At 71.5% G+C, this 55,315-nt stretch carries 58 protein-coding genes (2 of these 58 running past the window's edge); 25 read left to right on the forward strand and 33 right to left on the reverse strand.

The annotated features are described in order from the left end of the window. The 5 genes from MUY14_RS32515 to MUY14_RS32535 all read right to left on the reverse strand — a co-directional run. Window positions 1-267, reverse strand: the 5' portion of a protein-coding gene (locus tag MUY14_RS32515) for a cytidine deaminase (RefSeq protein WP_247014815.1). The gene continues 126 nt to the left of window position 1, outside the view; only the first 267 of its 393 coding nucleotides appear in the window; the start codon lies at window positions 265-267; its stop codon lies beyond the left edge, outside the window. Continuing rightward, window positions 267-1,544 carry an ABC transporter permease gene (locus MUY14_RS32520; protein ID WP_247014817.1) on the reverse strand — a complete coding sequence of 426 codons (1,278 nt, stop codon included), beginning with the start codon at window positions 1,542-1,544 and terminating at the stop codon, window positions 267-269. The genes MUY14_RS32515 and MUY14_RS32520 overlap by 1 nt, the downstream gene beginning before the upstream one ends. Next, complete coding sequence (locus MUY14_RS32525; RefSeq protein ID WP_247014819.1) at window positions 1,544-2,635, reverse strand: ABC transporter permease; 1,092 nt, start codon at window positions 2,633-2,635, stop codon at window positions 1,544-1,546. The genes MUY14_RS32520 and MUY14_RS32525 overlap by 1 nt, the downstream gene beginning before the upstream one ends. Next, entirely contained in the window at window positions 2,632-4,203 is a 1,572-nt protein-coding gene (locus MUY14_RS32530) for an ABC transporter ATP-binding protein (protein WP_247014821.1), read from the reverse strand. Before MUY14_RS32530 ends, MUY14_RS32525 begins: the two co-directional genes overlap by 4 nt. A gap of 80 nt (window positions 4,204-4,283) precedes the next feature. Beyond that, entirely contained in the window at window positions 4,284-5,426 is a 1,143-nt protein-coding gene (locus MUY14_RS32535) for a BMP family protein (RefSeq protein WP_247014823.1), read from the reverse strand. 669 nt (window positions 5,427-6,095) lie between these two features. Between MUY14_RS32535 and sdhC the strand changes: the two genes are divergently transcribed. The 5 genes from sdhC to MUY14_RS32560 all read left to right on the forward strand — a co-directional run bounded on the left by sdhC (window position 6,096) and on the right by MUY14_RS32560 (window position 10,633). Further along, a complete protein-coding gene (gene sdhC, locus MUY14_RS32540; protein ID WP_247014825.1) occupies window positions 6,096-6,539 on the forward strand; it encodes a succinate dehydrogenase, cytochrome b556 subunit in 444 nt (147 codons plus the stop codon). Between the two features lies 1 nt (window position 6,540). Beyond that, window positions 6,541-6,954: a succinate dehydrogenase hydrophobic membrane anchor subunit gene (locus tag MUY14_RS32545; protein WP_247014827.1), complete on the forward strand. Its 414-nt coding sequence runs from the start codon at window positions 6,541-6,543 to the stop codon at window positions 6,952-6,954. 19 nt (window positions 6,955-6,973) lie between these two features. Further along, on the forward strand, window positions 6,974-8,728 hold the full coding sequence (sdhA, locus tag MUY14_RS32550; RefSeq protein WP_247014829.1) for a succinate dehydrogenase flavoprotein subunit: 1,755 nt from the start codon (window positions 6,974-6,976) through the stop codon (window positions 8,726-8,728). Beyond that, window positions 8,728-9,498, forward strand: a complete 771-nt coding sequence (locus tag MUY14_RS32555; protein ID WP_247014831.1) for a succinate dehydrogenase iron-sulfur subunit — start codon at window positions 8,728-8,730, stop codon at window positions 9,496-9,498. The genes sdhA and MUY14_RS32555 overlap by 1 nt, the downstream gene beginning before the upstream one ends. A 166-nt stretch (window positions 9,499-9,664) precedes the next feature. Continuing rightward, window positions 9,665-10,633, forward strand: a complete 969-nt coding sequence (locus MUY14_RS32560) for a hypothetical protein (RefSeq protein ID WP_247014833.1) — start codon at window positions 9,665-9,667, stop codon at window positions 10,631-10,633. A 65-nt stretch (window positions 10,634-10,698) separates the two neighbouring features. On the opposite strand, the gene MUY14_RS32565 is transcribed toward MUY14_RS32560, so the two are convergent. Together MUY14_RS32565 and MUY14_RS32570 are read right to left on the reverse strand one after the other, a co-directional pair. Next, complete coding sequence (locus MUY14_RS32565) at window positions 10,699-12,099, reverse strand: S8 family serine peptidase (RefSeq protein ID WP_247014835.1); 1,401 nt, start codon at window positions 12,097-12,099, stop codon at window positions 10,699-10,701. Between the two features lie 63 nt (window positions 12,100-12,162). Next, window positions 12,163-12,396 (reverse strand): SCO4848 family membrane protein, encoded by a 234-nt coding sequence (locus tag MUY14_RS32570; RefSeq protein WP_247014837.1) that lies wholly within the window; start codon window positions 12,394-12,396, stop codon window positions 12,163-12,165. 43 nt (window positions 12,397-12,439) lie between these two features. Here MUY14_RS32570 and MUY14_RS32575 point away from each other — a divergent pair, with 43 nt between their 5' ends. Continuing rightward, window positions 12,440-13,687: a D-alanyl-D-alanine carboxypeptidase family protein gene (locus MUY14_RS32575; RefSeq protein ID WP_247014840.1), complete on the forward strand. Its 1,248-nt coding sequence runs from the start codon at window positions 12,440-12,442 to the stop codon at window positions 13,685-13,687. Here the strand turns inward: MUY14_RS32575 and MUY14_RS32580 are convergent. The 6 genes from MUY14_RS32580 to MUY14_RS32605 all read right to left on the reverse strand — a co-directional run bounded on the left by MUY14_RS32580 (window position 13,684) and on the right by MUY14_RS32605 (window position 18,532). Beyond that, window positions 13,684-14,121, reverse strand: coding sequence for a helix-turn-helix domain-containing protein (locus tag MUY14_RS32580; RefSeq protein ID WP_247014842.1), 438 nt, complete (start codon window positions 14,119-14,121; stop codon window positions 13,684-13,686). The genes MUY14_RS32575 and MUY14_RS32580 overlap by 4 nt on opposite strands. Further along, the gene (locus MUY14_RS32585) at window positions 14,118-15,224 is read right to left on the reverse strand and encodes an acyl-CoA dehydrogenase family protein (protein WP_247014844.1); all 1,107 of its coding nucleotides are present in this window, start codon (window positions 15,222-15,224) and stop codon (window positions 14,118-14,120) included. Before MUY14_RS32585 ends, MUY14_RS32580 begins: the two co-directional genes overlap by 4 nt. 56 nt (window positions 15,225-15,280) lie before the next feature. Further along, window positions 15,281-16,291 (reverse strand): inner membrane protein YhjD, encoded by a 1,011-nt coding sequence (yhjD, locus tag MUY14_RS32590; RefSeq protein ID WP_247014846.1) that lies wholly within the window; start codon window positions 16,289-16,291, stop codon window positions 15,281-15,283. 45 nt (window positions 16,292-16,336) lie between these two features. Beyond that, the gene (locus MUY14_RS47365) at window positions 16,337-16,588 is read right to left on the reverse strand and encodes an AAA family ATPase (protein ID WP_247014848.1); all 252 of its coding nucleotides are present in this window, start codon (window positions 16,586-16,588) and stop codon (window positions 16,337-16,339) included. Beyond that, complete coding sequence (gene trpS, locus MUY14_RS32600) at window positions 16,585-17,619, reverse strand: tryptophan--tRNA ligase (RefSeq protein ID WP_247014850.1); 1,035 nt, start codon at window positions 17,617-17,619, stop codon at window positions 16,585-16,587. Before trpS ends, MUY14_RS47365 begins: the two co-directional genes overlap by 4 nt. A gap of 559 nt (window positions 17,620-18,178) precedes the next feature. Beyond that, window positions 18,179-18,532: a hypothetical protein gene (locus MUY14_RS32605; protein ID WP_247014852.1), complete on the reverse strand. Its 354-nt coding sequence runs from the start codon at window positions 18,530-18,532 to the stop codon at window positions 18,179-18,181. Window positions 18,533-18,986: 454 nt separating this feature from the next. On the opposite strand from MUY14_RS32605, the gene MUY14_RS32610 reads away from it, so the two are divergent. Then, window positions 18,987-19,715, forward strand: coding sequence for a chitinase (locus MUY14_RS32610; RefSeq protein ID WP_247014854.1), 729 nt, complete (start codon window positions 18,987-18,989; stop codon window positions 19,713-19,715). A 60-nt stretch (window positions 19,716-19,775) separates the two neighbouring features. Here the strand turns inward: MUY14_RS32610 and MUY14_RS32615 are convergent, their stop codons facing one another. Further along, on the reverse strand, window positions 19,776-20,603 hold the full coding sequence (locus MUY14_RS32615; RefSeq protein ID WP_247014856.1) for an exodeoxyribonuclease III: 828 nt from the start codon (window positions 20,601-20,603) through the stop codon (window positions 19,776-19,778). A 91-nt stretch (window positions 20,604-20,694) separates the two neighbouring features. On the opposite strand from MUY14_RS32615, the gene MUY14_RS32620 reads away from it, so the two are divergent. From MUY14_RS32620 to MUY14_RS32630, 3 genes are all read left to right on the forward strand, one after another. Next, complete coding sequence (locus MUY14_RS32620) at window positions 20,695-21,432, forward strand: MBL fold metallo-hydrolase (protein WP_247014858.1); 738 nt, start codon at window positions 20,695-20,697, stop codon at window positions 21,430-21,432. Between the two features lie 749 nt (window positions 21,433-22,181). Next, complete coding sequence (locus tag MUY14_RS32625; RefSeq protein ID WP_247014860.1) at window positions 22,182-22,763, forward strand: TetR/AcrR family transcriptional regulator; 582 nt, start codon at window positions 22,182-22,184, stop codon at window positions 22,761-22,763. A gap of 79 nt (window positions 22,764-22,842) precedes the next feature. Next, entirely contained in the window at window positions 22,843-23,391 is a 549-nt protein-coding gene (locus tag MUY14_RS32630; protein ID WP_247014862.1) for a permease, read from the forward strand. 33 nt (window positions 23,392-23,424) lie between these two features. On the opposite strand, the gene MUY14_RS32635 is transcribed toward MUY14_RS32630, so the two are convergent. Both MUY14_RS32635 and MUY14_RS32640 read right to left on the reverse strand, forming a co-directional pair. Next, entirely contained in the window at window positions 23,425-23,721 is a 297-nt protein-coding gene (locus tag MUY14_RS32635; protein WP_086858088.1) for a hypothetical protein, read from the reverse strand. A 183-nt stretch (window positions 23,722-23,904) separates the two neighbouring features. Continuing rightward, the gene (locus MUY14_RS32640) at window positions 23,905-25,128 is read right to left on the reverse strand and encodes an NADP-dependent isocitrate dehydrogenase (RefSeq protein ID WP_247014864.1); all 1,224 of its coding nucleotides are present in this window, start codon (window positions 25,126-25,128) and stop codon (window positions 23,905-23,907) included. Window positions 25,129-25,385: 257 nt separating this feature from the next. On the opposite strand from MUY14_RS32640, the gene MUY14_RS32645 reads away from it, so the two are divergent. The 4 genes from MUY14_RS32645 to MUY14_RS32660 are packed head-to-tail and all read left to right on the forward strand — an operon-like array spanning window position 25,386 to window position 27,611. Then, window positions 25,386-25,895, forward strand: a complete 510-nt coding sequence (locus tag MUY14_RS32645; RefSeq protein WP_247014866.1) for a hypothetical protein — start codon at window positions 25,386-25,388, stop codon at window positions 25,893-25,895. A 25-nt stretch (window positions 25,896-25,920) separates the two neighbouring features. After that, window positions 25,921-26,301 (forward strand): DUF2203 domain-containing protein, encoded by a 381-nt coding sequence (locus tag MUY14_RS32650; RefSeq protein WP_247014867.1) that lies wholly within the window; start codon window positions 25,921-25,923, stop codon window positions 26,299-26,301. 9 nt (window positions 26,302-26,310) lie between these two features. Beyond that, window positions 26,311-26,928 carry a class I SAM-dependent methyltransferase gene (locus tag MUY14_RS32655; RefSeq protein ID WP_247014869.1) on the forward strand — a complete coding sequence of 206 codons (618 nt, stop codon included), beginning with the start codon at window positions 26,311-26,313 and terminating at the stop codon, window positions 26,926-26,928. Continuing rightward, the gene (locus MUY14_RS32660) at window positions 26,925-27,611 is read left to right on the forward strand and encodes a hypothetical protein (RefSeq protein WP_247014871.1); all 687 of its coding nucleotides are present in this window, start codon (window positions 26,925-26,927) and stop codon (window positions 27,609-27,611) included. The genes MUY14_RS32655 and MUY14_RS32660 overlap by 4 nt, the downstream gene beginning before the upstream one ends. Here MUY14_RS32660 and MUY14_RS32665 read toward each other — a convergent pair. Further along, entirely contained in the window at window positions 27,601-28,089 is a 489-nt protein-coding gene (locus MUY14_RS32665) for a hypothetical protein (protein WP_247014873.1), read from the reverse strand. The two genes, MUY14_RS32660 and MUY14_RS32665, sit on opposite strands and share 11 nt — an antisense overlap. An 84-nt stretch (window positions 28,090-28,173) precedes the next feature. Continuing rightward, a complete protein-coding gene (locus MUY14_RS32670) occupies window positions 28,174-28,587 on the reverse strand; it encodes a DUF2000 domain-containing protein (protein WP_247014875.1) in 414 nt (137 codons plus the stop codon). Between the two features lie 49 nt (window positions 28,588-28,636). On the opposite strand from MUY14_RS32670, the gene MUY14_RS32675 reads away from it, so the two are divergent. Both MUY14_RS32675 and MUY14_RS32680 read left to right on the forward strand, forming a co-directional pair. Next, window positions 28,637-29,413 carry an AraC family transcriptional regulator gene (locus tag MUY14_RS32675; RefSeq protein WP_247014877.1) on the forward strand — a complete coding sequence of 259 codons (777 nt, stop codon included), beginning with the start codon at window positions 28,637-28,639 and terminating at the stop codon, window positions 29,411-29,413. Window positions 29,414-29,444: 31 nt separating this feature from the next. Then, complete coding sequence (locus MUY14_RS32680; RefSeq protein WP_247025357.1) at window positions 29,445-30,026, forward strand: HhH-GPD-type base excision DNA repair protein; 582 nt, start codon at window positions 29,445-29,447, stop codon at window positions 30,024-30,026. On the opposite strand, the gene MUY14_RS32685 is transcribed toward MUY14_RS32680, so the two are convergent. Both MUY14_RS32685 and MUY14_RS32690 read right to left on the reverse strand, forming a co-directional pair. Next, on the reverse strand, window positions 30,023-30,580 hold the full coding sequence (locus MUY14_RS32685; RefSeq protein ID WP_247014879.1) for a hypothetical protein: 558 nt from the start codon (window positions 30,578-30,580) through the stop codon (window positions 30,023-30,025). The genes MUY14_RS32680 and MUY14_RS32685 overlap by 4 nt on opposite strands. 10 nt (window positions 30,581-30,590) lie before the next feature. Beyond that, on the reverse strand, window positions 30,591-31,025 hold the full coding sequence (locus MUY14_RS32690; protein ID WP_247014881.1) for a TrmH family RNA methyltransferase: 435 nt from the start codon (window positions 31,023-31,025) through the stop codon (window positions 30,591-30,593). Window positions 31,026-31,222: 197 nt separating this feature from the next. On the opposite strand from MUY14_RS32690, the gene MUY14_RS32695 reads away from it, so the two are divergent. Beyond that, the gene (locus MUY14_RS32695) at window positions 31,223-31,411 is read left to right on the forward strand and encodes a DUF1918 domain-containing protein (protein ID WP_247014883.1); all 189 of its coding nucleotides are present in this window, start codon (window positions 31,223-31,225) and stop codon (window positions 31,409-31,411) included. Here MUY14_RS32695 and MUY14_RS32700 read toward each other — a convergent pair. Beyond that, window positions 31,408-32,586 carry an MFS transporter gene (locus tag MUY14_RS32700; RefSeq protein WP_247014885.1) on the reverse strand — a complete coding sequence of 393 codons (1,179 nt, stop codon included), beginning with the start codon at window positions 32,584-32,586 and terminating at the stop codon, window positions 31,408-31,410. The two genes, MUY14_RS32695 and MUY14_RS32700, sit on opposite strands and share 4 nt — an antisense overlap. A 108-nt stretch (window positions 32,587-32,694) precedes the next feature. On the opposite strand from MUY14_RS32700, the gene MUY14_RS32705 reads away from it, so the two are divergent. Further along, window positions 32,695-33,018, forward strand: a complete 324-nt coding sequence (locus MUY14_RS32705; protein ID WP_247014887.1) for a helix-turn-helix transcriptional regulator — start codon at window positions 32,695-32,697, stop codon at window positions 33,016-33,018. A 182-nt stretch (window positions 33,019-33,200) separates the two neighbouring features. Continuing rightward, window positions 33,201-34,382: an MFS transporter gene (locus MUY14_RS32710; protein ID WP_247014889.1), complete on the forward strand. Its 1,182-nt coding sequence runs from the start codon at window positions 33,201-33,203 to the stop codon at window positions 34,380-34,382. Window positions 34,383-34,435: 53 nt separating this feature from the next. Here MUY14_RS32710 and MUY14_RS32715 read toward each other — a convergent pair whose 3' ends face one another. Then, window positions 34,436-34,759, reverse strand: a complete 324-nt coding sequence (locus MUY14_RS32715; protein WP_247014891.1) for a DUF3017 domain-containing protein — start codon at window positions 34,757-34,759, stop codon at window positions 34,436-34,438. Further along, window positions 34,756-35,613 (reverse strand): bifunctional methylenetetrahydrofolate dehydrogenase/methenyltetrahydrofolate cyclohydrolase, encoded by an 858-nt coding sequence (locus MUY14_RS32720; RefSeq protein WP_247014893.1) that lies wholly within the window; start codon window positions 35,611-35,613, stop codon window positions 34,756-34,758. Before MUY14_RS32720 ends, MUY14_RS32715 begins: the two co-directional genes overlap by 4 nt. 187 nt (window positions 35,614-35,800) lie before the next feature. Here MUY14_RS32720 and MUY14_RS47030 point away from each other — a divergent pair, with 187 nt between their 5' ends. Further along, complete coding sequence (locus tag MUY14_RS47030) at window positions 35,801-38,806, forward strand: glycohydrolase toxin TNT-related protein (RefSeq protein ID WP_281506200.1); 3,006 nt, start codon at window positions 35,801-35,803, stop codon at window positions 38,804-38,806. A 44-nt stretch (window positions 38,807-38,850) separates the two neighbouring features. Here MUY14_RS47030 and MUY14_RS32730 read toward each other — a convergent pair whose 3' ends face one another. Continuing rightward, window positions 38,851-39,438 (reverse strand): pentapeptide repeat-containing protein, encoded by a 588-nt coding sequence (locus MUY14_RS32730; protein WP_247014895.1) that lies wholly within the window; start codon window positions 39,436-39,438, stop codon window positions 38,851-38,853. A gap of 267 nt (window positions 39,439-39,705) precedes the next feature. On the opposite strand from MUY14_RS32730, the gene MUY14_RS32735 reads away from it, so the two are divergent. The 3 genes from MUY14_RS32735 (at window position 39,706) to MUY14_RS32745 (ending at window position 41,467) form a co-directional block, all read left to right on the forward strand. Further along, on the forward strand, window positions 39,706-40,536 hold the full coding sequence (locus tag MUY14_RS32735) for a helix-turn-helix domain-containing protein (protein WP_247014897.1): 831 nt from the start codon (window positions 39,706-39,708) through the stop codon (window positions 40,534-40,536). Then, window positions 40,505-40,921 (forward strand): thioesterase family protein, encoded by a 417-nt coding sequence (locus tag MUY14_RS32740; protein ID WP_247014899.1) that lies wholly within the window; start codon window positions 40,505-40,507, stop codon window positions 40,919-40,921. Before MUY14_RS32735 ends, MUY14_RS32740 begins: the two co-directional genes overlap by 32 nt. 198 nt (window positions 40,922-41,119) lie before the next feature. Continuing rightward, a complete protein-coding gene (locus MUY14_RS32745; protein WP_247014901.1) occupies window positions 41,120-41,467 on the forward strand; it encodes a hypothetical protein in 348 nt (115 codons plus the stop codon). Here the strand turns inward: MUY14_RS32745 and MUY14_RS32750 are convergent, their stop codons facing one another. The 4 genes from MUY14_RS32750 to MUY14_RS32765 all read right to left on the reverse strand — a co-directional run bounded on the left by MUY14_RS32750 (window position 41,468) and on the right by MUY14_RS32765 (window position 48,664). Next, window positions 41,468-44,779 (reverse strand): error-prone DNA polymerase, encoded by a 3,312-nt coding sequence (locus MUY14_RS32750; RefSeq protein WP_247014904.1) that lies wholly within the window; start codon window positions 44,777-44,779, stop codon window positions 41,468-41,470. Further along, entirely contained in the window at window positions 44,780-45,886 is a 1,107-nt protein-coding gene (locus tag MUY14_RS32755; protein WP_247014905.1) for a hypothetical protein, read from the reverse strand. It lies immediately after the preceding gene. A 2-nt stretch (window positions 45,887-45,888) separates the two neighbouring features. Then, entirely contained in the window at window positions 45,889-47,451 is a 1,563-nt protein-coding gene (locus MUY14_RS32760; protein WP_247025360.1) for a DNA polymerase Y family protein, read from the reverse strand. A gap of 523 nt (window positions 47,452-47,974) precedes the next feature. Beyond that, the gene (locus tag MUY14_RS32765; RefSeq protein WP_247014907.1) at window positions 47,975-48,664 is read right to left on the reverse strand and encodes a hypothetical protein; all 690 of its coding nucleotides are present in this window, start codon (window positions 48,662-48,664) and stop codon (window positions 47,975-47,977) included. Window positions 48,665-48,894: 230 nt separating this feature from the next. On the opposite strand from MUY14_RS32765, the gene MUY14_RS32770 reads away from it, so the two are divergent. Beyond that, window positions 48,895-49,356 carry a GNAT family N-acetyltransferase gene (locus MUY14_RS32770; protein ID WP_247014909.1) on the forward strand — a complete coding sequence of 154 codons (462 nt, stop codon included), beginning with the start codon at window positions 48,895-48,897 and terminating at the stop codon, window positions 49,354-49,356. Between the two features lie 62 nt (window positions 49,357-49,418). Next, a complete protein-coding gene (locus MUY14_RS32775; protein WP_247014910.1) occupies window positions 49,419-50,177 on the forward strand; it encodes a hypothetical protein in 759 nt (252 codons plus the stop codon). On the opposite strand, the gene MUY14_RS32780 is transcribed toward MUY14_RS32775, so the two are convergent. From MUY14_RS32780 to MUY14_RS32800, 5 genes are all read right to left on the reverse strand, one after another. After that, window positions 50,174-50,938 carry a hypothetical protein gene (locus MUY14_RS32780; protein ID WP_247014912.1) on the reverse strand — a complete coding sequence of 255 codons (765 nt, stop codon included), beginning with the start codon at window positions 50,936-50,938 and terminating at the stop codon, window positions 50,174-50,176. The two genes, MUY14_RS32775 and MUY14_RS32780, sit on opposite strands and share 4 nt — an antisense overlap. Before the next feature lie 67 nt (window positions 50,939-51,005). After that, window positions 51,006-52,574: a bifunctional phosphoribosylaminoimidazolecarboxamide formyltransferase/IMP cyclohydrolase gene (gene purH, locus MUY14_RS32785; protein ID WP_247014914.1), complete on the reverse strand. Its 1,569-nt coding sequence runs from the start codon at window positions 52,572-52,574 to the stop codon at window positions 51,006-51,008. Then, a complete protein-coding gene (gene purN, locus MUY14_RS32790; protein WP_247025362.1) occupies window positions 52,564-53,181 on the reverse strand; it encodes a phosphoribosylglycinamide formyltransferase in 618 nt (205 codons plus the stop codon). The genes purH and purN overlap by 11 nt, the downstream gene beginning before the upstream one ends. Window positions 53,182-53,259: 78 nt before the next feature. Beyond that, window positions 53,260-54,693 (reverse strand): DUF6350 family protein, encoded by a 1,434-nt coding sequence (locus tag MUY14_RS32795; RefSeq protein ID WP_247014916.1) that lies wholly within the window; start codon window positions 54,691-54,693, stop codon window positions 53,260-53,262. Between the two features lie 145 nt (window positions 54,694-54,838). After that, window positions 54,839-55,315 carry the 3' portion of a DUF5336 domain-containing protein gene (locus tag MUY14_RS32800; RefSeq protein ID WP_247014918.1) on the reverse strand. 312 nt of this gene lie beyond the right edge of the window, so the window shows 477 of its 789 coding nt (coding positions 313-789); its start codon lies beyond the right edge, outside the window; its stop codon occupies window positions 54,839-54,841.

Here is a 55,315-nt window from a genome sequence, read left to right on the forward strand (position 1 = left end):
CGGCATCAGCAGGTCACCGGCACCGCTGCGGCACGCGACCGCCACGAGCCGGCCGCCGCCGGAGAGCCGCAGCTGGCCGGCCATCGTGCACTCCGCGCAGAGCCCGAGCCCGTAGGACGCGTTCTCGACGTTGCACCCGGTGACCACGCGGCCGTCGTCGACGATCCCCGCGACCCCGACGTGCAGGCCCGAATAAGGCGCGTACGCATGGGAAGCCGCTTCGATCGCCTGAGAACGCAGCGCGTCCCAGTCCACAGTGGACGTCATCAGTCCTCACCCCGCCGGTACGGCTGGCCGTCGGCCTTCGGCGGCCGCAGCCGCTGCGAAGCCACCGCCAGCACGATCAGCGTCACGAAGTGCGCGGTGTACGGGATCAGGTCCGACGGCAGCGTGTCGTTGGCGTAGTAGATCGCGTACAGCACGCCCGCGCCGACGACGCCGAGCCCGGCCGCGATCCACTGCCGCCGGAACAGCTGCACGACGACGATCACGCCGACCAGGATGACCGCGCCGTACAGCAGCGCGAGCACCGCTTCGCCGCCGCCGGAGAGCTGCAGGCCGTCCGCGTAGCCGAACAGCGCCGCGCCGCCGAGCAGGCCGCCCGGGCGCCAGTTGCCGAAGATCATCGCCGCGAGGCCGATGTACCCGCGGCCGTTGGTCTGGTTTTCGAGGTAGTCCGCGCCACCGCGCAGCAGCACCAGCGACGCGCCGCCCATCCCGGCGAAGGCACCGGAGATCAGCATCGCGATGTACTTGTGCCGGTAGACGTTGACGCCGAGGGACTCCGCGGCCACCGGGTTCTCGCCGCACGAGCGCAGCCGCAGGCCGAACCGGGTCTTCCAGAGCACCCAGAAGCTGACCGGTACCAGGATGATCGCGATCATCGTCAGCGGCGCCACCTCGGTGACCAGGCCGCGCAGGATGCCGGCGACGTCGGAGATGCCGACGCGCTGCTCCTTCTCCAGGTCGCCGAGCCAGTCCGAGAGGCCGCTCGCCGAGTAGGTGTCGAACTTCGGCACCACCGGCGACTGCCGCGGGTTGCCCGACAGCGGCTCGAAGATCAGGTTCGCCAGGTACTTCGTGACGCCGAGGCCGAGCAGGTTGATCGCGACGCCGGAGACGATGTGGTTGACGTTGAACGTCACCGTCGCCACCGCGTGCAGCAGGCCGCCGAGCGCACCGAAGACGAGCGCGGCCAGCAGCCCGGCCCACACCCCGCCGTAGTACGCGCCCCAGGCCGCACCCCACGTGCCGAGGATCATCATGCCCTCGAGGCCGATGTTGACCACGCCCGCGCGCTCGGCCCAGAGGCCGCCCAGCGCGCAGAGCAGGATCGGCAGGGCCAGGCGCAACGCCGTCTGCGCCGTGTTGGACGACGTCAGCGCGGAAACGCCGGTGGAGTACGACGCCGTCGAGAGCACGGCGATGGCGATGACCGCCCAGATGACCCCGCGCAGCCAGCCCGGGATCCGGGACCGCTTGCGGTGCACCGGCATCGTGCCGGGGCTGCCCGCGTCGGGCCGGGAAATGTCGGTGACGGCCATCAGACCGCACCCCCTTCGGCGACCGTGGAACCCTTGCGGCCGGCGAGTGCCCGGCCGACCCGGCGTTGCTCGGCGGCCAGGTCGGCGCGCCGCACGATCTCGTACGCCACGACGACCGACAGCACGATGATGCCCTGCATGATCGTCGCGATCTCCTTGGACACGTTGATCTGCTCCAGCGACACCGCGGAGGTGTCGAGGAACGCCCACAGCAGCGCGCCGAGCGCGATGCCGCCGGGGTGGTTGCGGCCCAGCAGCGCGACCGCGATGCCGGTGAAGCCGTACATCTGGGTCGAGGTGATGCCGTAGCTGAAGTCGCGGCCGAGCAGTTCCGGCATCGCGACCAGGCCGGCGACGCCGCCGGAGAGCAGCATCGCGATCAGCGTCATCTTCTTGGCGTTGACGCCGCCCGCGGCGGCCGCGGTGGTGGATTCGCCGGACGCCTTGAGCTCGAAGCCGAACCGCGTGCGGTTGAGCATGAACCAGTAGGCGCCGCCGATCAGCGCGGCGATGAAGACGAACCCGAACAGCGTGCCCGAGCCGAGCGGGATGCCCGGGATCCGGCCGGACGGCTCGATCACGCGGGTGCCGATGTTGTTGCCGGTCTGCACGCCGAACTGGTCGGCGTTGATGAGGAAGGCGATGATCCCGCCGACGATCGCGTTGAGCATGATCGTCGCGATCACCTCGCTCACCCCGCGGGTGACCTTGAGGATCGCCGGGATCGCCGCGTACGCCGCACCGGCGACGACGGCCACGATCAGGATGACCAGCGTGTGGAGCACCGGCGGGAGCTTGAGGGCACCGCCGGCGATGGCCGCGACGACCGCGGCGAACCGGTACTGGCCCTCGACACCGATGTTGAAGAGGTTCATCTGGAAGCCGATGGCCACCGCGAGCCCGGACAGGTAGTAGACCGTCGCCAGGTTCACCGTGTCGACCGCGGTGGAGCCCTTGAACATCTGGCCGATCATCGTGCCGTACGCGTTGAGCGGGTCGGCCCCGGAGATGATCAGCGCGATCGCCGACAGCAGCACGGCGAAGACGATCGCCAGCAGCGGTGGCAGCAGTTTCGTGCGCCAGGACGTCATCCTTCGTCACCCTCCCCGGCGCCGGTCATCGCCGAGCCCAGTTCCTGCGGGGTCACGGTGGCGGGGTCGGCCTCGCTGACGAGGCGCCCGCGCAGCATGACCCGGATCGTGTCCGACAGGCCGATCAGCTCGTCGAGGTCGGCGGAGATCAGCAGCACCGCGAGCCCGGCGGCGCGGGCCAGGCGGATCTGCTCCCAGATCAGCGCCTGCGCGCCGACGTCGACACCGCGCGTCGGGTGCGAAGCCACCAGCAGCACCGGGTTGCCGGACAGCTCGCGCCCGACGATCAGCTTCTGCTGGTTGCCGCCGGAGAGCGCGGCGGCCGGGACGTCGATGCCCGGCGTGCGGACGTCGTAGTCGCGGACGATCCGCTCGGTGTCGGCGCGGGCGCCGGCGATGTCGAGCAACTGTCCTTTCGAGACCGGTTCGCGGGTCTGGTAACCCAGGATCCGGTTGACCCACAACGGTTGCTGGAGCAGCAGGCTGTGCCGCGTGCGGTCTTCGGCGATGTAGCCGATGCCGGCTTCGCGCCGCGCCAGCGTGCCCGCCTTCGTGAGGTCGCGCGCTTTGCCGTCGGCGTCGACCAGCTCGATCGTGCCGCCGGAGGGCTTGCGCATGCCCATGATGGTTTCGACGAGCTCGGTCTGCCCGTTGCCCTCGACGCCGGCGATGCCGAGCACCTCGCCCGCGTGCACGGTGAAGGTGACGTCGTCGAGCGCGTTGCGGTCGGAGCCCTCGGCACCGAGCGTCAGCCCGGTCAGCCGCAGCACGTCCCGGTCGGTGACCGTGGACTCGCGGGTCTCCGGGCTGGGCAGCTCGGACCCGACCATCATCTCCGCGAGCTCGCGGGAGGTGATGGTCTTCGGGTCGGCGGTGCCGACCGTGGTGCCGCGCCGGATCACCGTGACGGTGTCGGCGATCGCGCGCACCTCGTCGAGCTTGTGCGAGATGAAGAGGAACGTGTAGCCGTCGGCCTTCATCTCCCGGACGGTCGCGAACAGCGCGTCGACCTCCTGCGGCACCAGCACCGCGGTCGGCTCGTCCAGGATGATGATCTTCGCCCCGCGGTAGAGCACCTTGACGATCTCGACGCGCTGGCGGTCGGCGACGCCGAGCTCCTCCAGCAGCGTGTCCGGCTCGGCGTGCAGGCCGGTCCGCTCCGCGAGCTCGGCCAGCCGCGCGCGGGCGGCGCGGCCGATGCCGTGCAGGCCCTCGGCGCCGAGGAAGACGTTCTCGCCGACGGTGAGGTTGTCGGCGAGCATGAAGTGCTGGTGCACCATGCCGATGCCGGCCCGGATGGCGTCCTGCGGGTTGCGCAGCTTCACCTCGTCGCCGTTGATCGCGATGGTGCCCTCGTCCGGCGGCTGCATGCCGTAGAGGATCTTCATCAGGGTGGACTTGCCGGCGCCGTTCTCGCCACAGATGGCGTGCACCTCGCCGGCGGTGACGGTGAGGTTGACGTCGGAGTTGGCCACCACGCCGGGAAAGCGCTTGGTGATCCCGGTCAGCTGGACGGCGGGGGCGCCCCGGTCGGGGACGGCTTCGGCCGGGGCCTCGGCAGTGCTCATGGGCGGGAGAATTCCATATCTCGTCCAAACGCGTGAGGGGCCCGGAGGAAAAGTTCCTCCGAGCCCCGACGCGTTGTCAGTTACTTCTGCGGCTTGTCCGAGACGGTGATGGCACCCGAGATGATCTGGGCCTTGTAGCCGTCCAGAACGTCCTTGATGTCGTCGACCTTGCCACCGGAGGTGGCGTAGCCGACGCCATCGACCTTGAGGTCGAACCGCTTCGGCAGGGTCGTCAGGTCGCCCTTGGCGAGCGCCTGGACGTAGTCGAAGACGGCGACGTCGACGCGCTTGAGCATGGACGTGATGATGACGTCCTTGTCGGCGGCGACGGTCTTCTGGTTGTACTGGTCGGAGTCGACGCCGATGGCCAGCGCGTTGCCCGCCTTGGCGGCGTCGAACACGCCCTTCCCGGAGGCGCCGGCGGCATGGTAGATCACGTCCGCGCCCTTGGCGATCTCGGCCGCGGCCTTGACGTTGCCCTTCGCCGGGTCCTGGAACCCGGAGAAGTCACCGGCCGGGGTCAGGTAGTCGTCCTCGATCTTGATCTTGGACGAAACCGTCTTCGCGCCCTGCAGGAAGCCGGCCTCGAACTTCTGGATCAGCGGGGTGTTGACACCGCCGACGAAGCCGACGTGGCAGCTCTTGCTCTTGTACGCGGCGGCGACGCCGGCCAGGAACGAGCCCTGCTCCTCGGCGAAGACCAGCGGCGTCACGTTCGGGAGCGTGATCGAGTCGTCGTCGACGATCGCGAACTTGGTGTTCGGGTACTTGGCCGCGACGACCTTCACCGACGGCGCGTACGCGAAGCCGACCGCCACGATCGGGTTCATGCCCGAGGCGGCCATCTGGTCGAGGCGCTGCTGCTTGGCCGACTCGGCCTCGCTGGCGGACGCGGTGCTCTCGTTGACCGTGGTCACGCCGAGCTCGGCCTTCGCCTTGTCGGTGCCCGCGGCGGCGGCGTCGTTGAAGGACGCGTCACCCCGGCCGCCGACGTCGAAGGCCAGGCCGATCTTCAGCGCGCTGCCGTCGACCTTGCCGCCGGCCGCGGTCGAGCTGCTGGCGGCGGCGGGCGCCGCGGGCGGCTTCTGCGCGGTGACGCAGTCGGAACCGCCCGAAGAGGCCGCGGTGTTGTTCGAGCTGCTACCACCGCTGGAGTCCTTGGCGCACCCGGCCAGGGCGAGCACCCCGGCCATGGCCGCAGCGGCCAGCGCGGTTCCACGCATGCGACGCAACGTGTTTCTCCCTCCCCGCTGATCCAGCGGATGGTCAAGGGCACGACCCGGCCCTACTGCCGGGTCGACCGCCAGACCGTACCCGGCGGACAGGAAAGCGCCATAGGAAAGGCACGCTACGTAACACAAACGTTTACTCACGAGTCGCACGCGCGACCGGGCGAGCACCCACCGTGATCAAAAGGCTCACAGGGCGCTTCTTTCGGCCGAAACCCCGCACCGCGGGACGGCCGAATTGCCGTTTGCTGTCACCCAGTGTGCCAGGCCGACCGAGGAGTGGACCACCCCGATCACTCTGTGAGACGAACCCGGATCCACTGCTGGTCCGAATCGTTCCAGTGCCGGATCGGGCGGTCACCACTCGATCAGGTGTCAGCCGGACGGGCAAGCCGGGGCCGGACCGGCGCGGTGCGTCCACAGTGGACCACCCGCGCTGTGACGACGCCCACAACCGGTGTGCGCCCAGGTGTCTGGTCCATCACAGAGAGGAACCCGGAGGTGAGCCGTCCGTCCGGGTCGGGTCTAGCATCCTTTTCATCCACGCTCGATGACCCTTGATCTCGGCATTGCCGCCGTAGTCGTCCCAGGTGGACGACGACGATCAGTGCGGACCTCACCGGTCACCCGGGCACATAGTCAGACGTTGGAGGCCGTTCACCGATGTCCACCACGGCGAGCACTGCCACCTCGGCAGGGGCGAGCGATCGGGCGGGTGCCTCACGCCGGCAGGGAACCTTCTACCGGGGCGACCCCGGCATGTGGTCCTGGGTGCTGCACCGCATCACCGGCGTGCTCACATTCTTCTTCCTGTTCGTGCACGTGCTCGACACCGCGCTGGTGCGCGTGTCGCCGAACACCTACGACCAGGTCATCGAGACCTACAAGACCCCGATCGTCAACCTCCTCGAGGTCGGCCTGGTCGGCGCGGTCCTCTTCCACGCGCTGAACGGCATCCGCGTCATGCTGGTCGACTTCTGGTCGAAGGGCCCGAAGCTGCAGAAGGCGATGCTGTGGGTGATCGGCGTGGTCTGGGTCGTGGTGATGGTCCCCGGTGCCTTCTTCATGCTGAAGCGCACCGTCGAAACGCTCTTCGGGGGTAACTGACATGGCCGACCTCGCCCTCGCGAACCCCCGCGCGCCGAAGCGTCCCGCCGCCCGCCGGAGCAACTTCGAGCTCTACAGCTGGCTGTTCATGCGGATCTCCGGCCTCGCGCTGATCATCCTGGTGCTCGGCCACCTGCTGATCATGAACATCCTCGACGGCGGTGTGCACCGGATCAACTGGGGCTTCGTCGCCGGCCGCTGGGCTTCGCCGTTCTGGCAGTTCTGGGACCTGGCCATGCTCTGGCTCGCCGAGATCCACGGCGGCAACGGCCTGCGCACCATCATCGACGACTACGCGCGCAAGGACAGCACGCGGTTCTGGCTGAAGATCGTGCTGTACGTCTCGATGGTGCTGATCCTGGCCGTCGGCACGATGGTGATCTTCACCTTCGACCCGAACATGCCCGCGAACTGACACCCGGAGACCCCCCACCATGCAGTTCCACAAGTACGACGTGGTGATCGTCGGCGCCGGCGGCGCCGGGATGCGCGCGGCCATCGAGTCCGGCCAGCGCGCGCGCACCGCGGTCCTCACCAAGCTCTACCCGACCCGGTCCCACACCGGCGCGGCCCAGGGCGGCATGTGCGCCGCGCTGGCGAACGTCGAAGAGGACAACTGGGAGTGGCACACCTTCGACACGATCAAGGGCGGCGACTACCTGGTCGACCAGGACGCCGCCGAGATCATGGCGAAGGAGGCCATCGACGCGGTCCTCGACCTCGAGAAGATGGGCCTGCCCTTCAACCGCACGCCCGAGGGCAAGATCGACCAGCGCCGCTTCGGCGGGCACACGCGTGACCACGGCAAGGCCGCGGTCCGCCGCGCCTGCTACGCCGCCGACCGCACCGGTCACATGATCCTGCAGACGCTCTACCAGAACTGCGTCAAGTACGGCACCGAGTTCTTCAACGAGTTCTACGTGCTCGACCTCGTGACCAGCCCGGACGAAAACGGCAACCCGGTCGCCTCCGGCGTCGTCGCCTACGAGCTGGCCACCGGCGAGCTGCACGTCTTCCAGGCCAAGTCGATCGTGATGGCGACCGGTGGCGCGGGCAAGATCTTCAAGACGACGTCGAACGCGCACACCCTCACCGGTGACGGCCTCGGCATCATCTTCCGCAAGGGCCTGCCGCTGGAGGACATGGAGTTCTTCCAGTTCCACCCGACCGGCCTCGCGGGCCTGGGCATCCTGATTTCCGAAGCCGTCCGCGGCGAGGGCGGGATCCTGCGCAACGCGTCCGGCGAGCGGTTCATGGAGCGCTACGCCCCCACCATCAAGGACCTCGCGCCGCGCGACATCGTGGCCCGCTCGATGGTGCAGGAAGTGCTGCAGGGCCGGGGGTGCGGGCCGAACAAGGACTACGTCGTCCTGGACGTCACGCACATCCCCGAGGAGACGCTGAACGCGAAGCTCCCGGACATCATGGAGTTCTCCCGGACCTACCTGGGCGTCGACCCGGTGAAGGAGCCGGTGCCGGTGTTCCCGACGTGCCACTACGTCATGGGCGGCATCCCGACCAACATCCACGGCGAAGCGCTGCGGGACAACGAGAACGTCATCCCGGGTCTCTACGCCGCGGGCGAGGTCGCCTGCGTGTCCGTGCACGGCTCGAACCGCCTGGGCACGAACTCGCTGCTGGACATCAACGTGTTCGGCCGCCGCGCCGGCATCGCCGCCGCGGAGTACGCGCTGGCGCACGAGCACGTCGAGCTGCCCGCGGACCCGACGGCCCTGGTCGAGGAGCAGCTCGCGGGCCTGCTGTCGGAGCACGGCGACGAGCGCGTCGCCGACATCCGCAAGGAAATGCAGCAGACGATGGACTCGCACGCGTCGGTGTACCGGACCGAGGACACGCTGAAGCAGGCGCTGACCGACATCCAGGCGCTGAAGGCCCGCTACCAGCGGATCACCGTGTCGGACAAGGGCAAGCGCTACAACACCGACCTCCTCGAGGCCGTCGAGCTGGGCTTCCTGCTGGAGCTGGCCGAGGTCCTGGTCGTCGGCGCGATCGCGCGCAAGGAGTCCCGCGGCGGCCACGCCCGCGAGGACTACCCGACCCGCGACGACACGAACTTCATGCGCCACACGATGGCCTACAAGCAGGGCACCGGCCTGGCGTCCGACATCCGGCTCGACTACAAGCCGGTCACCTTCACCCGCTACGAGCCGATGGAGCGGAAGTACTGATGACTGCGGCAACCACTGAGGATGCTCCCGCTGCTTCGGACGAGCACACGCCGATCACCGTCACGCTGAAGATCCTGCGGTTCAACCCGGAGGTCGACACGGAGCCGCACTGGGAGTCCTACGACGTCCCGGCGCAGCGCACCGACCGCCTGCTGAACCTGCTGTTCTACGTCAAGGACTACATCGACGGCACGTTCTCGTTCCGCCGCTCGTGCGCCCACGGCGTGTGCGGCTCGGACGCGATGCAGATCAACGGCATCAACCGCCTGGCGTGCAAGGTCCTGATGAAGGACCTGCTGTCGGCGTCGGGCAAGCCGACCACGATCACGATCGCCCCGATCAAGGGCCTGACGACGTTGAAGGACCTGTACGTCGACATGGACCCGTTCTTCGAGGCGTACCGGGCGATCAAGCCGTACCTGATCACGTACGGCAACGAGCCGACGCGGGAGCGCATCCAGTCGCAGGCGGACCGGGACCGGTTCGACGACACGACCAAGTGCATCCTTTGCGCGTGCTGCACCTCGTCGTGCCCGGTGTACTGGAACGACGGGTCCTATTTCGGCCCGGCGGCGATCGTGAACGCCCACCGGTTCATCTTCGACTCCCGCGACGAGGGAGCCGAGGAGCGGCTGGACATCCTCAACGACGGCGAGGGCGTCTGGCGCTGCCGGACGACGTTCAACTGCACGGACGCCTGCCCCCGAGGGATCCAGGTGACGAAGGCGATCCAGGAAGTGAAGCGCGCACTGCTGTTCAAGCGCGTCTGACCTCCGCTCCGCCCAGTTCGTTTGTCATGAGGGGCACCCCCATGGTCTTTAAGGCCATGAGGGTGCCCCTCATGGCTTTTGCGGGCCTGTGGACAACGGTGAGAGTTGTCCACAGTTCGGTAGAACGACCTGGTGCCCGGGACTCGCAACCGATCACCATGAATCCATGCCCAGACGCGGGAAGTGGGAACAGCATCCCGAACTGCTGACGCACCGGAGCCGAGAAGGCGTGATCACGGCGCGCGACTTGCAATCGCTCGGCATGGACCCGCGGACGATCTACCGGAAGTGCCTGCCCGGAGGTCCCTGGCAACGGCTACTACCCGGGATCATCCTCCTGCACAACGGCGGCGTAACCCGCCGCCAGCGAGCCCTGGCAGCCCTCCTCTACGGCGGCCCCGGGGCTATGATCACCGGCGCAGACGCATGTCGCTGGTACGACCTTCGCGTACCGGACGAGTTTCCCGCTCAAGACATCCACCTTCTGATCCCGCACGAACGCAGGGTATTGAGCTCCGAATACGTTGTCGCCGAGCGCACCAGACGGCTTCCCGGCGCCTGGATCCGGCGCGGGCTCCCCCTTGCTCCTCTGGTGCGCGCGACGACCGACGCGGTCCGGCGGATCCGTGCCGAGGAACCGATCAGCCACCTGCTGGTGGAAGCCATCCAGCATGGCCGCTGTCTGCCTGCGGAGCTGACGAGCGAACTCGATGTGGGAACAAAACGCGGCACCGCGATCCCGCGCCGGTTGCTGAAGGAGTGGACGGACCTCCGCTCGGTGGCCGAGATCCACGCCAAGAAGCTGTCAGCCCGGCTTACGACCGAGCCAACCCATTGGAACACAGGCGTGCGGACGGCCAGTGGTTTCGTCGGGCGCCCGGACGCGTGGTGGGACGAAGTCGCGCTCGCTTGGGAAATCGATTCGTTCGAATTCCACTACACGCGCCATGACTACGCCCGGACCCTCCGCCGGAACAACCGCTACGCAGCCGCTGGGATCAAGGTCGTCCAGACGCTCCCCACTCAGATCAGAGACGCCCCCGAAGAGGTGTTGCATGAGCTCGAATCCGCATACGCCGCAGCCGCTGCACGCTCGCGTCCCCCGGTCTACTTGGTGGAAGAAGAAGCCGCGTGACAACGCCATGAGGGGCACCCTCATGGACTTTAAGTCCATGAGGGTGCCCCTCATGACCGAAACTCCTACCTGACCGCGTCCAGGGCGTTGACCAGGCCGTGGCCGTAGTACGAGTTGTTCTTCGCCGGGCCCGTGCACTCCGTCTCCGTTGACGCGCACTTCACCACGTCCGCCTCGCCCGTGAGGATGCGGGCCAGCAGCTGCGGGGGAAGGCCGCGGAACTTCGAGGCCAGCAATGCCGCGACGCCCGCCGCGTGCGGGGACGCCATCGACGTGCCGCACTTCGAGCCGTACTGGCCGCCGAACACCGTTGTCGACAGGGGGCAGGCTGGGCCTTCGCCGGCCGGTGGGGCCTGGACGAAGTCGCCGCCCGGGGCCGTCACGTCGATCTCGCCGTAGTTGCTGAACGACGACTTCGTGCCCGCGTAACCCACCGACGACACCGTCACCACGCCGTCGATCGCCTTCGGCAGGATGCCGCAGGACGAGTCCACCGGGTGCGGGCGGTTCGGGTCCGTTGTCTGCTTCGTCGTGTCGAAGCCCGAGTTGCCCGCCGCCGACACGTTGAGGACTCCGTGGTGGGTCGAGAACTCGATCGCGCGGCGCACCGCCTCGTACGCGGCCGCGTCGCCCGGCTCGCGGGAGCAGAAGAACATGCCCGGGTCGATGTAGTAGCTGTTGTTCGTCACCTGGAAGCCGTGCTTGGCCGCCCACACGAAGCCGCAGACCGCCGACTCCGGGAAGATGTAGCCGTCGTCGTTGACGACCTTCACCGAGGCCAGCCGGACGCCCGGGGCGATGCCCGTGAAGCCCGCCGCCGGGTCCTTGCCCGCGATCGTGCCCGCCACGTGCGTTCCGTGGTCGGACGTCGTCGGTGCCCACGACGCCGGCGTGAGGTCCGGCGCGCCCGTGATGCAGCCGGCCGACGAAGAAGCCGAGACGGCCGCCTTCAGCGCCGGGTGGGTCGCGTCGATGCCCGAGTCGAGCACGCCGACCGTCACCGAGCGGCTGCCCTGGTTGATCTTGTTGGCCTCGGGCGCGTGGATCGCCTTCATGTCCCACTGCTGCGCCGACAGGTCACCCGCGGCGGCCGTCGACCGCGTGTCCTCCAGAGTCCGCACCGCGCCCAGCGAACGGGCGGACGCCGTCGCACCCTGAGAGGCCACGTCCTTGCCACCCGAGTAGGCCCGGTAGACGCCGATCTTCTGCTGGAAGTCCGCGTTGCGCGAGCTGGCGATCGCGACGCCGATCTCGGCGTAGTACGCGACCTTCGTGCCGCACTTGGCCGCCAGTTCCTTGTCGACGGCCGATGCGCGCGTGCCCGGCTGGTACGTCACCACGTAGGTGTACGGCGTGCTCGTCGTGTCACAGGTGACCGGCGTGGCCTCCGCGGCCGGCGCCGCGGCGAACAGGCCGCCCCCGACGGCCAGCACGAGCGGGGCCGCTATTCGGCGTAAACGGGACATTCCACCTCCAGAGTCAGTGGCGTCAACCTAAACCGGCCCCGGAGAGCGCGCCACCGACCAAAGTCAGGAGGCGGTGCGGGTGCGCACCCCGCGCCAGCCCAGCACCCCGATGATCGTGCCCAGCACGAACGAGACGACGGTCAGCACCGCGTGCACGACGAAGTACGCGGTCGGCGAGCCGTCCGCGGCCCACGCCCGGTCGCTTTCCCACAGGTTCTTGGCGAACGTGATCCAGATGATCCACGACCACACGCCGAAGGCCAGCAGGAACAGCGAGGTTCGTCGGGAAAGGCGCATGCCCCTGAGTATGCGCCGACGGCAACGGCGCTAGATTGCGTGGGTGCACTCCGCTGTCTCCCGGTCGCTCAAGGTCTTCACGACGACGCTCGCCGCCGCCCTCCTGGCCCTGGGCACCCCCGTCGCCGCGGGCGCCGCGCCGCAGCAGCAGGGCCAGTGCGCCAACCACCTCGCTCCCCCGCCGCCGGTCGACACGTCGGAGAAACCCGCGCCCGGCAAGCAGGCCCCGGCGCCGCTGGCCGTGCCCGCCGCCCCGGTCGGCGGCCCGCGGATGGCCGAGTGCGGCCTGATCACCCCGGACGGCGCGCTCAACCCGCCGGACGGCAACACCGCGGCGTCCTGGCTGGTGCAGGACCTCGACACCGGCGCCGTCGTCGCGGCGAAGGACCCGCACTCCCGGCAGCGGCCGGCGTCGCTCATCAAGACGCTGCTCGCGCTCGTCGTCGTCACGCAGCTGACGCCGCAGCAGGTTTTGGTCGCGACGAAGGAGGACGCCGAGCAGGAGTGCACCTGCGTCGGGCTGGCCGCCGGCGGCCAGTACACGGTCGACCAGCTGCTCCACGGCCTCCTGATGCACTCGGGCAACGACGTCGCGCACGCCTTGGCGACGGCGCTCGGCGGGCCGGACTCCGCGGTGGCGAAGATGAACGCGCTGGCGGCCCGGATCGGCGCGCTGGACACGCGGGCCGCGACGCCGTCGGGCCTCGACGGGCCGGGCATGTCGACCTCGGCCTACGACCTCAGCCTGATCTTCCACTACGCGATGAAGCAGCCCGAGTTCGCGAAGGTCGTCGCGACGAAGAACTTCGAGATCCCGCCGGCCGGCGGCAAGCCCGCGATCCCCATCTTCAACGACAACAAGCTGCTCGGCGTCTACCCCGGCTTCCTCGGCGGCAAGACCGGCTTCACCGACGACGCCCGCCACACCTACGTCGGCTCCGCGCAGCGCAAGGGCAAGCGGCTCGCGGTCGTGATGCTGCGCGCCGAGCAGAAGCCGACGAAGGTGGTCGACCAGGCCGGGAAGCTGCTCGACTACGGCTTCGCGCTGGAGGACGACCGCGCCGAGCCGGTCGGCCAGATCAGCTACCAGGCGCCCGCGACCAGCGCGCCCGGGACCGACCCGTCGGTGCTGGCCGACGGTGACACCGGTAACAGCGGGACGTCCGCCACGGCCGCCGGCGCCAAGGAAGACCCGTTCGGCGTCACCGGGTGGATCATCACGCTGCTCGTGTTCCTGATCATCGTCGGCGGGTTCGTCGTCGGGCACCGGCGCAAGAAGGCCGCGAACTAGCGGAACCCGGGCCCGGGCTCCGGGGTCACCTTGTCGGTCGTGATCGCGCCACCGCAGTGCCCGCAGGCCACGAACGTCTCGGCGATCTCGCCGCAGTCGTGGTGCCGCAACAGGATCGGCGGCCCCGCCGGCCCGGCGAGGTGCCGGTCGCCCCACTGCATGAGCGTGACGACGGCGCCGAACAGGTCGCGTCCGGCCGGGGTCAGCCGGTATTCGGGCACCGGGTCGACGCGGTCGAGCACGCCCGCGTCGACGAGGGTCTTCAGGCGGGCGGACAGCGTCGGGCGCGGGATCGACAGCGTGCGCGCGAACTCGCCGTAGCGGCGCACCCCGAAGAACGCCTCCCGCAGGATGAGCAGGCTCCACCGCTCGCCGACGAGGTCGAGCGCGCGCCCGACGGAATCCGCGGTGAACCGGTGGCCGAGGTCGGTCACAGCTGCTCCGTGCGGGCCGGGACGCCGAGCAGCAGCTTGCCCGGCAGCTCGAAGCTGGCCGGGTTGACCTGGAAGTGGGCGGTGGCGGTGTGGGCGTCGCGGAACCGGCGCTGCAGTGGCGAAGTCTCGTAGATCGCGGCGCCACCACCGAGGTCGTACATGCTTTCGGCGACCTTCGCGGCCGTGCGCGTGACGTGCGTGGCGGCGAGCCGGAGGCCCAGCTTGAGCGCGTCCGGCACCGGTTCGGTGCCCTGCGCGGCCTGCCAGGCGTCGTCGATGCTGGCGTAGAAGAACAGCCGCGCGGCGCGCAGGGCGGCTTCGGCCTCCGCGACGGCGGCCTGGGTCTGCGACCGCTCGGCCAGCGACCGGCTGGAGCCGAGTGGTTTCCGGGTGGCGGCCAGCTCGACGAGGTCGTCGATGGCGCCGCGCGCGTTGCCGAGCGCGGCCGCGGCGACGGACAGCGCGAAGAAGCCGAAGAGCGGGAACCGTTGCAGCGCAACGGCTTCCGGCGGCGGCCCACCCATGACCGAGAAGACGCGGTGCTCCGGGACGAACAGCGCGTCGGCGACGCAGTCGTGGCTGCCCGTGCCGCGCAGGCCGTTGGTGTGCCAGGTGTCGAGGACGGTGATCCCGGCCTTCGGCAGCGCGGCGACGTAGAGCTGTCCTTCGTGGACGAATCCCGCGAAAAGCCAGTCGCAGTGCGGGATCCCGCTGCAGAACGCCCACCGGCCGGACACGACGTACCCGCCGTCGACCCGCTCACCGGTGCCGCGCGGCGCCCAGACGCCGGCGGCGACGGTGCGCGGGTCGCCGAAGACCTCTTCGGCGCACTTTCGCGGGGCGTAGGCCGAGAGCAGGCTGCTCGTCACGGCGATCGAGACGCACCAGCCTGCCGACGCGTCCCCGCGCGCGACCGTCTCCGCGGTCTCGAGGCTGACGGCGGGCGGCGCTTCGGGCCCGCCGAGGTAGCCGGGGACGCCGCTGCGCAGGAGCTGGGCGTCGGTCAGCTTCGCGACGAGCTCGGCGGGCAGCGAACGCTGCCGTTCGGTGACCGGCGCGAGCGTTTTGGCGAGCGCGGCGCACTCGCGGGCGGCGTCCAGCACGAAACCTCCGGTTCGGATTTCTTACCGGTTCAGTTTCTTTACCGCCCTGCTCGCTGTCAAGGCTTGCGACGGCCCCCGAACCACGCGAGCAGCGCGCCGGCCCCGAACGCACCCGCGACGGCGCCGAGCCCCGGCCCGCGCTGCACGGTGACGCTCTGTTCGAGCCGCACCGGCGGCGGGGGCTCGACGACCTTGCGCTGGTTCTCCGTCGCCGTCGCCGTCCACGCCGTCACGAGCAGCAGGAAGCGGGAGACGAGGTTCGCGAACACCAGCAGGCCGATGACCGGCCCGAACAGCGCGAACGCCGGCGACTTCGTGACGCTGGCGAGGTAGACGGTGGCGGCCTGCTGCAGGATGACGAACCCGACGGCGGCGAAGGCGGCACCCTTCACGGCACTGCGCAGGGCGACGCGTTCGCGGGGCAGCCGGGCGATCACCCAGAGGAAGACGAGGGTGTTGGCGGCCAGGCCGAGCACGATGGTCGCGCCGCGGAGCAGGACGATCGCCCAGGTCTGCTGCTCGAGCCCGACGAGCTCGAGCAGGAACTGCCCGACCCCGCCGCCGACCGCGGTCAGCGCGAACGAAACGACCAGCGCCACACCGAGCCCGACCAGCGCGACGAGGTCCTTGCCGGTCTGCTTGACGAACGGCTGCGGCTTCTTCTCCTGACCCCACTGCGCGGTGAGCGCGTCACGCAGGTTCGCCATCCAGCCGATGCCGGAGTAGAGCGCGATGAGCAGACCGAAGATCCCGACCCCGCCACCGGACTTGAGCGCGGCGTCCACGATGCCCTTGACCAGGCTGCGCAGGCCTTCGGGCACGGAGTTGTTGATGCTGTCGGAGATCTGCTTGATGATCGCCGGGTCGTTGTTGACGACCAGACCGACCACCGCGAAGGCGACCATCAGCAACGGGATGACCGACAGCACGCTGAAGTAGGTGATCGCGGCGGCGTAGTGGTTGCCGTACCGCTCGGTGAAGGCTTCGTTGGCGCGGATCAGGTGATCGAGCCACGGGTATTTCCTGCGCAGGCGCGGCAGGAGCTTTTCCTTCTCTTCGTTCGGCACTGTAAAACGCTAACCACGCCCGGTGACTCCTGCAACGCGAGCGGCTCAGGTGAGGGAGGCGAGCAGGCTCGACGGGCACCCGCGGCGCCTCCTGGCCGCCGGTTGTCCACATCCCGCGGGGGTTGTGGACAACCGGCCCCGCGCAGCGCCGCGAAAGCCTGGATTGTCGGTGGGCGCCGAGCGTTGCTCGGACCGGTCGACGTCCAGGGGCGGGGTGGGCGGGTGGTCGTCGGCGTAGCGCCGGGCGAGCGTCGACTTGCCGCTCCCCGGCGGGCCGTTGAGCAGGATCAGCTTCACCGCACCGGCGGGAGGAAACCGATCCGCTGGTAGGTCTTGGCCAGCGTCTTCGACGCCACCTCGCGGGCGCGCTCGGCGCCGGCGGCGAGGACCTTGTCCAGCTCCGCGACGTCGTCCAAATAGGACTTCACGCGGTCCTGGATCGGCGTGACCCACTCGACGAACGCCTCGCCGAGGTCCTTCTTCAGGTCGCCGTACCCCTTGCCTTCGTAGGCGGCTTCGAGGTCGGCGATCGGCCGCTCGGTGAGCGCCGAGTAGATGGTCAGCAGGTTCGAGACGCCCGCCTTGTTCTCGGCGTCGAACTTGACCTCGCGGCCGGTGTCGGTGACCGCCGAGCGGATCTTCTTCGCCGAGCGCTTCGGGTCCTCGAGCAGCTCGACGAGGCCGTTCGCGGTGGACGCCGACTTGCTCATCTTGCTCGTCGGATCCTGCAGGTCGTAGATCTTCGCCGTGTCCTTGATGATGAACGGTTCGGGCACGACGAACGTCTTGCCGAGGCGGTTGTTGAAGCGCTGCGCGAGGTCGCGCGTGAGCTCGAGGTGCTGGCGCTGGTCCTCGCCGACCGGGACGGCGTCGGCCTGGTAGAGCAGGATGTCCGCGGCCTGCAGGATCGGGTAGGTGAAGAGGCCGACGCTGGAGCGGTCCGAGCCCTGTTTGGCGGACTTGTCCTTGAACTGCGTCATCCGGCCGGCCTCGCCGAAGCCGGTCTGGCATTCGAGGACCCAGCTCAGCTGCGCGTGCTCCGGCACGTGGCTCTGCACGAACAGGGCGCTGTGCTGCGGGTCGATGCCGATGGCGAGCAGCTGCGCGGCCGAGACGCGGGTGCGCTGCCGCAGCACCTTCGGGTCCTGCTCGACGGTGATCGCGTGCAGGTCGACCACGCAGTAGAACGTCTCGTGCGTGTCCTGCATCCGCACCCACTGGCGCAGGGCACCGAGGTAGTTCCCGAGGTGGAACGAGTCGGCGGTCGGCTGGATCCCGGACAGGACCCGCGGACGGCGTGCGGCTGCGACGGTCTGCTCTTCGGACACACCGGGATTCTTCCAGGCCGAGCCGAACGGCAGGCGGCGAGGGCCCTCGGCGGGCGGGTCCGGGGTGGGGGCGGGCCGGGTTCGCCGCGGACAGGCGGCTCGACGGCGACGGATGGCTCGGCAGGTCGGCGGCCCTGGCAAGCAGGCTTCACGACAGCTTGCGCGACGGGCGGTTCGACCGCGGGCGACGAACGGCTCGGCAGGTCGGCGGCCCCGGCAAGCAGGCACCTGGCTTCACGACGGCTTGCGCGGCGGACGGTTCGACCGCGGAATGGTGAACGGCTCGGCAGGTCGGCGGCCCTGGCAAGCGGGCTCGCGGCGGACGGTTCGACCGCGGTGCAGCGAACGGCTCGGCAGGTCAGCGGCCCTGGCAAGCGGGCTCGCGGCGGCCAGGCGGCACCGGATGGCTTGACAGGTGAGCGACCTCGACAGCTCAAAGGGGCGGGCTCGACCAGTTGCCACACGGACATGCGCGAGTTCCGGCCTGCGAATCCGCCGACGTGTGCGGCCGGCGTGTGCGGCGACTCCCGCAGTCAGGTGGGCGCGTGCGGCGCCGGGGTCAGGCGTGCGGGTGCTGGGTGAGGAACGGGCGGGTCGGCGTGGCCTCGGGCTCGCCGAGGACGGCCTCCGCCATCGCCGTGACCGGGCCCGGGGCTTCGGGGGCCGCCGGGGCGGCTTCGGCGACTCGGTTCTTGCGGCGCTGGCGCAGCACGCCCAAGGTCATGCCCACGATGCCGAGTGCGACCGCGACCAGGCCCACCGGGCCGAGTACGCCGAAGCTCTCCGCGGTCGTTTCGGCCTGTGCGGTCGTCGTGACGTCGGCGAACGCGCTGCCGCCGCCTGCGACGAGCAGGGTGGCCGGGATCAGCGCGACCACCGCGGCCGCGCGGAAGCCGCGCAGCGTGGACCGCAACAGGAGATGACCTGGGTTGCGCACCGGAGTGCCTCCCGCGATTGACGAGCGAAACGCTCACCCATACGAGTGAGACGCTGCGTGCTGCTGGTCAAAAAGCTACCGAGCGTGTCAAGACCTGGCGGCCCGATCGGCTCGGGGGCCGAGAGTAGCGCCCAACCAGGAACACGGTCCGGGCACCCCTGCGGTTCACGCCAACCACCCAAGTGGGTGTTGCGGAAGACAGAACGCTCGTACTCAAAGTAGAGCTTGACCGATCAGTGTCCGCTCAGCTGTCACCCGGTCGTCGCAATATCGGCTCACGCTGTGCCATTCGCCGCAGCGCTCGCTGGTCCGATCGCGTCGTCTTAATCGGAAAACTTTTCACTCAATAGTGATTGGTCTATACCTCTTGGAGTAGCCCATTCGGCTCGGTCGGACCGCGCACGACCGGCGTGATCAAGAGGAGTCCCGGATGTCGATTGCACGGTTCTTGAAGCGCACCGGAGTGGCGGTGAGCGCGCTCGCCGCGGCGGCCGCCGCCGTCGTGCTGCCGGCCACCAGCGCGTCCGCCGCGGCGGACGCCTCGTTCGTCGTCAGCGAGGCCCAGTTCAACCAGATCTTCCCCGACCGCAACAGCTTCTACTCCTACAGCGGCCTGACCGACGCGCTGTCGGCCTACCCCGGCTTCGCCAACACCGGCGACGACACGGTCAAGAAGCAGGAAGCGGCGGCGTTCCTGGCGAACGTCAACCACGAGACCGGCGGGCTCGTCTACATCGTCGAGCAGAACACCGCGAACTACCCGCACTACTGCGACGCGAGCCAGCCCTACGGCTGCCCGGCCGGCCAGGCCGCCTACTACGGCCGCGGCCCGATCCAGCTCAGCTGGAACTTCAACTACAAGGCCGCCGGCGACGCGCTCGGCATCGACCTGCTCGGCAACCCGTACCAGGTCGAGCAGAACTCGGCCGTCGCCTGGAAGACCGGCCTCTGGTACTGGAACACCCAGACCGGGCCGGGCACGATGACGCCGCACGACGCGATGGTCAACCAGCGCGGGTTCGGCGAAACGATCCGCAGCATCAACGGCTCGATCGAGTGCAACGGCGGCAACCCCGCCCAGGTGCAGAGCCGGATCGACAAGTACACGCAGATCACCGGGATCCTCGGGGTCCCGGCCGGGAGCAACCTTTCCTGCTGAGCCGGGCGCGGCGAGAAGGGCCTTCCCGGTTCGCGCCGGGGAGGCCCTTTTCGCGCCGGGCTAACCGTTCCAGGCCGGGAAGTCGACGTCGTAGGTCGCGGTGACCGGCGCGTGGTCGGACCAGCGCTGGTCGTACGCGGCCGCGCGTTCGACCACGACGTCGACGACCTTCTCGGCGAGGCCCGGCGTCGCGAGCTGGCAGTCGATGCGCCAGCCGGAGTCGTTGTCGAAGGCCTGGCCGCGGTAGGACCACCAGGTGTAGGGGCCGGGGCCTTCGGGGTCGAGCCGGCGCTGGACATCGGTGTAGCCCGCCTCGGTGTAGACCCGGCCGAGCCATTCGCGTTCCTCGGGCAGGAAGCCGGAGTTCTTGCGGTTGCCGCGCCAGTTCTTGAGGTCGGCGTTGTCGTAGGCGATGTTCCAGTCGCCGACGACCACGACCTCGCGCCCGGCCGCGGCGGCCTTCGCGCGCAGCTCGACGAGGTAGGGCAGGAACGCCGCCATGAAGCGCTCCTTTTCGTCCTGGCGTTCGGTGCCGACGTCCCCGCTGGGCAGGTACAGGCTCGCGACGACGACGCCGGGCAGGTGGACCTCGAGGTAGCGCCCGCTGTCCTCGAACTCGGGCTCCCCGAAGCCGACGCGCACCTCGTCGGGCTCGACGCGGCTGTACACGGCGACGCCGTTGCGCCCCTTGGCGGCCGACGGCGCGTGCGCCGCGAACCACCCTTCGGGCTCGACGACCGACGCGGGCAGCTGATCCGCGGTGGCGCGCACCTCCTGGCAGCAGACGACGTCGGCCTTCGTGGCGGCGAGCCACTCGACGAAGCCCTTCTTGGCGGCGGCACGCAGGCCGTTGACGTTCACGGTGGAGACGGTCAGCACGTCCTGCACGCTACCGGCCGGGCGCCCGCGTCCAGGCCGGCGGGGCCGGTCGGCGAAAACCGCTCCGCGCCGGCGCACGCGCTCTGCGAGACTGCCGCGCATGAGCCAGTTGACCGTGCTCGGCAGTTGCGGTGCGTGGCCGGAGCCCGGCCGGGCGTGCGCCGGATTCCTGCTCTCGCACAACGGTTTCCGCGTCGTGCTCGACCTCGGGTACGGCGCCGCCTCACGCCTGTTCGCGCACTGCGGCGACCGGCTGCCGGACGCCGTCGTCGTGACGCACGAGCACCCCGACCACTGCGCCGACGTGAGCGCGCTCGGACGGGCCTGGCACTACACCGGACCGCCCGGCGAGCGGCTGCCGCTGCACTGCACGCCCGGCACCGTCCGGCGGCTCGAGGCGATGGAGCCGCGGCCGCACCCGGCGGAGCTGTTCGCCGTGCACGATCTCGGCGCGCCGGCCGAGGTCGGGCCGTTCCGGCTCACGTCGTACCCGCTGCCGCACTACCTGCCGAACTTCGGCGTGCGGCTCAGCGCGCCCGGGCTCACCGTGGCCTACACCGGGGACACGGGGCCTTCGCCGGTGCTGGCCGAGCTCGGCCGGGACGCGGACCTGGTCATCTGCGACGCCACCCTCCGCACCCCACCGGCGGAGGGGGAGCCTCGCTATCTGATGACCGCCACCGAAGCGGGGTACTGGGCGGAGGAAGCGGGGGCCCGGCGGTTGCTGCTGACCCACTTCTGGCCCGGTACCGATCGCGCCGCCGCGGCCGAGGAGGCCCGGGCCGAGTTCGGTGGTGAGGTGCTGGTCGCGGAGGAAGACCTCGCGATCGCGCTCTGACCCGCACCTCGCCCACGCCGCCGCAGACGCCCGAGCCGAGTCCCGGGCGAGCTGCCAGAAGCGGACGCGGACCTCGCGATCGCACTCTGACCCGCACCTCGCCCACGCCGCCGCAGACGCCCGAGCCGAGACCGGAGCGAACTGCCAGACGCGGACGCGGACCTCGCGAACACCCTCTGACCCGCACCTCGCCCACGCCGCCGCAGACGCCCGAGCCGAGACCGGAGCGAGCCGCCAGACGCGGACGCGCACCTCGCGAACACCCTCTGACCCGCACCTCGCCCACGCCGCCGCAGACGCCCGAGCCGAGACCGGAGCGAGCCGCCAGACGCGAACGCGCACCTCGCGCACGCCTCTGACCCGCCCTTGGCTCGACACCGACACCCCAGCCGCTCACGTCGAGTCCCCGCACCAAGGCACCAGTCACCCAGGAGGACCTCGCGATCGTGCTCCGACCCCCGTCGAAGCACGTTCCCCACGCTCGATCCCACCCGCGCCGCGCCAGCACCCGACACCGTCGGCCGGCTTCCGCTGCCCGCGGAACTCCCCCTGGAGACCCCGCGGACGTCACTTCCGGCTCGTGCCGCATTCAGTTGTCGCCCGTCCCCGGGCGTTCCTCCTCTCCGGCGGACAAGCCCGCCACCTGCGCGTTTCGACCTGATCAGTTCTAGCACCCACCACCGACAAAAACGGGGCCTTGACGCCTCAAGCTACGAGTCTTAGCTTTAAAGCTATGCAGGATAGCCACAATGTCCCCTAGAGCCGGCCTGACCACCGAAGCCGTGGTCACCCTCGCCCTCACCGTCGTCGACGAAACCGGTCCCGACTCGCTCACCCTCGCCAAGGTCGCCGAACGCGCCAACGTCGCCGCGCCCTCGCTCTACAAGCACGTCAAGAGCCTCGCCGACCTGCGGCGGCTGATCGACCTCCGCGTCGTCAAGGAAATGGCCGACGCCCTCCGCAGCGCCGCGACCGGGCGCGAAGGCGGGGAAGCCGTTGCCGCGTTGGCCGACGCCTACCGCGACTACCTGCGGAAACACCCCATGCGCACCCAAGCGCTCGTCACCGCGCCGGACGCGGCCGACGTCGAACTCAGCACCGCGACCCACGCCGTCGCCGAAGTCGCTTTCGCCGTGCTCCGCCCGTTCGGCTTCGACCACGACCGGGCCGTGCACGCCACGCGCTGCATCCGCGCCGCCGTGCACGGGTTCGCCGGGCTGGAAGCCTCCGGGGGGTTCGGGCGGCCGGAAGACATCGGCGAGAGCTTCGAAGTGCTCAAGGAAATGCTCGTCCAGGGCCTCGCGAACTACGCAGAACAGGACAGGAAATGACCTTCATCCTCGCCGTGCTCTTCTTCACCGTCGGGCTGGGCGTGCTCGACGCCCGCTTCCCGTGGACGGAGGCCCGCAGATGATCGCCGGGCACTTCGGGCTGGCCGCCGCCGTCAAGGCCGGGCGGCCGGCGATCCCCGTCTGGACGCTCATGCTCGCCACCGCCTGGCTCGACGTCGTCTTCGCGCCGCTCTACCTGAGCGGCATCGAGACGGTCGACGGCGCGGGCTACGGCGGCGGCGTCATCCACGCCGACTACACGCACTCCCTCGTCGGCGCGCTCGTGCTCGCCGCTCTCTTCGGCGCGGTCGCGGGCAAGTGGCTGGGCCGCGAAGCCGGGCTGGTCCTCGCCGGCGTCGTGTTCTCGCACTGGGTGCTCGACCTCGTCGTGCACCGCGCCGACCTGCCGATCCTGCCCGGCAATGCCGGTGACCTGCCCACGTTCGGCTTCGGGCTCTGGCGGCTGCCCGCCGTCTCGGCCGTCGTCGAGCTGCTGATGCTCGCGATCGGCATCGGCCTCTACTGGCGCGCCGCCGCGAAGCGCGATCCGAAGCGCGCTCGCACGCTGGGCCTGTCGGCCGCGGTGTTCGGTGTCGCCACCCTCGCGGCCGACCTGCTCGGCGTCTGACAGTTCGAGCCCGGACGGCTCAAGTCCGGGGGATCAGCAGGTGGAGCCCTCGACGGGCTGGGTGAAGGCGGCCGCCACCCACTTGTCGTCGGCCACCTTGCGGAAGCCGTTCTGCACGCCCGGCAGGGCGTCGAACTGCGCGTCGCGCAGATATTTGCCGACGATCTTGGCGTTGCCGTCCGCCGTCTCGCGGGCGTTCAGGACGTCCGCGGTCACGGTCACCTTGCAGCCGGTGGCCGAAGCACCCGAAGCCTGCTTCCCCGTGTTCATGGCGTACACGACGATGACCAGGACGATGGCGCCCAAGATGATCAGAGTCTTCTTCGACATGCCTTCCTCCAACCGAGAACCCCGTCCTCCGCCAAGGGTAGGCAATCCTTTACCCGGACCGACAGCGCCGTACGCAGCAACCACCCGGAGGCGCCAACGAAGTCACCGCGAAGTGACGCGCTGTGCACGAAGAAAGCCCCCTTCCCGACGAATCGGGAAGGGGGCTTCTCAGCGACTGGGAACTCAGCCCTGGGCGATCTTCTTCGCCAGGTTGTCGTCCAGCGTCGCGAGGAACTCCTCGGTCGTCTGGAACGGCTGGTCCTTGCTGATGAGCAGCGCGAGGTCCTTGGTCATCTGACCGGCCTCGACCGTCTCGACGACGACCTGCTCCAGCGTGTTCGCGAAGCCGATCAGCTCCTGGTTGCCGTCCAGCTTGCCGCGGTGCTCGAGGCCGCGGGTCCAGGCGTAGATCGACGCGATCGGGTTGGTCGACGTCGGCTTGCCCTGCTGGTGCTGGCGGTAGTGCCGGGTGACCGTGCCGTGCGCGGCCTCGGCCTCGACGGTCCGGCCGTCCGGCGTGCGCAGCACCGACGTCATCAGGCCGAGCGAGCCGAAGCCCTGCGCGACCGTGTCGGACTGGACGTCACCGTCGTAGTTCTTGCACGCCCAGACGTAGCCGCCCTCCCACTTCATCGCCGCCGCGACCATGTCGTCGATCAGGCGGTGCTCGTAGGAGATCCCCTTGGCGTCGAAGTCGGCCTTGAACTCGGCCTGGAAGATCTCCTCGAACACGTCCTTGAACTGGCCGTCGTAGGCCTTGAGGATGGTGTTCTTGGTGGAGAGGTAGACCGGCAGGCCGCGGTCGAGGCCGTACTGCAGGGACGCGCGCGCGAAGTCCTCGATGGACTTCTTGTAGTTGTACATCCCCATCGCGACGCCGCCGCCCTCGGGGAACTTCGCGACCTCGAACTCCATCGGCTCGGAGCCGTCGTCCGGGGTGTAGCTGATGGTCAGCGTGCCCGGGCCGGGGACCTTGAAGTTGGTCGCCTTGTACTGGTCGCCGTGGGCGTGGCGGCCGATGATGATCGGCTTTGTCCACGTCGGCACCAGCCGCGGGATGTTCTGGATGACGATCGGCTCGCGGAAGATCACGCCGCCGAGGATGTTGCGGATGGTCCCGTTCGGGGACAGCCACATCTTCTTGAGGCCGAATTCTTCGACGCGCGCTTCGTCCGGGGTGATCGTGGCGCACTTGACGCCGACGCCGTGCTTCTTGATCGCGTTCGCGGAGTCGACCGTGACCTGGTCGTCGGTGCGGTCCCGCTCCTCGATACCCAGGTCGTAGTAGTCCAGGTTCACGTCCAGGTACGGGTGGATCAGCTTGTCCTTGATGAACTGCCAGATGATGCGGGTCATCTCATCGCCGTCGAGTTCGACGACGGTGCCCTGGACCTTGATCTTGGCCATGAGCAGCGGTGCTCCTTCCGCGGATCTTCGCGTTCTTCTTTTAAGTCTCGCCGGTAGCGGTACAAGCGTACTGCTTGACCGAGCTGGATGGTTCCAGTAGTGGCCGGTATCAAGTCTCCACCCGCCGGTTGTGGCGCAGCTCACGGGGCCGCGCCGACCGCTCGGCCCGGCCGACCGCTCGTCGAGCGAGCGTCGCGTTCCGCGGTGAACCAAGGCACGATGCCACCCGTGAACCCATCATGCGGGAGGTGACGGCCATGTCGACCCATCGGTACGCCGACTACGAAGACGACTACGAGGACTACGAAGACAACACCGACGTCCGCGACGAACGGCCGCGCCGAGGTGCCGCGCACGTCGTCAGCGCGCTGGGCGGGCTCGTGCTCACGCCGGTGGCCCTCGGGCTGCTGAGCTGGGGCGGCCTGCGCCAGCAGCAGCTGATCCAGGCCACGCTCAGCACCAACCGCGACGCGCTGGGCATCGCGCTGCTGGCCGGCGGGGCGATCCTGCTGCTGGTCGTGGCCGCGCTCGGCGCGCTGTCCGCGGTCGGCCCGATCCTGGGCGGGCTGATCTACGGCGTGCTGCCCGGCGTCGCCGCGATGGCCGTGCCGGAGTGGGGGTTCCGGCTGGTCAACCTGATGCCGAAGAGCGACATCGCGTACGGCGTCATGGACTTCCTCTTCATCGGCGCGCTGCTCGGGGTGGGCTTCCTGCTGGTCGGCAGCGGGCTGGCGAACGCACTGGTGCGGCGGCGCCGCGAGAGCTGAATCCCGCCGGTGGCAAAATCGGCGGATGGGACTGTTCACCGTCGCGGAAGCGCGTGACGAACTGGCGCGGCTGCGGCCGGTCCTCGACGAACTGGTGCGCGTCCGCGCCGACGCGGCCGAGCTCGCGGCGTCGCTGCGCCCGGGCGGCCGGGCCACTGAGCTGGGCGGGCTGCCGGAGTGGAAAGCCGCGCAGGCGCGCCTCGACGACCTCATGACGACGGTGCAACGCACCGGCGCCGAGCTCAAGGGGTTCGCGCCGCTGCTGGTCGACTTCCCGGCCGAGCTCGACGGCACCGACGTGCTGCTGTGCTGGCTCGAGGGTGATCACGAGCTGGGCTGGTACCACCGCACCGACCTGGGGTTCGCCGGTCGTCGCCGGCTGAAAACGGCTGGTGGGCCCGGCTAGGTTGGGTCGGTGGACCACGACTCGAGGGCAGCCCTCTTCGACAGCACGGCCGAGCACTACGACGAAGACACCTTCCACGCTTCGGTGGCCGAGGCGCTGGTTTCGCCGCTGCCCGGCTCGCCGGGGCTGGTGCTCGACGTCGCCACCGGGACCGGCTTCGCGGCGTACGCGGCGTTGTCGCTGAAGCCGTCGCGCGTGCTGGCTGTCGACTTGTCGCCGGCGATGCTCGCCCGCGCTTCCGCGAAGGCGCCTTCGCTGGATCCGGCCGGGGTGATCTCGTGGCAGGTCGCGCCCGCGGTGCCGATGCCGGCCGCGGACGGGTCGGCCGGCGTCGTGCTGTGCGCGTCCTCGCTGCACTTCCTCGGGGCGGTGGCGTTCGCGGACTGGCTGCGCGTGCTCCGGCCGGGCGGGCGGCTGGCGTTCTCGGTCGTTTCGGGGGCGCGGTTCAAGCCGTCGGGGCGGTTCGCGGACTTCGTGCCCCGTGACCTGTCGTTCCCGACCGACGAGGCCGGGGCGGCGGCGCTGGCGTCGTCGGCGGGGTTCGTGGACGCTTCGGCGCGGACGTTCACCATGGCTGGCGGGGATCGGGTGCGGAGCGTGTTCCTGGTGCACGCGACGGCGCCGTGAACCTCGAACGGTTCGCCGACGGGCACCTGACGGACGTCATCACGGACGGCAGCCGGGTTTCGCTGCGGCTCGAGGCCTACGTGGAGTACCGGCTCGTGCCGGGTGAGATCTCGGTCGTCGAGGTCTTCGAGCTGAGCGCCGACCCGGCCGAGCTGGAAGCGGCCGAGCCGCCGTCGGCGGACCACGCGCTGGAAGAACCGTGGAGCTGGGAACACGACGGCCTCGTGACGGTCGAGTTCATCGCCCCGCTGCGGATCCGCGTGACGGGCGCCGCCTTCGAGCTGAAGTCGCTGGGGGTCGAGCCGCGGCCGGTGCCGCCCCGGCCGGACCCGAGGCGCTGCACCTTCGAGTCCGCCGACGCGCTCGCCCTCGCGACGCGGCTGGATCCGGGCGTCGTGTGGCGCACCTACGGCGGCGACGCGGGCGCGCCCGCCGATCCCGGCGGCTGGTTCCTCCAGCGCCGGGACCGGCTGGCGAATTCGCTGACCGGCGTCTTCTGCCGGGCGACGGACCCGGTCGTGTTCGAGCGCCACGACACCGACGACGAGCTGTGGCGCGCGGTGCAACTGCTCGGGCGCCACGCGCGCCGGGTGTCGTCCGGGAACTGCGTGTTCGAGCCCGCGGACTGGGTCACCTGGGTGACCACCGGGGCGCTGCCACCGGTCGAGCGGCTCAGGCCGTGAAGTGGACCTCGCCGCGGGTGGCCGGCCCGTCCGGGCTGCCGCAGTGCTGGACGAACGTCAGGTCCACGCCGGTCGCGTCGAGGCGGTCGATGGTGAAGTCCGCGTAGTCGTCGCCGCAGCCGAAGCCGGCGGTGACCGCCCAGAAGCCCGGGGTGCTCAGCGCCGGGTCGTCCTGGCCGCGGTAGCGCGCGCCCGTGTACGTCCCGGTGTGGAGGGTTTCCCCCGCCGGGGCGCTCAGCACGACGCGCAGGTAGTCGAAGTTCGCGTCGACGTCGACCGTCAGCTTCCCGTCGCGCTGCCACACGGTGATTTCGGCGCCCGGCGACGTGTAGTGGGCGCTGCCGGTCATCGGCCAGGCGCCCGCTTCCGAGGTGTAGTCCACCGTTCGCAGCGGGTCCGCCGAAGCGACCGGGACGAGCGCCAAGCCCAGCCCGGCCGCCGCCGTCAGGACCACGCCGGCGCGATGCAGTGATTTCACGGATTCTCCCCATTTCCGGCCGCTTTTTCGCGGCGCGCCGATCATGCTGGCAGCGCGCCTGGGCGCCGTACAGGGGGTTTCTACTCAGCGGTGCAGGGACGCGCCCTTGAGGATCTTGTCGACCGCGTTCTTCGGGCCGTGCACCGCGAGCCCGGCCAGCGCCAGCTTCTCCCCCGGCACCGCGCGCACCGCGGCCCGGTTGTCGGCGTCGTTGCCCGTGTGGAACAGCTCGTCGGTGAAGATCGAAATCCGCAGGCCGCGGCCCAGCGCCCGCGTGTGCGCCGCGGTGAGGACGTCCGCGGTGCCCGAGAACACCAGCACCGGCTGGCCGAACATCGGCAGGTACCCGGTGCCGTCGGCGTCCGCGTAAGGCTCGCCCATCAGCTCCGGGGTCACGTGGGCGATGCCGCTCACCAGGAACGCGGTGACGTTCAGCCGCTGCCAGGACGCCAGGTCGTCGCGGAGCAGGACGGCGATCTTCGTGTCGAAGGAACTCATGACCGAAGACTCACCCGCCGGCCACCCGCGCGTCTTGTACGTTCTTGACATGGCGCACGTCGAAGCCTGGCGGCCGGCGGTCCCGGGGATCGCCGAGGTCTTCCACGCCCGCTTCACGACGCACGCCTACCCGCTGCACACGCACGACACGTGGACGCTGCTGATCGTCGACGACGGCGTCATCCGCTACGACCTCGACCGCCACCACCACGGCGCGCTCGGGCCCGCGGTGACGCTGCTGCCGCCGAACGTCGCCCACGACGGGCGGGCCGCGACCAGCCACGGCTTCCGCAAGCGCGTGCTGTACCTGGACACGTCCGTTCTCGGCGACGACCTGATCGGGGCCGCGGTGGACCGGCCGAGCCTCGCCGACGACCTGCTGCGCACCCGCATCCACCAGCTGCACGAGTCCCTCGCCCACCCCGGTGACGCACTGGAGGCCGAGAGCCGGCTCGCGCTGGTGGCCGACCGGCTGCAGACGCACCTGGGCCGGCCGGCGCGCTACGAACCGAAGCGCGGGCTGGCCGACGAGCTGAGGGACCTCCTCGACGCGAAGCTGCCCGAAGCGCTGACGCTCGCCGAAGCCGGCGAGACGCTCGGCGCGCACCCGGCGTACCTCGTCCGCTGCTTCGGCGCGAAGTTCGGGCTGCCACCGCACCGCTACCTGACGGGCCGCCGCGTCGACCGCGCGCGCCGCTTGCTGCTCGACGGCGCGCCGGCCGCGGAGGTGGCCACGGCAGCCGGCTTCAGCGACCAGGCCCACCTGACGCGGCACTTCAAGCGGTACCTGGGTACGACCCCATCGCGGTACCCGAAGGCTCGTTGACCTGCGCGGCGACTGTGTCAAGATGACGGGCATGCTGCGCGAACTGCACCTCACCGGCGACCCGGCGGGCGACAAGCTGCTCAACGAAGACCCGTTCGCCCTGCTCGTCGGGATGCTCCTGGACCAGCAGTATCCGATGGAGCACGCGTTCGCCGGCCCGCGGAAGATCGCCGACCGGATGGACGGCTTCTCGCTGGCGAAGATCGCCGCCACCGATGTCGAGGCGTTCGTCGAGATGTGTGTGGTGCCGCCGGCCATCCACCGGTACGGCGGGTCGATGGCGCGCCGCGTGCACGCGCTCGCGGAGCACATCATCGAGCACTACGACGGCCGGACCGAGGGCATCTGGCTCGACGGGCGGCCGAAGCCGGACGGGCCCGAGGTCCTCAAGCGGCTGCGGGCGCTGCCCGGGTTCGGGGAGCAGAAGGCCAAGATCTTCCTGGCCCTGCTGGGCAAGCAGCGCGGCGTCCAGCCCAAGGGCTGGCGCGAAGCGGCCGGCGCGTACGGCGACCGCGGCTCGCGACGGTCGATCGCCGACGTCACCAGCGCCGAGACCCTCGCCGAGGTCCGGGCGTTCAAGAAGGCCGCCAAGGCCGCGGCGAAGGCGGGCTAACGCACCCAGACGCGCAGCGGGCCCAGCGGCCGCGCGCCGTGGTCGAGGGCGTGCCGCAGGGTGTCGCCGTGTTCGTAGCCGACCACCGGGACGCCCGGGAACGCCGCAGCCACCGCCGCGACCGCGCCCGGCCAGGCTTGCGGTGCGCCCGAGAAGTTGGACAGGCCGGCCACACCGTCGCCGCGGTGGGCCACGACCTGGTTTTCGCCGTGGGACAGGACCGCGACCGAGGCGTCGAGCGGGAAGTCGTGCCCGGTGACGCGCCGCCAGCCCGGTTCGGGGACGCCCGGGCCGCACGCGAGCCACGTCGCTTCGAACAGCACCGAGAAGCCCGGCAGGTCCAGGGTCGCGAAGCTGTCCTTCACCGAGCAGCCCGCGGAATCGTCGATGTACGGGAGGACGTCGGCGGCGGTGGCGTCGCGGGTCAGGGTGACCGCGTCCGGGTAGTACGCCCGCGTGCGCGTGGGGCTCGTCCACGCCCGAGCGCGGAACTGCCCACCGCACACCAGGTCGCACCAGGACGCGTTCTCCGCGACCGTCCACTTCAGACTCATCGAGGCCCTCTCACACCAGTCCGGCGAGTTTGTAGAGCACCAGGCTGCCCGCCACCGCGACGTTGAGGCTGGCGCCGATGCCCACCATCGGGATTTCGACGACGGTGTCGAGCAGGTCGAGCACCTCCGGCGGGATGCCGGTCTGCTCGTGGCCGAGCACGGCGATCGTGCGGCCGCGGGCCATCGGCAGGTCGGCCAGCCGCACCGCTTCCTCCGCCAGCTCGACGCCGACCACCCGGGTGGCCGCCGCTCGTTCGCGGTCGAGCCAGGCCGGTGGGTCGTGCACCCAGTGCACGCATGCCGGGCGCCGCAACGTGTTCCCGCGGCGCAGGGCCTCCGGGACCCACGGGAACCTCGGCACGGCCAGGCACGCGCCGACCGCGTCGCACGTGCGCAGCAGCGTGCCGAGGTTCGCGCCGTGCAACGGCCAGAGCGGGGCGGCCACCAGGTGGCCCCAACAGGGATGCGCTTTGCTCCGCCGGGTCTGCCGCAACTCCCGTGGGGTGCGGACCCGGACCGAGGGGCTCACCGGCGCCGAGGCGCGGCGCCTCCGATTTCGCTGATCACGCCCCGGATCCTAACCCGTTCGCCGGGACCGGGCGCCGGTTTTCGCTCCTACCCTGGATGCGGAGGTGAAACCCCATGCACGCCACAGCAGGAGACGAAATCCGGGTGCACGGCCGGACGGTGGGGTCGGCCGGGCAGCACGGCGAGATCCTCGAAGTCCGCGGGCCCGACGGCGCACCGCCCTACCTGGTCCGGTTCGCCGACGGGCACGAGGCGCTCGTCCACCCCGGGCCCGACTGCGAAGTCCAGGCCCGCGCCGATTAACCGACCGCGACCTGTTCCCGGGGCTCGCGGACCCGCCCCCACGCCAAGCCCACCAGCACCAGGGCGACGAGGGTGAGCGCGGCCGCGATCTCGGGGAGCAGCAGCGGGCCGCCCGAGCTCAGGACCGCGCCGCCGACGATGCCGGACAGGCCGACGCCGAGGTAGATCGCGGACGCGTTGAGCGAGAGCACCAGGCCGGCGTGGCCCGGGGACAGCTCGATCAGGCGGTGCTGCACCGGCGGGCTGAACGACCAGGTCGCCACGCCCCACACGAACAGCGCGACCCCCGCCGCGATCGGCGTCGCCGTCGCGACCGGCAGCAGCGCCAGCACGACGGTGAGCGCGGCGACCACGATCAGCAGCGGCGTGCGCGAACCCCAGCGGTCGGTCGCCCGGCCGGCGGCGAAGTTGCCGATCGCGCCGCCGACGCCGTAGCAGAAGAGCAGCACCGTGACGGTGGTGCCGTGGACGCCCGCGGTCGCGGCCAGCAGCGGCGACACGAACGTGTAGACCATGAACGCGGCGAGGCAGCCGAGGACCGTCACGGCCAGCATGACGAGCACGCGCGGGTCGCGGCCGGCGGCGAACCGCTCGGCCAGCCGGACCTTCGGCGGCGCGGCGACGGCGGGCAGTGCGACGCGCACGGCCACCGCACTCGCCAGCGAGAACGCCGCGACCAGCGCGAACGCCGTCCGGTAGCCGAGGTGCTGCGAGATCAGGCTGCCGAGCGGGACGCCGAAGATGAGCGCGACCGTGAGGCCACCGAACACCAGCGCGACGGCGCGGCCCCGGCGTTCGGGCGCGGTCAGCTCGGCCGCCACCGCGCTCGCGGCCGGCGTGAACACCGCGGCGCCGATCGCGGTCACCACCCGGGCCACCAGGAGCGAGCCGTAGCCGGGTGCGAGGGCGGCGAAGAGGTTGCCGGCGCCGGTGACGACGAGGGCGGCGACCAGCAGCGCGCGGCGCTCCCAGCCGCCGGTGGCGGCGGCGAAGATCGGCGACCCGATCGCGTACGCGATGGCGAAGGCTGTCACGAGCTGGGCGGCGGCCGTGGCTGTGACGTGCAGCTCGCCGGTCAGCGCGGGCAGCAGCCCGGCGACGATGTAACCGCTGGTCCCGACGCCGAACGCGCCGAACGCGAGGACCGAGATCCGCGGAGACGTGGGTGTGGACATGGGCTGAGGCCCCCAAGCGAAGCAGGATTGGTTCGACGAACGTCGTAGTTCGACAGTCACCGTACTACGCCGCTGCGACAATTTCGACAGCCGTCGTACAATGGGCTCATGGCCAAGTCCGTCACGCTGCCGCCGCTCGTCCACCCCGGGCGGGACGAGATCACCGTCGAAGGCGTGCTCCGCGCCCTCGCCGACCCGGTGCGGCTGGCGATCGTGCGCCAGCTCGCGGCCGCGGACCACGAGATCGCGTGCGGCGGCCTGACCGTCCCGGTGACCAAGTCCACACTCACCCACCACCTGAGCATCCTGCGCCAGGCCGGCGTCGTGGCCGGCCGCCAGGAAGGCACGACCCGGTTCAACTCGTTGCGCCGCAACGACCTCGACGCCCTGTTCCCGGGCCTGCTCGCCGGAGTTCTGGCCGCTCCGCGCTGATCGCGGCGTTACGGTGTGGATCGTCACCCGCTTCCGGGATGACAACGGCCCCCCTCGCTTGTTGGACTGTCCGTAGGCAGCTCACGGCGTTGGGGCCGAACGGCTGCCTTTCTTTATGACTCTGAACTGAACCGATCCAGAGATCGGCTGAGCAATCGATTTCCCACCTTGGAAGGAGTGCCGTGCCCGTCGCGCTGCTCGCGCTCGCCATCGGAGCTTTCGGCATCGGGACCACCGAGTTCGTCATGATGGGCGTGCTGCCCCAGGCGGCCGCCGACTTCGGCGTCGACATCCCGACCGCCGGCTACCTCATCTCCGGTTACGCCCTCGGCGTCGTCATCGGCGCCCCCCTGCTCACCGCGGCCGCCGTCCGGCTGCCGCGCAAGACCATGCTGCTGGCCATGATGGGCCTGTTCACGCTGGGCAACGCCCTCTTCGCGCTCTCCCCCAACCAGGAGTTCGGCGTCGCGTTCCGGTTCCTCGCCGGCCTGCCGCACGGCGCGTTCTTCGGCGCGGGCGCGGTCGTCGCGTCCAGCCTGGTCGGACCCGGCCAGCGCGCGAAGGCCGTGTCGATGATGTTCCTCGGCCTGACCCTGGCCAACGTCATCGGCGTGCCGCTGGGCACGCTGCTGGGCCAGCAGGTCGGCTGGCGCGCCACGTTCGGCGTCGTCGCCGTGATCGGCCTGGTCGCCGCCGCGGCCATCGCGAAGCTGGTGCCGCACCAGGGCAAGCCCGCCGACGCGTCACTGCGGGGTGAGCTCGGCGCGTTCAAGCGGCCGCAGGTGCACCTCGCGCTGGCGATCGTCACGTTCGGGCTCGGCGGCGTGTTCGCCTGCCTGTCCTACATCACGCCGATGCTGACCGACGTGGCCGGCTACTCACCGTCCAACGTCACGTTGCTGCTGTCGCTGGCCGGCGTCGGCATGACGATCGGCAACCTGCTCGGCGGCCGCCTGGCCGACCGCGCGCTGATGCCGGGCCTGTACGCGGCGCTGCTGTCGCTGGCGTGCGTGCTGGGCATCTTCACGATCACCGCGCAGGGCAAGGTCGGCGCGGCGATCACGATCTTCTTCGTCGGCGTCGCCGGGTTCATGATCGGCCCGATGATGCAGGCGCGGATCATGGAGAAGGCGGGCGGCACACCGTCCCTGGTGTCGGCCGCCGTCCAGTCCGCGTTCAACATCGCCAACTCGATCGGCGCGTACCTCGGCGGGCTGGTGATCGCCGGGGGCCTCGGCCTGGTGGCACCCAACTGGGTCGGCGCGCTGCTGGCCGTCTTCGGGCTCTCGCTCGCGGTCGTGTCCGGCGGGCTCGACCGGCGTGACGCCAAGGCCGAACGCCGCGAACTGGCCCTCGCTTCCTGACCGCGGCTCCCCCCAAGCGCCACTTTCCCTATGAAAGTGGCGCTTGGGGCGTCCTAAGAGGAGGCGAACGGGCCGCCGATGATCGTCAGGGCCACGAACAGGACGCCGGCCGCGAGGCCGGTGTACGTGACGATGTCCACGGCCTTGCCGCGGATCACCAGCAGGCCGGCGCGTGCCGTCGGGAGCACCGCGCGCAGGATCCCCGCGAGGAGGAGCGCGACGCCGATCAGCGCCGCGCCCTCCCGCCAGTGGTACTGGACGATGCGCAGCGCCGCGACGGCCGCCACCAGGAGCACCAGCGCGAACGGCAGCTGCGTGAACCGGGGTTGCCCGCTCCGGCGGTCGCCCACGTCCCGCCGGTCTTCGGTCATCGTCATCGGCCTCGGAGCGTGCGCTCCGCCGCTTCGACGACGTTGCTGACGAGCATCGCCCGCGTCATCGGGCCGACCCCGCCGGGGTTCGGCGAAAGCCAGCCGGCCACCTCGGCCACGTCCGGGTGAACATCGCCGGTGAGTTTGCCGTCCACGTGGGACACGCCGACGTCGAGCACCGCGGCGCCCGGCGCGACCATGTCGGCCGTGATGATCCCGGGCACCCCGGCCGCGGCGATCACGACGTCGGCGCGGCGGACCTCGGCGGCGAGGTCGCGGGTACCGGTGTGGCACAGGGTGACGGTGGCGTTCTCGCTCCGGCGGGTCAGCAGCAGGCCCAGCGTGCGGCCGACGGTGATGCCGCGGCCGACCACCGTGACCTGGGCGCCGTTCAGCTCGACGCCGTGGCGCTTGAGCAGCTCGATGATCCCGTACGGCGTGCACGGCAGCGCGCCCTGCTGGCCCAGCACGAGCCGGCCGAGGCTGACCGGGGCGAGGCCGTCGGCGTCCTTCTCCGGATCGATGCGCTCGAGGACGCGGTTCGCGTCGAGGTGCTTCGGCAGCGGCAGCTGGACGATGTAGCCGTGGCACGCCGGGTCGGCGTTCAGCTCGTCGACGACGGCTTCGAGCTTCTCCTGGGTGATGTCCGCGGGCAGGTCGCGGCGGATCGAGTTGATCCCGATCTTGCCGCTGTCGGCGTGCTTCATCCGCACGTACGAGTGCGACCCCGGGTCGTCGCCGACCAGGACGGTACCCAGGCCCGGCGTCACCCCCTTCGCGGCCAGCGCCGCGACGCGGGGTTCGAGCTCCGCGAAAATGGCGTTCTTGGTGGCTTTGCCGTCGAGAATCTTCGCCGTCACGGTGCCCATTCTGGCAAAGCGGCCCCCGCGCGTCGCTTCCAGGCGCGCGTGGTCGCTGCCCGTAGACTGGCCGCTACCCCTCACGGTCCATTCGCGACGCTCGCCGCGATCAACCTGTGATCTACCGCACTTCGCATCACGCGAGGTCAGACCGGGTGCCGCCAGGTCGTCGAGCGGCAAAACCCACATGCGGGGTGCACACGCGCGCGCGAACAGTCAAAATGTCCCCGTGGCACAACCGACGACGCAGCTGAACGCGACCGAGCAGGACACCCTGGTCAAGCAGATCGGACTTGCCCTGCTGCGTGCCGCCCCGCGCGACTGGCGCAAAGTCACCGCGGAGTACCGGGCGGTCGGGAGGTACCACGAGCTGACCGGCGAGATCGTCACCGAAGACGGGACGGTCCACGAGTGGCTCGCCACCCACGACATCGCCACGCTCTTCGGCAGGCTTCGCGGCGGCATGTACCGGGACGGGCGCGGAACGTGGTTCAACGCGCGCTACCAGCTCGACCACCCCTCGAGCTACAACCTCGAGTACAACCGCGACGAACCCGTGTGGAACCTCGCGCCGCCGCCCCAGGCCTACTCCGACGAGCTGCGGATGTTCCCGCGCACCGAGGACAACGTGCCCGAGTGGCTGATCCGGCGGATGTCCGGGCTCGGCCCGGAGCAGCCGGGGCCGCACTTCCGGATCGCCCGGATCTTCGACACCGTCGGACCGGCCGGCCGCCCGGTCATCAACCGGCCCGACCTCGAGGTCGACGAGCAGGACCGGCTGCTGGAGTACCTGGAGCGCGCGCCGCTGGTGGTGCCCGAACGCGGGTACGACATCGACCGGCTGGCCGCGACCCCCGAGGCCACCGTCCCGGTCGCCTTCCACAGCGACGGCCAGTGGATCTGGCCCGCCGCCGTCAACTTCTACTTGCACAAGTACGGCGTTTCGCCCGAACCGGACCTCGTCGAGCACGTCCGCGCGGTCGGGTTCAAGCTGCCGCCGGTCGACGAGCCGACGCTGCAGGCCGCCGCGGGGTACCTCACGCGGGGGAATCAGCCGCCGCCCCCGCCGCAGCAGCGTCCGGCCGGGCCGCCGCCGCACCAGGGCCCGCCGCAGCAGGCTCCCGCTGGCCCGCCGCCCGCCGCCGCCGTCGTCCCGCCCCCGGTCGTGCCTCCGCAGGCGCCCGCGCCGGTGGAGGCTCCCCTCGCCGCGCACGCGCCGGTCGAGCCGGAGGCCCCGGCCGAGGAGCACGAGTACGCCGAAGAGGGCCAGTACGCCGAGGACGGCTACGACGACCAGGAGTTCGACGACCGCTTCGCCGAGGACGACCAGTACGGCGAGGAGGAGTACGACCAGCAGGCCGGGCACGCCGCCGGGACGAACGGCTCCTCGCCGGAGCCGGGCCGGGTGCCCGACCTCGACGAGACCGCGGAATACGTGCCCGACCGGCCGATCGGGCACGAGCAGGACGCCGAGCCGGTCGCCGACGAGGCCGGGCACGCGTTCGACGCCGGCCAGGCGCCCCGGCACGACGAGGAAGCCGCGCGCTCCGCCTTCCAGCCGCCGCGGCACGAGGAAGAGCACGCGGGCTTCCAGACGGGGAGCGACGGCGAAGCCTTCGCCACGGGTGAGGCCCGGCACGAGGACGACGCGCACGCCTTCGCCACGGACCAGGCCCCGCACGAAGAGGACGCGCACGCCTTCGCGCCCGGCCAGGCAGGGCACGACGACGAACACCTCTTCACCCACCAGGGCCCGGGCCGGCACGACGACGCCGACGCGCACTCCTTCGCGGCCGGCCAGGAGCCGCCGTTCGAGCCCCAGGACGAGGAGCCGGCGTTCCAGCCCGGCCAGCGCCACGACGAGGAGCCCGCGCACGCCTTCGCGCCCGGCCAGGCCCGGCACGAGGACGAGCCGGCGTTCCAGCCGGGCCGTGACGACGAGGCCGCGTCTCCCTTCCAGGCGAGCCGGGACGAGGCCGCGGCCTCCTTCCAGCCCGGCCGGCCGTCACGGCGCGAGGAAGCGCCCGCGTTCGACCCCGGCCCGCCGACCATGATCACCCAGCCCGAGGTCCCCGGCGTCCTGCCGGTGCCGGAGCCCCCGGCGCCCCAGCCGGAGCCGGCCGCTCCCGCGCCGCGGTCGGGCCGCCGGGCGCTGCGCCGCGAGACCCCGGACCACCCCGTGCTCGCCGGGCTGCAGACCAAGCTCGACGAGCTCGACGTGCCCGAAAGCGGCTACAAGCTGGGCGAGCCGGCCGAGCACGGCTGGAGCGTCGAAGAGGTCGAGGACGGCTGGCGCGTCGGCTGGTACGACGGCAAGCTCAGCAACCCCGCGGTGTTCGGCGACGCCGAGGACGCGGCCGCGTTCATGCTCGGCAAGCTGCTGCTCAACCCGGAGGGTCACGTGCCGCCCGAGGAGCCGCCCGCGCCGGAGCCCGAACCGGAACCCGAGCCCGAGCCGGCGCCGCAGCGGGTCGTCGCGACGCTGTCGCCCGAGGTCGCCACCGGCTCGTACCCGGTCCGCAAGCCGGAGCCGGTGCCGCCGCAGGAGCAGACGGCGTTCACCAGCGCCGACGAGCTCTTCGGCGACCTCGAAGACGACGAGCCGCCGGCCCCGCCGCGCCCGCCCGTCCCGCCCGCGCCGGTCCCGGCCGGGCCGCCGCCGATGGCGCAGCAGCAGGTCGCCCCGCCGCCCGCGCCGCCGCGACGTGAACCGCCGTCGGCACCGACCGTCCTGGCCCCGGTGCCGCCACCGGTCCAGCCCCCGGCCGCGCCGCCGGTGCCGCCGCGCCCGGAACCCGCTCGCCCGGCCGTCAACGGCGGGGGTGGCGGTGGCCAGCAGCAGTGGCCGATCGGGCCGATGGCCGGCGAGCCGCCGCTGACGCTGTTCCGCGGCAAGGAACTGCGCGAGCTGCCCGCGGGCAGCGAGCTGGACCGCTTCGGCGGCCCGACCGGCAACCTGACGTACGCGGCGGGCACGCCGTTCGCGGAGCGGTCGCTGGTGCCGGAATGGGTCAACCGCCCGTACCACGTCTACCGCGTGCAGCGGCCCCTCGAGACGCTGGCCGGCGTCGCGATCCCGTGGTTCAACCAGCCCGGCGGCGGGTCGGCGTACCTGCTGCCGGCGTCGATCGAGGAACTCCTCGCCGAGGGCGACCTGATCGAACTCGACCCGGGCGAACCCCCGGTCGACTGACGTTCACCCCGGAACCGGCGGCTGCGGCCGCCGGTTCCGGCGTTTCAGCGGATGACGAGCCCGTGGGCGGCGGCGAAGGCGAGCGCCGTCTCGACGTCAACGTCGGCGCCCCGCAGGTCGGCCTGCACGAGCGCGTTCGCGTCGAGGCGCGCGCCACGCAGGTCGGCGCCGTCGAACTTCGCGCCCTGCAAGCGGGCGCCAGTCAGGTCGCTGCCGCGGAGGTCGGCGCCCGCGAGGTCGGCGTCGGTCAGGTTGGCCTCCCGCAGCCGCAGCCCGGACAGGCCCAGCTTGCGCAGCCGCGCCTTCGCGAGCGACGCCAGCGAGAGGTCGCATTCGGTCAGCGCGATCCCGGCGAACCCGCAGTCGGTGAACGAGGTGCCCAGCAGCGAGCACGACGTCCAGCGGCTTTCGGCGAGCACCGTGCGCTCGAAGGTGCACGAGCGGAACGCCGACGCGTCGTGGCGCGAGCGCGAAAGATCGGCCCGGCTGAACACGCAGTCGTCGAACGTGCACCCGCGGGTCCGCAACCCGCTGAGGTCCGCCCCGGTGAAGTCGCAGCCGGTGAACCGGCGCTTTTCCCACCACTGCCCCGACAACACCGCTTCGCGGTAGTCCTCCCCAGTCTCCAGCACGGGCCCCAGGGTGTCACACGCGCCCGCCGTCAGAGCTTCGCACCCTGGACGCAGGCCATCGCCTCGACGTGCTCTCGCAGCTGCGCGCGGCGCGCCATTTCGGCTTCGTCGAGGTCTTCGAGGCGGCGGTGTCGCGGCCGATGATCCAGGGGGTGGCGGTCGTGTAGCCGTCGGGAACGGGGCTGGCCATGGGTTTCCTCCTCGGTCGGTCGGCCCCGAGGCTGTTTCCGAACCAGGTCAGATCCTGACCGCTGCATACTGGGGTCCATGGGAGTTCCGCTGCGGCCGCTGGCGGTGGCCGGGGCGCGGTCGGTGTACCGCGAGGTCGCGCCGCCGCCCGCGCTCGCGGGGGTGCTGACGTGTGGCTGGCACGGGCGGACCGGCTGGGCGCGGCCGCTGCGCGTCCTGCCCGACGGCTGCGCGGACCTGGTCTGGGACGGCACCGCGCTCACCGTGGTCGCCACCGTCGGCGCCCCGCTGCGGCTGTGGCTCCCGGCGGCGGAGACCCGCGTCGGCGTCCGGCTGCGCTGCGGTGCCGCGGCGGCGGTCCTCGGGACGCCGATGCCGGAGCTGCCCGCGGGCGCGACCCGGCTGAGCGACCTCTGGGGCGCCGAGGCCCGTCGTGCCGAAGAGGCTCTCGCCGCCGCCGATCCCCTGGCGCAGCGCGGAATCCTCGAGAAGCTCGTCGCCGGCCGGGGCGTGGTGCCGGACCGCCGGGTGCTGGCCGCGATCGACGCGCTGGGCCGTCCTTCGGTGCATGCCACCGACGTCGCCGCCGAAGTGGGCGTGAGCGAACGCGCGCTGCGGCGGCACCTCGTGCACGCGGTCGGCGCCGGGCCGAAGCAGGTCCACCGGGTCCGGCGGTTCCAGCTTTTCCTGCGCCGGCTCGAGCTTTTGGCAAATCGCCGGACGTCGCTGGCGGGCGTCGCGGCGGACCTCGGCTACGCCGACCAGTCCCACCTCGGCCGCGACTGCCGCCGCCTGTCGGGTTCGTCCCCCGCGGCGCTCGTCCGGGTGGCCGAAAAGTTCCAGACCGGCGACGTGCCGCCAGGCCACGATCAGCGGCATGTTCCGAGTGACGATCCCGGTCCGCTGTGACGACATCGACGCGAACGGCCACGTCCGCGGCCCGGCTTACCTGGCGTACGCCGACCACGCGCGCTGGGCGTGCGTACAGGCGGCGGGCATCGACCCGGCGGAGCTGACCGCGCGCCGCATCGGCCCGGTCAACCTGGAGACGACGCTGCGCTTCCACCACGAGCTCACCCCGGGCGGCGAGGTGTCGGTCAGCTGCACGTTCGAGTGGGGCGCGGGGAAGACATCGCGGGTGGCCCAGGAGTTCCACACCCCGGACGGCACTTTGGTGGCATCGGTGACGTCCGTGTCGGGCCTGCTGGACCTCGACCACCGGCGGCTGGTGAGCGATCCCGGGGCGCACTGGCGGGCGCTGGCCACGCGTCCCGAACTGCTGGGACTGGCTTGAGGATCAGGGTGGATGATCATGGCGGCGGAGTCGGTGCTCGACGTCGGTTGCGGCACCGGTTCCTTGCTGCACTGGGCTCGTGAGTCCGAGGGCCCCTCGTCGGCCTCGACCCGGCCGAGGGCAAGCCCGCCGTCGCGAAGAAGTCGAGTGGATGCTGGGCGATTTGTCGACCGCCACCTGGGACGCCGAGTTCGCGCCTTGAAACCCGGCGGCCGGTTCGGCTTCGACACGCGGGACCCCACGGCTCGCGCCTGGGAGCGGTGGACCCCGGCCACCGTGTGGGAAGCGGTCACGGCCGACGGGAGCACCGTCCGGTCGTGGAACGACGCCGGGCCCTTCGAGAACGGGTACGTCAGCTTCACGACGACGTACGAAAGCCCGGGCTGGGACGCGCCGCGCTACAGCGAAAGCACCTTGCGGTTCCTCGACGTTCCGTCGCTGGGCGAGTTCGTGGCGGAGGCCGGGCTGGTGGTCGACGAGCAGTACGGCTACTGGGACCGCCGCCCGGTCGGCCCCGAAATCATCACCGTCGTGCGGCGGCCTTGATCACCGGAAGTCGCGGGACTTCGCCTTGATCCGCATCTGCAGCGGCTCGACGCGGTGGGCCAGGACGCTCACCACCCCGTCGGCCTTCTCCACCACCCCGCGGATCAGGAGCGCCGGGCTGCCGCGGGCCACGCGGTGGCAGCGCTGCCACAGGCCCAATGTGCAGATCACGTTCACCATCCCCGTTTCGTCCTCGATGTTGAGGAACGTGACGCCGGCCGCGGTCGCGGGGCGTTGGCGGTGGGTCACCGCGCCGCCGATCAGGACTCGGGCGCCGTCGTCGAGGGCGGCCAGGCCGCTCGCCGGGACCACGCCCAGTTCGTCGAGGTGGTCGCGGATGAACTCGGTCGGATAGCTGTCCGGGGACACGCCCGTCGCCCAGACGTCCGCCGCCGCGAGGTCGAGGCCGTCCATGCCCGGCAGCGCCGGTGCCTGGGCGCCGATCAGGCCGGGCAGCTTCTCCGGCCGTTCGCCGGCGACCGCGCCCGCGGTCCACAACGCCTGGCGGCGGTCGCCGCCGAAGCTCGCGAACGCGCCGGCCGTCGCCAGTGCCTCGATCTGCGGGGTGGTCAGCCGGACGCGGCGGGCGACGTCGGCCATGTCGCGGTAGTCGCCGTTTTCCGTCCGCTCGGCCACGATCCGCTTCGCGACGTCTTCGCCGATCTTCCGCACGGTGCTCAGCCCGGTCCGCACCGCGTGCAGCTTTCCCCCGTCCGGCAACGGTTCCAGCGTCGCGTGCGGCAGGCTGCGGTTGATGTCCGGGCCGTGCACGGTGACGCCGTGGCGCCGCGCGTCGGCGACCAGCGACTGCGGCGAGTAGAACCCCATCGGCTGCGCGCGCAGCAAGCCCGCCAGGAACGCGTCCGGGTGGTAGAACTTGAAGTAGGCGCTGGAAAACACCAGGTGCGCGAAGCTCAGCGCGTGGCTCTCCGGGAAGCCGAAGTTCGCGAACGCCTTGAGCTTCAAGAAGATCTTCTGCGCCAGCTCGTCGTCGACGCCGTTCGCGGCGGCGCCTTCGAGGAACCGCTGCCGCAGCCGGTCCATCTTGCGGTCCGAGCGCTTCGACCCCATCGCGTGCCGCAGCTGGTCGGCCTCCGCCGCGGTGAAGTTGGCGACGTCGAGCGCGATCTGCATCATCTGCTCCTGGAACAGCGGCACGCCCTTGGTCTTGTGCAGCGCCTTCTCCAGCAGCGGGTGGTCGTAGCTCCACTCCTCGCGCCCCTGCTTGCGGCGGATGTACGGGTGCACCGAGCCGCCCTGGATCGGGCCGGGCCGGATCAGCGCGACCTCGACGGCGAGGTCGTAGAACTCCGTGGGCCGCAGGCGCGGCAGGGTCGCCAGCTGCGCGCGGCTTTCGACCTGGAAGACGCCGATCGCGTCGGCGCGGCACAGCATTCCGTAGATCTGCTGGTCGGCGAGGTCCAGCTCGGCGAGGTCGACGAGCTCGCCCTTGTAGTCGTGGACGAGGTCGATCATGTAGTGCAGCGCGGAAAGCATGCCGAGCCCGAGCAGGTCGAACTTGACCAGCCCGGCGGCGGCGCAGTCCTCCTTCTCCCACTGGATGACGCTGCGGTCGGCCATCCGCGCCCACTCGACCGGCACGACCTGGCTCACCGGCTCCTGGCACATGACCATGCCGCCGGAGTGGATGCCCAGATGGCGCGGGAAGTCCTCGAGCGCGAAGGCCAGCTGGACGACGTCGTCCGGGATGTCGTGGTCGTGGTCCTTTTCGGTGCTGCGCAACGAACCCCAGCGGTCGATCTGCTTGCTCCAGGCGTCCTGCTGGCCCGGTGAGTAGCCGAGCGCCCGCGCCGCGTCGCGGACCGCGGACCGGGCGCGGTAGGTGATCACGTTCGCGACCTGGGCGGTGCGCAGGCGGCCGTGCTTCGCGAAGACGTACTGGATGGCCTCTTCGCGGCGGTCGGACTCGATGTCGAGGTCGATGTCGGGGTAGCCGTCGCGGTCCGGGGCGAGGAAGCGCTCGAAGAGGAGTTCGTAGGCGACGGAGTCGACCTTCGTGATGCCGAGCGCGTAGCAGACGGCCGAGTTCGCCGCCGAGCCGCGGCCCTGGCACAGGATGTCGTTCTCGCGGCAGAACCGGACGATGTCCCAGACGATCAGGAAGTACCCGGGGAAGCCGAGTTCTTCGATGATCCGGAGTTCGTGCTCGATCTGGGCTTTCGCCTTTTCTTCGTGCGGTTTGCCCTTGAACCGTTCCTTCGCCCCTTCCTCGGTCAGCTTGCGCAGGTGGATCGCTTCGGTTTCGCCCGCCGGGACGTCGAACGGCGGCAGCTTCGGGGCGAGCAGCTTCAGCGGGAACGCGCATTCCATGCCCAGCAACGCACTGCGCCGGACCGCGCCCGGGTAGCGGCGGAACAGGACGTCCATTTCGGCGCCGCTGCGCAGGAACGCCGTCCCGGCCGCGGGCAGCCACCCTTCGAGCTCGTCGATCCCCCGCCGCGCCCGGATAGCGGCGAGCGCGTCGGCCAGCGGCGCCCGTTCGGGACGGGCGTAGTGCGCGGCGGTGGTGGCGACGGTCGGCAGGCCGAACTCCTCCGCGAGCCGGGTGAGGACGTCGTTGTGCGTGCTGTCCAGCGGCTGGCGGTGGTCGGTGAGCTCGACGTAGACGTGGTCGCGCCCGAAGCGTCCGACGAGTTCTCGCAGCTGTTCGGCGGCGGCCGCCGGGCCATGCGTGACGAGCGCCGAGCGCACCGCTCCTTTGCGGCACCCGGTCAGCACGACGCACTGCCCGGCGACCTCCTCGGCGACCGCACCGAGGTCGTAACTGGGCTTGCCCTTTTCGGCGTCGTGGTGGATCTGCCCGGCGGTGATGGCGCGGCAGAGGGCCCGGTAACCCTGGTCGCCGCGGGCGAGCAGGAGGAGGTGCTCGCCTTCGGGGTCCGGGACGCCGTTTTGCGGGTTGCGCAGGCCGAAGCTGAGCTCGGTCCCGAAGACGGTGTCGACCCCGAGTTCCCGCGCGGCTTCGGCGAAGCGGACGACGCCGTACATGCCGTCGTGATCGGTGAGGGCGATGGCGTCGAGCTTGAGCCGCGCGGCTTCTTCGACGAGCTCTTCGGGGTGGCTGGCGCCGTCGAGGAAGCTGAAGTTGGAGTGGCAGTGCAGCTCGGCGTAGGGCACGCGGACGGCCTCGCCGCCGTCGTCGGTGCCGCGGGCGGGGAGGTCTTCGGGGCGCTGGTAGCCCTCGCGGTGCCGGCCCCAGGCGGGACTGTCGCCGTGGTCGCCGGGCGGGAGGTCGCCGGCGAGGGTGCGGGCGAGGTCCTGCCAGCGGACGGGTGGGTTGTTCCAGCCCATTCAGCTGCTCCCGGGATCATCCCGCCGCTGCTCTTCGGCGGCGCGGCGACGGCGGTGCCAGTTGGACGGGTGGTTCCACCGGCTACGGGCTTCGGCTTCGGAGATGGGCCGCGGCTCGTGCGGCTCGACGGCGGCTTCGCGGCGGCGGTGGGGGTTCGGTTCGGAGTCGCGCGAGAGGTCTTGCGGCGCGGCAGCGGCTTCGCGGTGGCGGGGGTTCGGGTCGAGGTCGCGCGAAAAGTCTTGCGGCCCGGCGGCGGCTTCACGGCGATGACGGGGGTTCGATTCGGGATCGCGCGGAGGGCCTTGCGGTGCAGCAGCGGCTTCGCGGCGATGCGGGTTCGGGTCGAGGTCGCGCGAAAAGTCTTGCGGTGCAGCAGCGTCGCCGCGGCGACGCGGGTTCGGGTCGAGGTCGCGCGAGCGGTCTTGCGGTGCGGCAGAGGCTTCGCGGCGGCGGGGGTTCGGGTCGAGGTCGCACGAGAGGTCTTGCGGCGCGGCAGCGGCTTCGCGGCGATGACGGGGGTTCGATTCGGGATCGCGCGAAGGGCCTTGCGGTGCAGCAGCGGCTTCGCGGCGATGCGAGTTCGATTCGGGATCGCGCGAGAGGTCTTGCGGTGCAGCAGCGGCTTCACGGCGATGCGAGCTCGATTCGGGATCGCGTGAGAGGCCTTGCGGTCCGGCAGCCTCGGCACGGCGCAGCGAGTTCGACGGGTGGTTCCAGCGGCTGCGGGCCTCCGCGCTGCTCACCGGGGGCGGGCTTTGCGGCTCGGCGGCCTGCTCTCGGCGACGCGGGTCAGCCCCGCGCGCACTCGACGGGCCGGAGTCGCTCGGGTGGGCGGTGTCCTTGCGGCGGGTTCGGCGGCCGGGTTCGCTCAGGCGGCAGCCGTTCTCCCCGGAGGGTCGAGGCAGCGGGATCACCACCGCCAGGCCCGCGTCACCGGCGGAGGGTTCCTCGGCGGGCGGCAGCTCGCCTCGGACCGACCAGCGTTCCGCCGGTGGGTGTTCGCGCGTTCCGTCCGGGGCCGGGATGTCGCGCAGCCACTGGTGGGGTGCGGCCCCGGGCTCGGCTCGCAGCCAGGCGCGCAGGCGTCGTGCGTAGTCCTCGTCCATGCTCAGTCGTACACTCCCTCGACCGTCCACAGTGGATTTTCCGTGCCCGCGCAGTGCACCAGCACCGCTTCGGGTGGCTCGTCGCCCTCGCCGGCGAGCACCAGCTGGAGCCGGGCGCGGCGGGGGCCCGGGTGGCGGCGGTCCGGGGTCAGCGGCCACGGGCCGGCCCAGCCCACCACGGTGCGGCGGGCGCCGCCGGCGATCGTCAGGCCGGCCGGGGGTGCCGTGATCCTGTCCCGGGCCGTGAGTCCCACCTTGCGGCCGTCGGCGGCGTAGACCTGGGCGGGGACCGGCCGGTCCAGGACCGTCGCCGGGGAGGGGGACGGCAGGCGGCCCGGCCAGGTCGCGTCCGGTGGGGTCGTGCGCTCGCGGGGGTCGCCCCAGGGCACCAGGCGGACGCGGCCCGCGGGGTCGCGACCGCCGTCGAGCAGCGGGGTGAGCACGCCTTCGGGGCCGAGGAGGCCCTGGATCCGGACGAACGCGCGGGCCGCCCGCTCGTCCTCCTCCTCGGAGCCGCCGTTCTGCCAGAGGTCGAGCTGGAGCGACCGGCCTTCGACCGTCTCCTCCGGTTCGAGCCGCAGCCGCACCACGCCGGACGTCGGGCGCTCGCCCGGTGCCGCGCGCAGCCAGCCTTCGAACTGCCAGCGGACGCGGTCGGCGACGCCGGCGGGTGTCAGCGGTTCGGCGCAGCGCCACACGCGGCCGAGGTGTTCGCCTTCTTCGGTGACCGCGTAGATGCCGAGGCGCGTGCAGGCCAGGCCGTGGCCGGCGAGGCCCGCGCAGAACCGCGTCGCGAGGCCCTTCGCGAGGAACGCGGCGACGTCGATCCGCTCGACGACCGGGTCGAACTCCTCGGTCAGCGTCAGCTCCGGCGGCGGACGCCGACGCAGCGGCGGCCGTTCGGAGCGGCCGCGCGCCAGCCGGTGGGCGAGCAGCCCGGCCGTGCCGAACCGGTTGGCGACGTCGCGCTCCGGCAGTTCGGCGAACGCGCCGAGCGTCTTCAACCCGAGCCGGCGCAGGAGGTCGACGAGCTCCGCGCGCTCGGCGCCGGGCTGGTCGAGCTCGGTGACGGGCAGCGGGGCGAGGAATTCGGCGACGCGCCCGGGTTCGACGAACTCCCCGCAGCGGGCGGCGAGCGTCGCGGCGAAGAGGCCTTCGGCGATCCCGACCTGGCATTCGACGCCGGCCGCGGCCGACACCTCGTCGACGAGCCGCTCGACGAGCGCGTGTTCGCCGCCGAAGTACGGCGCGGCGCCGTCGACGGGCACCGCGACGAGACCAGGCCGCACGACTTCGACGCCCACGACGAGCGCCTCGACCGCCCGCGCGACGGCCTCGAAGAGCCGGGCGTCGCGCCCGTCGTCCGCGGCGAAGACGACGAGTTCGGGACAGTTCGACTGCGCCTCCCGCCGCCGCATCCCCCGCCGCACCCGGCTCCGCCGCGCGACGGCGTTGCAGGCGACGACCCGATTCGCGCTGAAGACGGCGGCGGGTTCGGTGACGGGAGTGCCGGCGACGGCCGCGGCGGCGACGGCGGGCCAGTCCGGGCACCAGAGGACCAGCATGCGGGTGGGGGTTTCGGGGGTGCCGCGCTGAGCTGGGACGGTCATGCGGCCCCCTGTCCTTGGGCCGAGCGCGGGCGGCCGGAGTACCGCCGCGCGCCGAGTCCGGCGTGGTCGGTCCCAGCCGCCGGGGGCAAGCGCGAGCCGGGGCAACGGCCCGCGCCGAGGAAGGACGGAAGAGCCCAGATCGACCACCGCTCGGGAAGAGCGGGCCGAACAGCCCGACTCGAGCGCCGCTCGGGCGAAGACCCGAGAGCCCAACTCAAGCGCCGCTCGGGTAAGGACAGAACAGCCCAACTCAAACGCCGCTCAGGCGAGGACAGAAGAGCCCAACTCGAGCGTCGCTCAGGCAAGGACAGAACAGCCCAACTCGACCGCCGCTCAGGCAAGGACAGAACAGCCCAACTCAAGCGCCGCTCGGGCAAGGACAGAACACCCCAGATCGAGCGACGTTCGGGGGAGGACAGGAGAGCCCAGCTCGACCGCCGCTCGGGCAGGGTCGGCCGAACCAAGGGCGAAGCAACGCTCATGCCGTCGCCACCTCGCCGAGTTCCGTCGCGCTGACCACTTCGGTCGCCGGGCCCGGCAGGGACAGCTCCGCCGTCACGGGGCGGGCCGCCGAGCCGCGGCCGTGGGCTCGGACCAGGACCCGGCGCTCGCGGAGGTGGCCGTAGCCGTTCTCCGGGCCTGTCCACGCCTCGCGGCGGCAGGACAGCTCGACGTCCGCTCCGGGCCAGGCTCCCGTCGTCAACAGCACTGCGCCGCGGTGGCGGGCGCGGGCCGACAAGCGGCGGGCCACCGCCGGAGACACCGTCTCGGAACGGACCGCCACCACGTCCACGCCGTCCAGCAGCGCTGCCACCACCGCCGGGAACTCCACGCCCGGGCGAGGGACCAGGGCCAGCCGGGTCAGGTCGGCTCCGTACTCGGCTGCGGCCGCCAGGCCCAGCGAGGGCATGCCGACCACCGCCGCCCAGGAACCCGCCGCTGTGGCCGGGGCGAGGAGGGCGAGCAGCAACGACGTCGAGCCGTGGACCGCCACCGTGCTCCCGCGCCGGAGCCCGGCGGCGGGCAGCAGCCCGGCCAGTGCCGGGGCGACCGGGAGCACCCTTCCCGTCGCCCGCGCGCGCTCGGCCTGGGCCGCCACCCGGCTCGCCGTGCTGACCCCGGGCAGGGCCGCCAGCCGGGCCACCGGCGGCTCCACCACAGCGGTCACCGCACGCACCTCCCCACCACGGACTGGGCCGGCGGTCGGGCCTCTCCCAAAACGCGACCGACGGCACTGGTCCGCCGCGGGGAAGGCGGCGGCACTGCATCTATCAACCATCGTCGAACACCTGTTCGACATGAACCATGAAACCCCGAACCGGAGACCCTGTCAAGTCACCCGAAAGCGGCACACAAACCAGTTGCCCGAGCCGCCGCGGAACAACTAGACAGACGCCCGTGGAGCTCACCGACGCCCGGCCCGAAGACGCCCCGGAACTGCTGGTCCTGCAACGCTGCTGCTGGGTCCAGGAAGCCCTCCTGAACGACACCCTCGACATCCCCGCGCTGCACGAATCCCTCGACGACGTGCGCGACTGGACCAAGACGTGGTCGGTCTGGCTCCTGCGGGAGGACCACCGCCTGATCGGCGCCGTCCGCGCCCGGCTCGAAGGGGACCACTGGGAGCTCGGCAGGCTGATGGTCGCGCCGGACTTCGCCGGCCGCGGGCTGGGCCGCCGGCTCCTCGCCCACGCCGAAGCGCAGGCGCCCGCCGAAGCCCGCCGGTTCTCGCTCTTCACCGGGGCGCGCAGCACCCGCAACATCACGATGTACCAGCGCGCGGGCTACCGGCTGACCGAGCCACCCGAAGCCGGCGGCCACATCGCCGGGGCCGTGTACCTGGAGAAGGACCGCCAATAGCCCGGTCCGCCCACCGGGTGCGACGGGGTCGGCTAGATTGCCCGGTGGACTTGGGGGTGGCGATGACCGAACGGCTGAGACGGCCGGTCCTGTGGATCGCCGGCGCGCTCGTCGCGGCGGGCGCGGTGGCCGCCGTGGTGCTGACCGCCGGTGGCGGGGTGCCCGGGGCCACGGCCGCGGCCCCGGGGCCGACGACCATGGGCGCGGAGTGGCGCTCGTTCCGCGCCGACGTGACCGGGATCCGTCCCGGCCCGGACGCAACGACCCTGTTCGTGCAGGTCGCGCTGCCCGGCAAGGACCCCGGCTGCGTCCGGGAGCCGCGGATCGAGCAGCTCGTGGAGGCGAAGACCGACATCCGCGCCGACGTCGTCTACTCGACGCGGCCCGCGGCGGGCGGCTGCCAGGACAAGGTGCCCGCCGAGCTGCGGCTGAGCACGTCCGAGCCGGTCGCGGACCGGACCGTGATCCTCAACTCCGACACCGGCAACGCCTGGCACAAGCTCGGCGCCGGCTGGGGCCACTGCGACCGCCAGGGCACCTGCGCCCCGCCCGCCGACCACTGCGACCCCGCGTGGATCGGCGCCGCGGTGTCCGCCGCGGGCGCCGAAAGCGCCGGGACCACCCGCGCCTGCGACCCGGCCTGGCTGGTCGTCGACCTGCTGGTGAAGCAGACCGAAGCGCCTTCACGCACCGCGTTCCGCTGGGGCGACGGCGGCTGGACGTCGTTCGCGCAGGCCAAGGCCGCGGGCTGCGGGGAGATCCGGGCCGCCGACCCGAAGTTCCCGGTCGCGCTCTGCAAGGCGCTGCCCGCGCCCGCCTAGCGCGGCAGCTTCTTGACGACCTCGGCGCCGACCGCCTTCACCGCCGCGTCGGACTCCTCCTGCGGCATCGGCGAGTTCGAGAAGAACCCCTTGTCCCAGCCGGAAATCTCGACCGTGACGACGTTCGCGCCGGCGAGCACGTGCAGCTCGGCGCCGCTGAACGCGCTCTTCGTGACCAGCCGGACCAGCGACGCCTTGTCGCCGAGGCCGGGTACGTCGACCGGCGGCACCTCCGGCTTCGTCGGCATGAAGTTGTCCTTCGCCTGCCGCTCCGCGTCTTCACCGGAGTACTCGACGACGCGGATGTTCATCGTCGCGTCGCGGACGTTCTCGTCGGGTCCCGGCTTGAACCCGCAGCCGATCTGCTTCAGCCCCGGCAGCGTGTCGGCGCTGCCCGGGTTGCCGCCGACATAGCTCGGGAACCCGGCCTGTGCCAGCACCTGCGCCGGGATCGAGCACTCCGCCGGCGGCGGCACCGCGCTCGGCGCCTTGCCCGTGCTCGCGTAGTAGTCGCTCGCGACGATCGCGAGCGGGATACCCGCACCGAGCAGCACGACGACCCCGCCGACGATGCCGAAGATCAACCCGAGACGCTTCTTCTTCGGCGGCGGCATCGGCGGGCCGTACCCCGGGTAGCCCTGCTGCGGTGGATAGCCCGGCGGCGGATAACCCTGCTGCGGCGGGTAACCCGGGGGCGGGTACCCGGGCTGCTGACCCGGGTACCCCTGCTGACCCTGTCCGTACTGCGGCGGTTGCTGCATCGAGCCCTCCCTCTCGAAGCGCGGGGACGCTGACATCCGGGGCTTCGCCCCGGGGCCCCGGAAGCGGTCAGTGCGCGAAGTGGCGCGTCCCCGTCAGGTACATGGTGACGCCGGCCTTCTCCGCGGCCGCGATGACCTCGGCGTCCCGGACCGAGCCGCCGGGCTGCACGATCGCGCGGACCCCCGCCTCGACCAGCACCTCCAGGCCGTCCGGGAACGGGAAGAACGCGTCGGACGCACCGACCGAGCCCTTGGCCCGGTCCCCCGCCCGCGAGACCGCGAGCCGCGAGGAGTCGACGCGGTTGACCTGGCCCATGCCGACGCCGACGGTGGCGCCGTCGGCGGCCAGCAGGATCGCGTTCGACTTGACCGCGCGCAGCGAGCGCCACGCGAACTCGAGGTCGCGCAGGGTCTGCTCGTCGGCCGGGGCACCGGTGGCGAGCTGCCACGACGCCGGGTTGTCGCCCGGCGCGTCGATCGCGTCGGCGGTCTGCAGCAGCACGCCGCCGGAGATCGGGCGGAATTCGATCGACGACGCCGGGGCCGCCGGCAGCTTGAGCAGCCGGATGTTCTTCTTGCGCTGCAGGATCTCCAGCGCTTCGGCGTCGAAGTCCGGGGCCAGGACGACCTCGGTGAAGACCTTCTCGATCTGCTCGGCCGCCTCGCGGGTGACCGGCCGGTTCGTCGCGATGACGCCGCCGTAGGCCGAAACCGGATCGCACGCGTGCGCCTTGCGGTGCGCCTCGGCGACGTCCGCGCCGACCGCGATGCCGCACGGGTTGGCGTGCTTGATGATCGCGACGGCGGGCTCGGCGAAGTCGAACGCGGCGCGGCGGGCGGCGTCGGTGTCGACGAAGTTGTTGTAGGACATGGCCTTGCCGTGCAGCTGCTCGGCGTGCGCCAGGCCCGGGCGGTCGCTCTTGTACAGCGCGGCCTTCTGGTGCGGGTTCTCGCCGTAGCGCAGGACGTCGGCGCGTTCCCAGGTGGCGCCCAGGAAGTCCGGGAAGCCGGCGGCGGCGGTGGCCTCGTCGGGGGCGTACGCGCTGGCGAACCACGAAGCGACGGCCGTGTCGTACGCCGCCGTGTGCGCGTACGCCCGGGCCGCGAGCCGCTTGCGGTCCTCGAAGCCGAAGCCGCCGTCGGCGACGCGCTCGAGCACCCAGCCGTAGCGAGCCGGGTCGACGACGACTGCGACGCTGCCGTGGTTCTTCGCCGCCGCGCGGACCATGGCCGGGCCGCCGATGTCGATGTTCTCGACGCAGTCCTCGGCGCTCGCGCCGGACGCGACGGTCTGCGCGAACGGGTACAGGTTCACCACCAGCAGGTCGAACGCCGCGATGTCCAGCTTGCGCAGCTGCTCGACGTGGTCGGGGTTGCCCTGGTCGGCCAGCAGGCCGGCGTGCACGTTCGGGTGCAGCGTCTTGACGCGCCCGTCCAGCGACTCGGGGAAGCCGGTGACCGCTTCGACCGGCGTGACCGGGATCCCCGCGTCGGCGATGACCTTCGCCGTGCCGCCCGTGGAGACGATCTCGACGCCGGCCGCGTGCAGGCCGGTCGCGAGGTCCAGCAGGCCCGCCTTGTCCGAGACGCCGATCAGCGCCCGGCGGACCGGGCGCCGTCCCAGGTCAGTGCTCACGAAATGTCACCTTTCGTCCGTCCACGGTGCAGCCACCGCGGCCGAGTCGCTCGATCGTTTCCACCAGCAGCCTGCGTTCGACGGCCTTGATCCGTTCGTGCAGGACGTCTTCGGTGTCGTCGTGCTCCACGACGACGGCTTCCTGGGCGATGATCGGCCCGGTGTCGACCCCGGCGTCCGCGAAGTGCACGGTCGAGCCGGTGACCTTGACGCCGGCCTCCAGCGCGTCGCGGACCGCGTGCATCCCCGGGAACGACGGGAGCAGCGCCGGGTGCGTGTTGACCACGGTGAACCGGCCGAGGAACTGCTCGCCGAGGATCTTCATGAACCCGGCCGAGACGACGAGGTCGGGCTGGTACGCCGCGACGGCCTCGGTCAGCGCCTTGTCCCAGGCGGCCCGGTCGGGGTGGTCGGCGACGCGGACGGTGAACGACGGGACGCTGAGGCGCTCGGCGCGGGTGAGGGCTTCGATGCCGGTGCGGTCGGCGCCGACGGCGACGACCTTGGCCGGGAAGCCGGACCGCCCGGTGGCGTCCAGCACCGCCTGCAGGAGGGTTCCGGAGCCCGACGCGAGCACGACGAGCTTCACCGGAGTGGGCAGCTCCAACCGTTGAGACAGAGCGGGCTCCTTGCCGCGGGCGGTGCGCAGCCGGTGCGCACGGCGCTTCACCAGGTCGCGTCAACCCTAACGGTCGGTCTCGTCCGGCTCGACGTCGCCGCAGGTCTCGGTGCCTCCGGTCACAGCTTCGTCCTCGGCCGGCTCGTCTTCGAGGCCGAGCTCGGCGTCGGCTTCGGCCTCGAACTCCGCGTCCTCGGCGGCTTCTTCGTCGTCCTCTTCGGACGCTTCCAGTTCCTCGACGGCTTCCGCGGCCGCTTCGGCGTCGACGTCGTCGGCGTCTTCGAAGGCTTCGTTGTCTTCGAGCGCTTCCGGCGGCGGCGCGGGCGGCTCGTGCTCGCCGGTGAAGAACGCGACGAACGAACCCGGGATGACGATCCAGCAGAACGCGACGACGGACGCGACGCCCACCGGCACGCTCACCGGGTCGAACGGGCCGTCGCCGAGCCGTCCGCCGGACAGCGTGCCGAGCAGGACGCAGCCGAGCGCGACGACCGCACCGGCCACCGCGACCGCGCGGATGCGCTGCGCCGGGTCGGCGTCGGCCTTGCGCAGCGACCAGCCGACCAGCGCGCCGGTCGCCGCGGGCAGCACCAGCAGGGCGGGCCACCAGGCGGCGTGGTGGTCGGGCAGGCCGCCGAGCAGGGGGACGCCGGGTACGGCGCCGCCGCGGTAGCCGAACATCCCGACGTTGAGGTCGCCGATCGAAAATCCGGGCCCGGTGACGAAGGACAGCGAAGCGGCGACGGCGTTCGGGAGGTAGAGCACCGAGAGCAGGAAGAGCCCGAAGCTGGTGCCGAAGGCGGGCTCGTAGATGTCGGACACGGTCGCCCAGGACACCGCGGTCGCGACCGTGAACACGACGGCACCGCAGGCCACCAGCACCGCGAAGCCGAGCGCGCCGGCGCGGAGCCCGCGCAGGGCGAGGGGGTCGAGGCGCTCCGCGACGACGTCCGGCAGCCCGCAGGACCGGGTGACGCCGACGAACGCGGCCGCGGCGGCGAGCAGCCCGGGCACGGCGAAGGCGACCAGCGGGTTCGCCGTCACCGGCGAGCCCTGCGCGCCGAGCGCGACGACCAGCCCGAACACCGCGTGCGCGGTGGTGATCGTGAGCAGCACGGGGAGCGCTTCGCGGGCCGACCGGCAGCCGAGGCGCTGGGCGGCGCCGGCCGCCGTCCGCGCGGCCAGCAGGGTCACGCCGAGCGTCGGCAGCAGCGGGAGCACGCCGAGCGGGTGGCCGCCGAGGCCGAGGCGGACCTGGTGCGCGGCGAGCCACCCGGGACCGGCGGCCAGCAGCACGCCGGTGCCGGAGAAGACGGCGCGGTCGGCGGTGAGCGCGACCAGGGTCAGCACGGCCGCGACGGCGGCGTAGCCGGTGACCAGCGGGCCGAGGGCGGCGGCGAGCAACACCCGCACCCGCGCCGCCCCGGAGAGTCCGACGCCGGGTTCGAGGTCGCTCACCGGCTCTTCGCGGGCATCGGTGAGCAGGTCCATGATCCGCACCCTGACACCCGGGCTGGTCCGTCCGGGTGAGCCACGCCGCCGCCGTCCGACGTGGGAAAGCCAACCCACCCGGTCGAGTCACCCCCGGAGCGCAAAACACCCGCTGTGACACTCTGCGTCACAGCGGGTGTTTCGGACTACCGCGTCAGTTCGACTTGCCGAAGCCACCGGGCGGGGTGCCCGGGTTGTCCGACGGCGGCTGCTGGAAGAACGAGCCCTGCTGCGGGGCGTACGTCGTGGCCTGCTGCCCCGGCGGCGGCGTGGTCGACGGCGGGTTCGGCGAGCCGTACTGGCCCGGCTGCGAGAACGGGGCCGACGGCTCCCCGGCCTGGGCGACCGGGCCCGGGCCGTGCCCCGGCTGGCCGAACTGCTGACCCGGCTGACCCGGCTGGCCGTACTGCTGCTGCTGGCCGGGCTGGTTGAACTGCTGCTGACCGCCGTAGGACGGCGCGGCGGGCTTCGGCGACGGCGGCTTGATCACGCCGTGCTCGATGAGCAGCGCGCCGACCGCGGCGGCCGCCTGCAGGAACGCCAGGATCAGGATGACGATGACGACCCCGGGCGTCGTCTGCAGACCGATCAGCGTGTCCAGGACGTCGAGCATGCCGAGCACGCTGAACAG

The organism is Amycolatopsis sp. FBCC-B4732 (assembly GCF_023008405.1).
Taxonomy (GTDB): domain Bacteria; phylum Actinomycetota; class Actinomycetes; order Mycobacteriales; family Pseudonocardiaceae; genus Amycolatopsis; species Amycolatopsis pretoriensis_A.

Coding starts and splice junctions, on each gene's coding strand:
- MUY14_RS32650 (WP_247014867.1), top strand. CDS start 25,921: ATGGGACTGTTCACCGTCGCGGAAGCGCGTGACGAACTGGCGCGGCTG.
- MUY14_RS32640 (WP_247014864.1), bottom strand. CDS start 25,128: ATGGCCAAGATCAAGGTCCAGGGCACCGTCGTCGAACTCGACGGCGAT.
- MUY14_RS32555 (WP_247014831.1), top strand. CDS start 8,728: ATGACTGCGGCAACCACTGAGGATGCTCCCGCTGCTTCGGACGAGCAC.
- MUY14_RS32680 (WP_247025357.1), top strand. CDS start 29,445: ATGCTGCGCGAACTGCACCTCACCGGCGACCCGGCGGGCGACAAGCTG.
- MUY14_RS32570 (WP_247014837.1), bottom strand. CDS start 12,396: ATGCGCCTTTCCCGACGAACCTCGCTGTTCCTGCTGGCCTTCGGCGTG.
- sdhC (WP_247014825.1), top strand. CDS start 6,096: ATGTCCACCACGGCGAGCACTGCCACCTCGGCAGGGGCGAGCGATCGG.
- MUY14_RS32670 (WP_247014875.1), bottom strand. CDS start 28,587: ATGAGTTCCTTCGACACGAAGATCGCCGTCCTGCTCCGCGACGACCTG.
- MUY14_RS32695 (WP_247014883.1), top strand. CDS start 31,223: ATGCACGCCACAGCAGGAGACGAAATCCGGGTGCACGGCCGGACGGTG.
- MUY14_RS32610 (WP_247014854.1), top strand. CDS start 18,987: ATGTCGATTGCACGGTTCTTGAAGCGCACCGGAGTGGCGGTGAGCGCG.
- MUY14_RS32750 (WP_247014904.1), bottom strand. CDS start 44,779: ATGGGCTGGAACAACCCACCCGTCCGCTGGCAGGACCTCGCCCGCACC.
- MUY14_RS32705 (WP_247014887.1), top strand. CDS start 32,695: ATGGCCAAGTCCGTCACGCTGCCGCCGCTCGTCCACCCCGGGCGGGAC.
- MUY14_RS32520 (WP_247014817.1), bottom strand. CDS start 1,544: ATGGCCGTCACCGACATTTCCCGGCCCGACGCGGGCAGCCCCGGCACG.
- MUY14_RS32645 (WP_247014866.1), top strand. CDS start 25,386: ATGTCGACCCATCGGTACGCCGACTACGAAGACGACTACGAGGACTAC.
- MUY14_RS32530 (WP_247014821.1), bottom strand. CDS start 4,203: ATGAGCACTGCCGAGGCCCCGGCCGAAGCCGTCCCCGACCGGGGCGCC.
- MUY14_RS32525 (WP_247014819.1), bottom strand. CDS start 2,635: ATGACGTCCTGGCGCACGAAACTGCTGCCACCGCTGCTGGCGATCGTC.
- MUY14_RS32535 (WP_247014823.1), bottom strand. CDS start 5,426: ATGCGTGGAACCGCGCTGGCCGCTGCGGCCATGGCCGGGGTGCTCGCC.
- MUY14_RS32545 (WP_247014827.1), top strand. CDS start 6,541: ATGGCCGACCTCGCCCTCGCGAACCCCCGCGCGCCGAAGCGTCCCGCC.
- MUY14_RS32735 (WP_247014897.1), top strand. CDS start 39,706: ATGGGAGTTCCGCTGCGGCCGCTGGCGGTGGCCGGGGCGCGGTCGGTG.
- MUY14_RS32675 (WP_247014877.1), top strand. CDS start 28,637: ATGGCGCACGTCGAAGCCTGGCGGCCGGCGGTCCCGGGGATCGCCGAG.
- MUY14_RS32700 (WP_247014885.1), bottom strand. CDS start 32,586: ATGTCCACACCCACGTCTCCGCGGATCTCGGTCCTCGCGTTCGGCGCG.
- MUY14_RS32755 (WP_247014905.1), bottom strand. CDS start 45,886: ATGGACGAGGACTACGCACGACGCCTGCGCGCCTGGCTGCGAGCCGAG.
- MUY14_RS32685 (WP_247014879.1), bottom strand. CDS start 30,580: ATGAGTCTGAAGTGGACGGTCGCGGAGAACGCGTCCTGGTGCGACCTG.
- MUY14_RS32620 (WP_247014858.1), top strand. CDS start 20,695: ATGAGCCAGTTGACCGTGCTCGGCAGTTGCGGTGCGTGGCCGGAGCCC.
- MUY14_RS32635 (WP_086858088.1), bottom strand. CDS start 23,721: ATGTCGAAGAAGACTCTGATCATCTTGGGCGCCATCGTCCTGGTCATC.
- sdhA (WP_247014829.1), top strand. CDS start 6,974: ATGCAGTTCCACAAGTACGACGTGGTGATCGTCGGCGCCGGCGGCGCC.
- MUY14_RS32625 (WP_247014860.1), top strand. CDS start 22,182: ATGTCCCCTAGAGCCGGCCTGACCACCGAAGCCGTGGTCACCCTCGCC.
- MUY14_RS32715 (WP_247014891.1), bottom strand. CDS start 34,759: ATGACGATGACCGAAGACCGGCGGGACGTGGGCGACCGCCGGAGCGGG.
- MUY14_RS32780 (WP_247014912.1), bottom strand. CDS start 50,938: ATGCAGCAACCGCCGCAGTACGGACAGGGTCAGCAGGGGTACCCGGGT.
- MUY14_RS32565 (WP_247014835.1), bottom strand. CDS start 12,099: ATGTCCCGTTTACGCCGAATAGCGGCCCCGCTCGTGCTGGCCGTCGGG.
- MUY14_RS32630 (WP_247014862.1), top strand. CDS start 22,843: ATGATCGCCGGGCACTTCGGGCTGGCCGCCGCCGTCAAGGCCGGGCGG.
- MUY14_RS32760 (WP_247025360.1), bottom strand. CDS start 47,451: ATGCTGGTCCTCTGGTGCCCGGACTGGCCCGCCGTCGCCGCCGCGGCC.
- MUY14_RS32740 (WP_247014899.1), top strand. CDS start 40,505: ATGTTCCGAGTGACGATCCCGGTCCGCTGTGACGACATCGACGCGAAC.
- MUY14_RS47030 (WP_281506200.1), top strand. CDS start 35,801: ATGCGGGGTGCACACGCGCGCGCGAACAGTCAAAATGTCCCCGTGGCA.
- MUY14_RS32560 (WP_247014833.1), top strand. CDS start 9,665: ATGCCCAGACGCGGGAAGTGGGAACAGCATCCCGAACTGCTGACGCAC.
- MUY14_RS32775 (WP_247014910.1), top strand. CDS start 49,419: ATGACCGAACGGCTGAGACGGCCGGTCCTGTGGATCGCCGGCGCGCTC.